The sequence below is a fragment of the Pandoraea morbifera genome, from assembly GCF_902459575.1.
GTDB classification, from domain to species: Bacteria; Pseudomonadota; Gammaproteobacteria; order Burkholderiales; family Burkholderiaceae; genus Pandoraea; species Pandoraea morbifera.
On sequence record NZ_CABPSD010000019.1, the window covers coordinates 1 to 57671 of the forward strand.

Consider the following 57671-nt stretch of genomic DNA (forward strand, 5'->3'; position numbering starts at 1 on the left):
CGCGCAGTTCCGCCGCGCCGGCCGACGGCGCACCGATGTCGCCCGCCCGTGCGGCGCTTGCCGCCCTCAATGCGGGACGCAAGGGCGGGGCCGGACGCACCAGCAATGGTGGCGCCGCCGCGGGTGCCAACCGTGGCAATCCGTCGCGCGCCTCGGAAGATGCCCCGGCCGGCGCCGATCCCGAGCCCGAGCCTGCCCCGCCGGCGCCTGCACCGGCCGCTGCGCCGCGCGCCTGCGTCTATCGCGAAGCCGACGGCGTGGCGCCCGTGTTCACGGGCGATTGGCCGGCGCTGGCGGTCGACTTGCCGGCGCGGGGGCTCGCACAGCAACTGGCATTCCAGAGCGAACTGACGGAAGTCGCCGGGCGCGCGCTGCATTTGCGCGTGCCGCTGCGTCAGTTGGCCGACGCCGCCACGACCGACAAGCTGCGCCAGGTGCTCAACGAGCATTTCGGCATGGAAGTGCAGTTGCACGTGGCGCTGGGACCGGTTGGGACGACGGCGGCTTCGCTGGCCGCCGAAGCGGCCGCGGCACGGCAGCGCGCTGCCGAGCAGGCCATTGCCGAGGATCCGCTCGTGCGCGAATTGATCGAGGATTTCGGTGCACAGATCCTGCCGGGCAGCATTCGCCCGGTACAATAATCGGGTTCGTTTTCGAGAACCGGGTCGCCGCTTTCCGAGCGTTTCGGAGGGCGTCACCCAAACGCGCGTTACAGGGCGCGGCGCGACGATGCGGCACGCCGCTGTACGCCGTGGGACAGGGTGGTCGTCCTGACGTCAACGCTGCAAAACGGCAACGCGCGCCAAGCCCCTCATACGATTTACTCAGGAGTCGACATGCTGAAAGGAAACATCGCGGGTCTGATGAAACAGGCCCAGCAAATGCAGGAAAACATGAAGAAGGCGCAGGAGCAGCTCGCGCAGATCGAAGTCGAGGGGCAGTCGGGGGCCGGCCTGGTGAAGGTGGTGATGACGTGCAAGAACGATGTGCGTCGCGTGACCATCGATCCGAGCCTCCTGGCCGACGACAAGGACATGCTCGAGGATCTCGTGGCCGCGGCGTTCAACGATGCCGTGCGCAAGGCCGAGGCGACCGCCGCGGAAAAGATGGGTGGCCTGACCGCCGGTCTGCCGCTGCCGCCGGGCTTCAAAATGCCGTTCTGAGCCGCGCCGGCCCGTCACAAGTATCGAAAGACGACGCATGCCTCAGCTCTCGAGCCTGCAAGAACTCGTCGACGCCCTGCGCGCGCTGCCGGGTGTCGGTCCGAAGTCCGCGCAACGCATCGCTTATCACCTGCTGCAACGCGACCGCAAAGGGGCGGTGCGGCTGGGTGAGGCGCTGGTGCATGCGTCCGAGCAGATTCGCCATTGCGCGCGCTGCAATACATTCTCCGAAGTCGAGATCTGCGAGACGTGCCTCGATACCGAGCGCGACACGAGCCTGCTTTGCGTGGTGGAAACGCCCGCCGACCAGAACATGCTCGAGCAGACCATGACCTTCAAGGGGCTTTATTTCGTGCTGATGGGGCACCTGTCGCCGCTCGATGGCGTGGGTCCGGGCGAGATCCATTTCGAGCAGTTGATTCGCCGCGCCACCGATGGCGTGGTCAAGGAAGTGGTGCTCGCAACCAACTTCACCAACGAAGGCGAAGCCACCGCGCATTACATTGGTCAGACGCTCAAGGCACGCGGCCTGCGCGTGAGTCGGCTCGCACGAGGCGTGCCTGTCGGGGGCGAACTGGAGTACGTCGATGCCGGCACCATCGCCCGCGCCGTGCTCGATCGGCATACGCTCTGAGCATGACGCTCGCGTGATACCACGCGCCCTTGCGCGTAGGTACTCGTACTCTCATCCAATCGGATTAGTTGTTATTCGGTATTCCTGCGCCTATTCCGGTCTTCTAGACTGAATCTGCCGACTTGGGGACCCAAACAACACGGGGAACACCATAACTCCCGAGCGGCGTGGGGCCGTATACCTGTCGTGCCAACCGGTCTGAAACCCAATAATGGCGCGCGGGCACTGCTTAGGCAGGGAGTTAAGGTATGGCTAACGATACCGGGCGCACCCTGATTTACGCCTCCCGAAAGCACAACGACGGGTTGCTGTCGTTTCTGGGAGAGCAAGGCTGGCAAGTCATGCCGGCCAAGAGCGCCAGCGACGTCGGTCGCATTCTGAATCCGGGGGTCACCAGCGCAGCACTCATTGACCTGGCGAGCGGTTACAGCGACCGCGAGATGGGGGCATTCGAGTCTTGCATGCAGCCGGCCACGGTCGGCTGGGTTGCCGCAACGCACCCCGAGCAACTGGCGACGACCTCGATTCGTCGTTTGATTCGGGACTACTGCTTCGATTACGTCAACGTGCCCTGCACGAACGATCAGCTTGCGCATTCGATCGGTCACGCGTGGGGCATGGCGTCGCTCTCGGAAGTGCCGATCATCACACCGCAGGTCGGTGGTGACCAGGAAATGGTCGGCACGTGCGAGGCGATGCAGTTGCTCTTCCGAACGATCCGCAAGGTAGCCAATACCGACGCGCCCGTGTTCATCTCCGGTGAATCGGGCACGGGCAAGGAACTGAGCGCGGTGGCGATTCACGAGCGCTCGCTGCGCGCCAAGGGGCCGTTCGTGGCGATCAACTGCGGCGCCATCCCGCCACACTTGATGCAGTCCGAACTGTTCGGCTACGAGCGCGGCGCCTTCACCGGGGCGAACGCGCGCAAGGTCGGGCGCGTCGAATCGGCCAATGGCGGTACCTTGTTCCTCGACGAAATCGGCGATCTGCCCATCGAGAGCCAGGCCAGCCTGTTGCGCTTCCTGCAGCAAGGCGCGATCGAACGTCTGGGGGGGCATGAAGTCATTCCCGTGAACGTGCGCATCATTTCCGCGACCCACGTGGATCTCGAGACCGCGGTCAAGGAAGGGCGCTTCCGCATGGACCTGTTCCACCGTCTGTGCGTGTTGCGCGTGGACGAGCCGCCGCTGCGCGCTCGCGGACAGGATATCGAGATCCTGGCGCACCACGTGCTGCAACGCTTCAAGGGCGATAACCATCGCAAGATCCGCGGCTTTACGCAGTGCGCGGTGCAGGCGATGTATGAATACCACTGGCCGGGCAATGTGCGTGAGCTGATCAACCGCGTGCGCCGCGCCATCGTGATGGCCGACAGTCGCATGATCTCGGCCAAGGATCTCGACCTTCTGCCGTGGGTGCCGACGCAGGTGCGCACGCTGGAGGAAATCCGCGCCGAGGCCGAACGAACGGCCATCGAGCAAGCATTGCTGCGCCATTGTCATCGGCTGACCGATGTGGCCGCGGAGTTGGGCATTTCACGCATCACCCTCTATCGGCTCATGTGCCGCTACGGATTGCGTGGTGACGAATCGGGCGTGCCGGCCTGATATCTTCTGGCGAAGAGAGGGCGACCGTCCTGCGATGAGCGGGGCGGTCGTTTCTTTTTGGGGTCCTGAAGATGTGGCCGCCACACCCCCGAAGTCCCGCTGCGACAGGCGCTCTCACTGCCGCGTCTTCGCATTCCGCGACTCCTGCCATCGCCAATAACGACGGGACAATCGCGTCATTTCCCTTGCCTTCGCCGGTCGCGCTCTCCGTACGCAATGCGTTCTCTCCCGCGTCGAAGGACCGCGTGCCGCGACGCTACGCGTGCCTGAACGCGATGCCATGCAACGTGCGTTTGAAGCGCGTCACCAAGGCGATCGATGCGCACGCCGCTTGCGAAAGCACACATCAAAGTTGAAACATCCTTGGCGCCGCATCCACCACGGCGTCGCGCGCACCTGTGTGACAGCGCCGGGTCGTTTTGCGCCGGCGCGGCAAATTTGCCATCGATCCGTCACGGGGGCGCCTTGTCGTTCGGGCCTTCGCGGCATGCGTCGCTGCTCGCGCGGATATCGTTCGCAGTTCGGAATGTTTGCGAGCGGCATCGATGAAATGCCTCGCGCGCCGGATAGCGGCTCACGTATCAATGCTGAAACGTTTTCGGACACATGGCCAGGCATGCCGGAACGTCAAAAAATATAAAGCCAATGTTTTCAGGCACTTAAGGTGGGTGGCACGGAAGTCGCTTTATTGGTCCGGGCAAGGAGGGCAAAGCGATGCGAATTCTCACCACCGAAATGCAGTTGCGCGTACGGCAAAGTGCAGGCGCCCTGGGCGCCGCGGTTGCCGTGGCACTCGGTCTGTGTGCCGCGCAGGCTCAGGCGCAGGAAGTGTCGCGCTCGCCGTTCATGCAGGTTGCGATGCTCACGGGCGCGATGGTACCGACGACGTTCACGACCACTGCACTGCCGCAGGCGTCGATTTACGATGCCGACGTCGCGATCCCGGCGCCGCTCGCCGCGCAGTTGCCGCAAGGCGATGCGCAGGCCATCGCCGCGAGCCACGACGCCGCGGCCGAGGCCGCCGGCAATGCCCCCGTCACGGGCATGCCGCTCGCGGCCGCCCGCGTCGACGACGAACAACTTGGGAACCAGCGGGGCCGCAACATGGGCGGCACGATGGTCAAGTCACCTGGCATGGCGCTCGCCAATGGCGTGACGTTGTGGGACGAACTGCCCGGCGCCGTCACGCCGATGCCACGTCCGCAGCAACTGTCCAACGGCGTGAACAACGTTCAGGTGACGCGTGTGACTTACACCACGCGGTGAACGACATGACCCAAACCCATCTTCTGCCTGTCGCGCACGCCGCACGAGCGCTAGCCACGATGGTCGTGGCGCTCACGCCGGTGCTGCTCGCGGGCCAGGCCAGCGCGGAACCGGCGACCCCGGGCGATATCGTGGTCGAGCGCAACATCGGTCCGCAAGTCGCCTATCGCGGCCTGCCGCGCGTCGAGAATCCGATCGGCATCGCCGTCCCGGCATTCCCGACGGGGCCGTTCAATACTGCCATGGGCGCTGTCAAGCAGGTCACGGACAGCGACCTGATGGGCCGCGGCAACGCCGGACTCGTCACGGGCGCCGTGCAGTCCGGCATCAACCCGGTGATGGGGGTGCTGGTGGGCAACGCGCCTGGCGGCAACAGCCTCAACACGTCCAACGGTGTCGGCGGCGGATTCGCGGGCGCCTCGGGCGGCGTCGGCGGTATCGGCAGCATCGGCACGCTTGTGCCGTCGGTGATCAGCTCGGCGCTCTCGCCGCTGACCAGTCTCGGTGCGGCAGGAGCAGCGAAATGAGCGGACTGCGTGGGTCGCGTGGCGGGCGGCGCGCCGTCCATCTGGCGGTCGCCGCAATGTTGGCGGCGCTTGCCGGCGCAGCGGCCGCCGAAGACGTGTGGGTCGTGAACGGCGAACTCGCCGGCACGCACGCCACCGTCGAGAACGGTACGGCCGTTGGCGTGACCGGTGCGCTGGGCGTGAATCAGGCGGCAGGCGTGAACAACGCCCAGGCCAACAGCGCCGTGATTGCCAATGGCGGCAGTGTGACGGCCGGAGCGTCGAGCACGAATCAGCAGGCGCTCGTCACGACCACGACCGGCGCGGCCAGCGCAGCAATTCAAGGCAACGCATTTTCAGGCACCTCGGGGCTGACGCAAGTCAACCAGGCGAGCGGTGCCGGCAATCTTCAACGCAACGCGACCGTCATTGTGACTGGCGATGCGTCTGGAGTGGCGAGCGTATCGGATACGGCACTATCCGCTGCGATCTCCAAGGGTGGCCCGGCTGGGCGCGACAACCTCAACGATCAGTTCCGCACGGCGTCGATTTCCGGTGACGCGTTTCGGGGCGCGAGCGGTGTGGTGCAAGTGAACCAGTCGGCTGGGATAGGCAATGTAACCGCAAATGTTTTTGTGCTCCGTCCCCCGGCGGGCACATCTTTTTAACTGGGTAATTCTCTCGTCAAGGAGATGGTCATGAAAACGAAAGCAATTGCAGCGGCTGCACTGCTGGTAGCAACGGGTTCCGCCATGGCGTCCCCAAATCACCAGCAATACAGCTTCTCGTTCATCGGCAACGAGACCAACGTACTGAACCTGGTCGGCATCTTCGGTCTGGTCGGCATTCGCGGTTGCGTGACGGTGGACAACACCGGCAACGCTGTCGTGCAGAGCAATCAGCGCGTCGACGTACACCACGTGAACCTGAAGGGACCGTTGCTCGGTTCCTATGTGACGGGACATGTGACGTACGGCGTCGATTCGAAGACCAAGACGGTGACGGATCAGGGTAGCGCGTACATGATCGCGGGCAGGACCACCACGCACTACGACAACTCCACGTCGTGGGTGAACGCTTCGGCCAACGGCCATCTGAACACGAGCCAGTCCTTCCAGGCGGGCGCGGGTTATGTGGCAGGGCAGTCGAGCTCCGGTTCGGGTGGCTTCATCGCGGGCGGCGGGTATCAGTACTCGAACATCGCCGGCGGCGGAGGCATTATCGGCGGCGGCGTGATTCCGCTGCCGGGTGGCTTCGCACTGTATGGCGGCTACCTCGTGGGCAACTTCGGCGCGGGGCAGGGTTCGGCTTGGGGCGGCTACGCCTACGAGCATCAGTCGCAGCAGGCCGCAGGGTTCCTCGCGGCAGGCTTCCTGAACACGCAGAAGAGCTTCGACGCGGCGTTCCATGCCACGCTGAACCACGGCAACTACTCCGTCGAGAGCGATTCGATGGCCGCCGGTGCGCTGTGGGGCTTCTCGAACACCTACATGTCGTCGACCGCATGGACGAAGGGCGCGCTCACGTACCACTTCAACACGGCGCAATACCAGACGATGGGCGCAACGCTGGGCACCAACGCACTGGCTAACGCCAACGGCAACGTCGGTGTGAACGTGGCGGCGGGTGCCGACAACGCCCAGGCCAACAACGTGGCGATCGCGTCGCTCAACGCTCAGCCGGTGTATGCCTCGGCCCAGGTGTTTGCGAACCAGTCGTCCAAGGGTTCGGCCAGCATCTCGCAGTTCATGGTCAACGCCAGCGTGGGTGACGGTGCGCTTGCCGGCGCCACCGGCAATGTCGGTGTGAACGTGGCTTCGGGCGTGGGCAACGTGCAGGGCAACAGTCTGGCCGCGGCCGTCTCGCAAGGCGGGAACGGCTGGTTCAAGGGCGGTGCGGCCAATTCGACGGCGCAAACCGACCAGGTCGCAGGCATGAAGGCCTCGGGTGACTTCGTCGCCAACGCATCGCTGGGCAACGGCGCTCTGCAGTGGGCCAGCGGCAACGTGGGCGTGAACGTCGCAGCCGGTATCGGCAACGTTCAGGCCAACAGCCTTGCCATCTCGGCAATCAAGTAATGCAGGTCACCGGTCCGGGGTTCCCCGGACCGGTTTTTTCCTGAGGTGTGTCATGAATGATGTGCGTCGTGCCGCAGTGAGGATCGCTACTGTTTGCGCTCTGGCGTGCGCAAGCGTGGCCGGGCACGCGCAGTATGCATCGGTGAGCCTGGAGTCTTCGATCGGTGTACCGGCGGTCAAGAAGATGCGCTCGTTCAAGTCGATGCACTACGTGAATCTGGTCCAGCAGGAATACGACTTCAGCTGTGGGTCCGCAGCCCTGGCAACGTTGCTGCGATACGGCTACGGGATCGATATCCCCGAGGCCGAAATGATTCAGAAGATGATGGTCTTCTCCAATCCGCAGACCGTCATCAAGAATGGTTTCTCGATGCTCGACATGAAGAAGTTCGTCGAAACGCTCGGGCTCGAGGGCCGCGGTTTCAAGGTGGACGTGAATGCGCTGTACGACCTGAAGATCCCGGTCATCGCGCTCATCGACGTCAACGGTTATCAGCACTTTGTGGTCATCAAGGCGGCGAAGGACGGACGCGTGTTCGTGTCGGATCCGGCGCTGGGCAACCGCATCATCGAGCAGGCCGATTTTGCCAAGCAGTGGAATGGCTTGGTGTTGGCGGTCATCGGCAAGCCGTTTCTGGAGGACTCACCGCTGCTCAAAGGCAACGAATCCCTGGCAGTCAAGCTACGCGACAGCGCCTTGGCGACCGGGACGTCACCGACCCCGATGGTGGACTTCGGCATCATCCGGGCGGATCTGTTTTGAGACCAGACCATCATGAATCGATATGTCCCGATGCTGGCCATCCCGCTGTTCGCGAGCGCCGTGCCGGCATTTGCGTCGAGCGTGGTGCCCGAGAGCTGGACGCCCGTGAGCGATGAGGTGCTCTCGCACGCGACCGGCAAATACGCTCAGCAGAACATGATCACGGGCTTTCAGCTCGTCATGCAGTCGCAATGGCAGATGCCGACCGGTGCGAGCCTGATGGCCACCGGCGTGCTTGGCGTGAATCAGGGCGCCGGCGGCTACCAGGTTCAAACCGGTGCCGCGACCGGCATCCTGCCTGGCGTGGCGAACGCAACGACGCCCGTCACGCAGGTTGTCTCCGGCGGTGCGAGCGTGCTCATCAACGGCGTCGCCCAGATTACGCAGGTGGCCGGCGACGCGAACAACGCATTGAACAAAGCCATTATCCAGTACGCCCCGGGCGTGTCGATTGCCTCGCTCATACCGGTGAGCGGGCAGGGCGCCAACCATTCGCAGACCACGGTGGGTAACCTGAATGCGAGCGTCGCCATTACGTCGGCGGGCATGCAGATCACGCTCAATACGCCGAACGGTAATCTCGGGCAGAGCATCGGCGGCGGTGCCGGTGCGGCCATGAACCAGATCATGCAGGTCGTGCAGGTGGCCGGCAACGCACAGCAGGTCATGAATACGTTGCAGCTGAACCTCCAGTCGAGTCCGATCACATCGGGTGGGCTGCGTCAGGCGGGCGTGCAGAGCGCCCTGGCTAACATGGCGGCCATTCGCCGGTGAGGCGATGGGTGAGATGACCGATGCGGCGTGCCGTGTCGATGCGCTTCGCGCAGGCGCCGAAGCCGGTGCCGGTGCAGGCAGCGTGCAGGTGTCGTAACGGCGTCGCGAGGTGGTGCATGCACCACGCGACGCCGGCAGCAGTGTCCGGTGCGTTCGTCGAACGCAGCGAAGCGACAGGGCGGCGCCGGACGCGATGACAACAAGAAGTGGGGCGTCGCCGCGGCACGGTCGCGGCGTAACAAAAAGGTGATGTCGGCAGAGCCCGGGCAGTGCGCCCAGCAGGTGTCGCGGCGGGCTTCGCACGCATCACCCCGCAGTCGAGCAGCTAGGACAACCGTTTCTCGTCATTACGTGTTGGTTGGATTGCGCGCGGACGCCCGTCCGCTTTTTCACCCGGGGGGGACCATGAACACTCACCGCTTTTTTCCCGTTGCCGCTATTCCGTTGGGGGTACTGCTTTTCACGCTATCGGCCCAGGCTCAGGAGCATACGAACCCATCGCCGGATGACCGTCTCCAGATGTTGATCGACATGGTCGACCGGCAGCAGCGGGAAATTTCTTCTCTGAAACAGCGCCTCACCGACATCGAGATGGCGCAACGCGGACGCGGTCTGACCGCGTGGGATACCGCGCAGATCGCGCAGGTTTCGCCCGGCGACGGTTCCGCCGCCGGATCCGCGGGTACGCCGGGAGGAGGCGCGGCCGGGGCGGCGGGCCCCTCGACGGCTACGCCGATCGGCGAGACGCAGCAGATGCAGAAGAGCGAGACCGACTCGCAGCGCACGCCGGCCGAAGAGGCCGTGGTGCAGGCGCAGCATGCGCCGCTGTTCGATCGAAAGCTCACCATCGACGCCGGGATCAGCTACAGCTACTACGATCGGCGTCAGCTCGTGCTGAGCGGCTTCCTGGCACTCGATGCGATCTTCCTCGGCCAGCTCAATCTCGGCGAGACGAAGGCGAACGTGTGGACCTTCGACGTCAACACGCGCTACGGCATTACCGACCGCATGAGCGTGGCGTTCGACGTGCCTTACCTGTACCGCAACTCGGACTTCATCTCGGGTGGGGTGGGCGGCGCGGCGTCGTCGGTGAGCGACATCAGCAAGAACTCGGCGAACATCGGCGACGTGAACGCGTCGCTTTACTATCAACTGGTCAAGGAAAATGCGAACTGGCCGGATATCGTGGCGTCGTTGCGCGTGACGGCGCCGACCGGTACCTCGCCGTTCGGTATCAAGCTCGGCACGCCCGATCCGTCCAACAACAACCTGACCACGCCGTCGCGCCTGCCGACGGGGAACGGGATCTGGGCGTTCACGGCCGGATTGTCGTTCCTGCGGACCTATGATCCGATCGTACTGTTCGCCAACGTGGCGTACACGTACAACGTGGCGCGCTCGTTCGACGACATCTCGACGATCGAAGGTACGGTGCAGCCCGCGAAGGTCAAGCTCGGCGACATCATTCAGCTCGGCGCCGGCATGGCGCTCGCGCTCAACGACAAGACGGCGCTGTCGATCTCGTACTCGACGGCGATCTCGCGCGCGACGAAGACCGCCACGCCGGGCGGTCCGTGGACGACGGTGGCCGGCAGTTCGACCAACGCCGCGTCGCTCAACTTCGGCATCAACTACGCCATCAACAAGCACTGGACGGTGAACGGTTACGTGAACGCCGGCATGTCGCCGGACGCGCCGAATTACGTGATCGGATTGCGATTCCCCTACACGTTCTGATGGCGTGACGCGAGCTCATGGCAAGTGGCGCGCTGCGCATCCGTCCGAAGGGGGCAGCGCGTCAGGGAAACTCGGAGTGCCCGCGGCGCGGCGAGCGCGCGAAGCGAACGCGAGGCCGCCGCGAAGGAAGTGCGAACCTGATGCGAACGACGAACGCGTTGGGAAGGAAGTGCGAAGGAAGTGCGAAGGAAGTGCGAGTGCAGTGCTACGTACGGAAGTGCCACGGGCGGATGCTCGAAGGAAGTTCGAAGTAAGTTCGAAGTAAGTTCGAAGGAAGCGTGAATCAACCGCGACAGCGGTGCACGAGGTCTAAAAGGTTGAACGGCGCTGCGGCGCCAGGCAAGTGCGGACTTGGGGGCGGGGCCAGGCGCCGGCGATCATCGCCCCACGCGAACCGTGCTTGCGTCGACCTTGAAGCTCGTCGCCTGCATGCCGGGCGCGAACTGACGCGTAGGGGGTTGGGCGATGGCAACCGTCGTGCGTAGTTGTCCCTGCGGTGCGTTCGATGCCTGTGTCGGCTTCGGCGACGGCGCAGGCGGGACGACTTCATCCCAGAGCCGCACGTTGTTGGCAGTGGTGAGTGTCGAGTTGACCGGCGCGAGCGCGGTCGGCTTGGCGCCGGAGAGATGGGCGACGACACTTTGTTGCAGGTTCGCGGCGCGGGTGGTGGCGAGCAATGCGTCGCTCACGGCAATGTTCGGGATGCCTGCGCCGGTGACGTCGGCCTGGGCACTGCTGGCAATGCACGCGCAAGCCAAGCAAAACATGGCACTGCGCGTCGAGACGACGGTAATTTTGAACATGGCGTGCCCCCCGGCTTCCGCTGACTGTCCTGTCAGGCTTTTTGTATTCTATTGCGCTATTGCAGAAAGGGAAGGGAAAAAAGTAATGGCGGAGTCTCGGCGAAATGAGTAAATAGGTTACGCATATTGCGGATTGTCGCGCAGAGGCAACAACGGCCGGGATCCCGCGAGGGCAGACTCGCCGCCACGCGGACTTCACGCATAAACTGCTCGAAAAGCGAAGTGACGCCTAAGGGACAGATCACGACGAACGCTGGAGGATTCCTTCGGTTTTCGTGCCGGCCACGACAAGCGCGGAACGCGCGGACGCCGGACATACGTGGCGAGCAGACAAAACGGCGCAGCGCCGCGATTCAGCGCGGGCGAGCGGGCGGGTGTCACCAGAATCGGGGCGGCGGCCTGGGGTGCCGACCGGAAACACAGGGGAAACCATGCGTGTGCTGGTCATGGGTGAGGCCGCCAGGTGGCTGAGCGGCCTGCAAGTCGCGTTGCAAACCGAAGCTAACGCGACACCGCCGGTCTTGCGGCACGTCCATGACGTGGCGACGCAGGACTGGATCTGGCTGCGCGAACTGCCTTCGCGTCGCGCGCTCGTCCTCGACGAATCGATCGCGCGCACCCCGCTTCTCGAAGCTTTGTGCTCGATGGCCGGCGAGTGCGCGCCGCCCGTGCCGGTCATCGTGATCGGCGATACGGGTTTTCCCGATGAAATCATTCACTGGCTGCAGAACGGCGTTGCCGCATTTCTGCCCTGGCCGAGTGCCGTCGCGCGCGTGCGCTCGGTGTTCGACCTGGCGTTCTGCGGCGGGCGCTATGTGCCGGAAGATGCGCTCTCGGCGCTGCTCGTGCTCTGGCGGCAGGAAGCCATGGGCGAGGCGCTGCCCTTGTCGCGCCTGCCCGTGTTTCCCCTCGGCGGGGACAAGGCGACACAACTGGCCGAGTCAGCGCTGCTCGGCATCTCGCAACGACAGTATGAAATTCTGGCCCTGCTGTCGCGCGGTTTGTCCATCAAAACCATTTGCCAGCAACTGGTGATCTCGGAGGGCACTGCCAAGACCCATGTGTCCGCGCTCTATCGGCGCCTTGGCGCGCGCAATCGGGGCGAAGCGATTTATATTGCGGCGCAGCGAGGCGCGCGGCATCTGTTCGAGACATGATCGCTTCGGCCGGTGAGGGCCTCGCTTAGGACTTCGCGACGATTCGGATCGGAACTGTCCGGTATCGGGTTCTCCGATATTGGCCGATGGCCGACTGTCGAATTACTATACGGACTTCATTTGACACCCATGATGACCGGCGCCGCCCGCCGGGAGCGTCTCGAAGTCGACGGCAACGGCTGTCGACGGGTACAGGAGTCCACGCGTTGTCCAAGTCGTCCAAGTCGTCCACGCCGTTCACGCCGTCTGAACCCTCGCGTATTCCCGATTCGGTGGCCACGTCTGGTGCGCCCGGTTCGTCGGGTACATCCGGTACATCCGGTACATCCGGTTCGCCCGGGGCCGCGTCGCCGCATGATTCCGCCTCGCCCGCCGGCCTGCCCGCGCGTGGTGCGCTTGCCGGGGTCAAGGTCCTGGAACTCGGCACGCTCATCGCGGGGCCGTTCGCCGCACGAATGCTCGGCGAATTCGGCGCCGAAGTCATCAAGATCGAAGATCCGCAGCATGGCGATCCACTGCGCAAGTGGCGCAAGCTGCACCCCGATGCCGGCGGCACCTCCTTATGGTGGGCCGTGCAGGCACGCAACAAGAAGTCGGTGACGATCAACCTCAAATCGCCGGAAGGCCAGGAGATCGTGCGCAAGCTGGCGGCACAAGCGGACATCGTGGTGGAGAATTTCCGGCCCGGCCTGCTCGAGCGCTTCGGTCTCGGATATGAACAACTGTCCGCGCTCAACCCCGGGCTCGTGATGGTGCGCCTGTCGGGCTACGGACAGACCGGGCCGTATCGCGACCGCCCGGGTTTTGGCGCCATTGCCGAATCGATGGGGGGATTGCGACACATCACCGGCTACCCGGATCTGCCGCCGCCGCGTATCGGCATTTCCATTGGCGATTCGATCGCGGCGCTGCACGGCGTGATCGGCGCGATGATGGCGCTGCACCATCGCAATGCGAACGGCGGGCGAGGGCAGGTTGTGGACGTGGCACTTTACGAGGCCGTCTTCAACCTCATGGAGAGCGTGGTGCCCGAGTACAGCGTGGCGGGCATGGTGCGCGAGCGAACCGGTGCGTCGCTGCCCGGCATCGTGCCCTCGAATACCTATCCCTGCGCTGACGGCATGATCGTCGTCGGCGGCAACAGCGACCCGATCTTCAAGCGGCTGATGCACGCCATCGGTCGCGCCGATCTGGCGGAAGATCCCGGCCTGGCGCATAACGACGGACGCGTGCCGCGCACGCAGGAAATCGACGACGCCATTGGCAACTGGACGCGCGAGCGACCGATCGACGAGGCGCTTGCCGTGCTGCAGGGCGCCGATGTGCCCGCGAGCCGGATCTACACCGTGGCCGACATGTTCAAGGACCCGCAATTCATCGCGCGCCAGATGATCCAGCGTCACACCTTCCCCGACGGCACGCCGATCGATCTGCCCAACGTCACCCCCAAGCTCTCGGAGACGCCCGGCCAGACGCAGTGGCTAGGCCCCGAACTGGGCGCACACACCGACGAGGTGCTCGGACGCCTGGGTTATGATGCCGGGCAAATCAAGGCGTTTCGCGAGAACGGGGTCATCTGAGTCCAATCGCCCGGCTGGGCGCGCGACATGCGGCATCGTCTGCACTTCGCCGCCCGGCGCGTCGCGCCTGTAGCACGTTAGACCCATAGCACGTCACACCAAGAAAGATCGCTGCAACCAAGGAGACAAACAACCATGCAACGACGTCAATTCGTTACGGCACTGGCCGCGACCGGTCTGATCGGAGCCGGCATTCGCCCGGGCTTCGCGCAAGCCAAGCTGGAAAAGACCAAGGTGGCCATCGCGGTCGGCGGGAAGAACCTCTTCTACTATCTCCCGCTCACGATTGCCGAGCGACTGAACTATTTCAAGGACGAGGGGCTGGACGTCGAAATCTCGGACTTCGCCGGTGGTTCGAAGGCGTTGCAGGCGCTGGTCGGGGGCAGCGCCGACGTGGTGTCGGGTGCGTACGAGCATACGATCCTGTTGCAGGCGAAGCACCAGTACATCCGAGCGTTCGTGTTGCAGGGCCGTGCACCGCAGATCGTTTTCGGCGTGTCTAACAAGACGCTGCCGAACTACAAGTCGATCGCCGATCTGCGCGGCAAGAAGATCGGTGTGACGGCGCCCGGATCGTCGACGAACATCATGGCGAACTTCGTGCTCGCCAAGGGCGGCGTGAAGCCCAATGAGGTGGCCTTCGTGGGAGTCGGGGCTTCGTCGGGGGCGCTGGCCGCGATCCGCTCGGGCAATATCGATGCGATCGTGAACCTCGATCCGGTCATCACGATGCTCGAGCGCGACAAGGAAATCCGCGTGATCTCCGACACGCGCACGCTCAAGGAAACGGTGTCGTTGTTCGGCGGCAATATGCCGGCCGGGTGTCTTTACACGAACGAAACGTTCATCCAGAAGAATCCGAACACGACGCAGGCGCTGACCAATGCCATGGTGCGCGCGTTGCGCTGGCTGCAGACGGCGGGTCCGTCGGACATCATCAAGACGGTCCCGGACGCTTACCTGCTGGGCGATCGTGCGCTTTACCTCGATGCCTGGGCGCGGGTGAAGGAAGCGATTTCGCCCGACGGGATAATTCCCGCCGACGGTCCGGCAACGGCGCTGCGCACGCTCCAGGCTTTCGACGAAACCGTCAAGGGCAAGTCGATCGATCTGTCGAAGACGTTCACGAACGAGTTCACCAAGAAGGCCGACGCCAAGTACAAATGATGACTGCGCCGGCTCTGAGTTTCGACAGCATTACGTGCACCTTCGTCGCGCGCGACGATCGCGCCAAGCGCTACACGGCAGTGGCGGACACCTCGCTCGACATCGCGCCGGGCGAGTTCGTCTCCGTCGTGGGGCCGACCGGCTGCGGCAAATCGACCTTGCTCAACGTCGCGGCCGGGTTGCTCATGCCGTCGTCGGGCGCCGTGAAGGTGTTCGGCGAACCGCTGCGGGGCATCAATTCGCGCGCCGGTTACATGTTTCAGGCCGAAGCGTTGATGCCCTGGCGCAACGCGATCGACAACGTGACCGCCGGCCTCGAGTTTCGCGGCATGGCGGCCGATGAGGCGAAGGCGCGCGGCCATGAATGGCTCAAGCGGGTGGGGCTGGGCGGATTCGGCGACCGATATCCGCACCAGCTCTCGGGCGGCATGCGCAAGCGGGTTGCCATGGCGCAGACGCTGATCCTCGATCCCGACATCATTTTGATGGACGAGCCGTTCTCGGCGCTCGATATCCAGACGCGACAGCTGATGGAAAACGAGTTGCTCGAGCTGTGGGCGGCCAAACGTCGCGCGGTGCTCTTCATCACGCACGATCTGGACGAGGCGATCGCGTTGTCCGACCGCGTCGTGGTGCTCGCCGCCGGGCCTGGTACACATCCGATCGGGGAGTTCCGGATCGATCTGCCGCGTCCGCGCGACGTGGCGGAAATCCGGAACCATCCGCGCTTCACCGAGCTTCACGCCCAGATATGGGACGTGCTGCGCGAGGAAGTGCTCAAGGGCTATGCCCAACAGTTGAAGGCGGTCTGAATCGTCATGTGCCAAATCGCGGGTTTTCTGATGAGCACATGCGGCTGGGCGCGCTGGTTCGATTGGCTGGACTGGTTCGACCTGCCGGATGGCTTCGGCCTGTTCGATTGGCTTGTCTGACGGCTCGTTTGCGTGCCCGTCTGAATTTCCCGGAATCCGTTCGTCATGCGTAATCGTTCGATCATGCGGCATTTGCGTTTGTGGCAATGGCTGCTGCTGGTAGTGGCATTTCTTGTCTGGTACGTGCTCACCAGCCCGACACTGTTGCCCGCGTTCTACTTTGACAGCCCCGACAAGGCAGCTTTCTTCTTCGGCGAGCCGCAGAAAGTGCTCCTCCAGATATGGCAATGGTTCGCCAGCGGGGAGATCTACCTGCATCTGGGCGTGACGCTGCTCGAAACGGTGCTGGCTTTCATCATCGGCACCGTGTCCGGCCTGGCGGTCGGGCTCTGGCTGGCGCTCTCGCCCAGCGCCGGCGCCTTGCTCGATCCGTACATCAAGGCGGCCAATTCGATGCCGCGCGTCATTCTCGCCCCGATTTTCGGGGTGTGGTTCGGGCTGGGTATCTGGTCGAAGGTCGCACTCGGCGTCACGCTGGTGTTTTTCATCGTGTTCTTCAACGTCTACCAGGGCGTGAAGGAAGTGAGCCCGGTCGTGCTGGCCAACGCCCGCATGCTGGGCGCCAACCAGCGCCAATTGCTACGCCGTGTCTACCTGCCGAGCGCCACGAGCTGGGTGTTCTCCAGTCTTCACAACTCGGTGGGGCTGGCGTTCGTCGGCGCGGTGGTCGGTGAATACCTCGGCTCCGCGCGCGGGGTGGGGTACCTCATCCTCCAGGCCGAGGGCACGTTCGACATCAATGCCGTGATCGCCGGGGTGTTGATCCTCACCGCATTCGCCCTGGTGCTCGACGGACTGGTCGGGGTGGCCGAGCGGCGCTTGCTCGTGTGGCAACCGCAAGCCGGCGAGACCGAGAAGATGTAGCGTGCCGGTGTCGCTGGCGCGCCGAGGGGGCGGCGCTCGTGGCCGTGGCATGGCTGACTGGACGGCAGGCGGCGATTTTGCCGTTGCCGCCCACCCCGGATCGTGGCCAAGCGTGGATCGATGCCGCGAAGGCGTCATATCCGGGCACCTTTCCTCGGTTACAATTGCCGCATGCGAATCCTGCTCAGCAACGACGATGGGTATCAGGCGCCAGGCCTGGCCGCGCTTTACGAAGCGCTGGCACCGCTTGGCGACATTACCGTGGTGGCGCCCGAACAGAACTGTAGCGGTGCGTCCAATTCCCTGACCCTGCAACGGCCGCTTTCCGTCTTCAAGGCGGCCAACGATTTCACGTTCATCAACGGGACACCGACCGATTGCGTACACGTGGCGCTGACGGGGCTGCTCAACGAGCGCCCCGATATCGTCGTCTCGGGTATCAACAACGGCCAGAACATGGGCGAGGACACGTTGTACTCCGGTACCGTGGCCGCCGCGACCGAAGGTTTCCTGTTCGGTATTCCCTCGTTCGCGTTTTCCCAGGTCAACAAGGGCTGGGATCATCTCGACAGCGCCGCACGCGTGGCGCGCGAGATCGTCGAGCGCTACATGGAGCGCCCGCTGGGCGCGCCGTTCCTGTTGAACGTCAATATTCCCAATTTGCCGTACGATCGGCTCAAAGGCGCGCTCGCCACGCGTCTTGGGAAGCGACACCAATCGCAGCCGGTGATCCGTCAGGAGAATCCGCGCGGCGAGACCATTTATTGGATCGGTCCGGCCGGCGACGCGCGCGACAGCAGCGAAGGCACCGATTTTCACGCCGTGGCGCACGATTACGTCTCGGTCACCCCCTTGCAACTGGATCTCACGCATAACGCACGGCTAGGTGTCGTGCACGACTGGCTGGCCAGCGCAGGGGTGGCCCAACGATGACGACACCGCCGAAGCGTTTTCCCCTCCCCCTGGCCGAAGTGATGACGCGTCGGCAACGCAAGGCGCCGACGCTCGACAAGGCGTCGCGAGCGAGCCCCGCAGGGGCGCCGCCCGCGGCAATGGCGCGCAATGCGGCCCCCGTGAACCCGGGGAATGGGAAAACGCCGTCGGCAGGCGGTGCGGCTTCGACACATCCCAATACACGTCCCGGTCCACGCGCCGCGTCGACGCCGATGGCGGGAGCGTCTGCGCGACCGGGCGGTGCTCAGGCGCCGCACCCCGTCGTGCCCAAGGGGTTGGCACGCCCGGCAGCGGCACCACACGCCCAGCCCGCCCCGCACGCCGCGAAGACGGTGCCGCGTCAGGCGGCAAAGACCGTCGCGGGCGGTTTGCACAAGTCTGCCGTCGCCGGCGCCGCGAGTGCCGCGGGAGCGCAGCGTGGCGGTGCGTCGGCGAAGGTTTCGTCTGCCGGTGTCGGACGCACCAGCCTGTCGGCGACCAACGGCGTGCCAGACGGCATGGGACTCACATCCGATCGGGTGCGGGCGCGAATGGCTGAACGCGTCGCCGCATCCGGCGTCAAACACGCGGGCGTGCTGGCGGCGCTTGCCACGGTCCCGCGCCATGGGTTCGTGGACGCCGCGCTCGCCAATCAGGCGTACGAGGACGCCGCGCTGCCCATCGGACACGGGCAGACGATTTCGAAGCCTTCGGTCGTCGGTCGCATGATCGAGTTGCTGCTCGCGGGCGGGCGTCCGCTCGAGAAGGTGCTCGAGATCGGCACCGGCTGCGGCTATCAGGCGGCCGTGTTGTCGTGCGTCGCGCGCGACGTGTATTCCATTGAGCGGGTTCGACCGTTACATGAGCGGGCCAAAGCCAATCTTCGACCGTTGCGCGTGCCGAACATCCGGCTGCATTACGGCGACGGGCGCCTGGGATTGCCCACGGTTGCCCCGTTCGACGGCATTGTGATCGCGGCTGCGGGGCTGGAGATTCCGGATGCCCTGATCGACCAGCTCGCCGTCGGTGCGCGTCTCGTCGCACCGGTTGGCGGCGAGCAACAGATTTTGACCCTGATCGAGCGCGTCGGTGCGCGCCAATGGCGCGAGACGCAGCTTGATAGGGTGTTATTCGTCCCCTTAAAATCGGGCATCATTTAAGCCCGACGGGCCTATTCTGCGGAGGATTTGAGTGAATTTGCGAGCGGGTTTCCAACAACGCGTCGCCAGTGTCCTGTTGCTGAGCATGCTGGCAGCGTGCGCATCGCGACAAGTCGGGGCGCCGGTCGTCGACCGTACCGTAGGCGGCGCGACGACCGACAGCAACGTGCCGGGTGCTGCGCCCGTTATCGACAACACGCCGGTGCCGGCGGGCTATTACCGGGTCAAGCCCGGTGATCGCCTCTATCGCATCGCGCTGGAGAACGGTCAGAACTATCGCGACATCGCGCGCTGGAACAACATCCAGAACCCGGACCAGATCGAGGTCGGTCAGGTGCTGCGCGTGAAGCCGCCGGCAGGCGATACCGGCACGCCGCTGCCGCCGCCGATGGCCAGCACGCCGTCGACCACCGGCAGCACGGCCGCGACCGTGCCGCCGGCCGTCGTGCCGCCGCCGGCGACGACGTCGGCGCCGACCGCGGTCTCGAGCGGCGAGTTGCAACTCTCGTGGCCGGCAAAGGGCATGGTCGTCGGGCGTTTCGACGATTCGAAGAACAAGGGGCTGAACATTGCTGCCGACGCGGGCGCACCTGTTTACGCCGCCGGGGCGGGCAAGGTCGTGTATTCCGGTGCGGGGCTGCGCGGTTATGGCAACCTTGTCATCATCAAACACGACGCCACCTTCTTGACGGCGTATGCGCACAACCGCAAACTGTTGGTCAAGGAAGGCGACTCCGTTACGCGGGGTCAGCAAATTGCCGAAATGGGCAGTTCGGATGCAGACCGTGTGATGCTGCATTTCGAGGTGCGCAAGGATGGCAAGCCTGTGGATCCGATGAAGTATTTGCCGCCTCAATAATCTAGGCAGGGTCGAATGCTCAAGAGAAAGCGTCGTACTTCGCAAGAGGAAGACCTCGCTGCCCCGGAGCCCGATCAGGAAATCGACGATCGGCAATCCCGGCAGGACGAGGACGTGGACGACGCTTTCGACGAGCGCGAGGCGGAGGACGATGACGCCTCGTCGTCCGATGCTGCCGAAGACGGCGGCGGCGCGCGCAAGCGCAAGTCCGCCGACGCCGACGACTTCGGCACCGTGCTGCAGGCCGAACTCACGGCCGACACCGTGCAGCACTATCTCAACCGCATCAGTGTCAAGCCGCTGCTCACGCCCGCGGAGGAACTCGATTATTCCACGCGCGCGCAGGCGGGCGAGTTCGGCGCGCGCCAGGTCATGATCGAGCGCAATCTGCGCCTGGTCGTGAGCATCGCCAAGGGTTATCTCAATCGCGGGGTGCCGCTGCTCGATCTGATCGAGGAAGGCAATCTCGGCCTGATGCACGCCATCGAGAAATTCGATCCGGGTCGCGGATTCCGCTTCTCCACATACGCCACATGGTGGATTCGCCAGAGCATCGAGCGGGCCATCATGAATCAGGCGCGCACCGTGCGCCTGCCGGTGCACGTCATTCGCGAGCTCAATCAGGTGCTGCGCGCCAAGCGTCATCTCGAGAAGAGCGCGGCGTATGTCGACGCTGGCGAACAACGCGAGGCCAGTATCGAGGACATTGCCGACCTGACCGGCAAGACGCCCGAGGAAATTACCGACATCCTCGCGCTCAACGAACACGTGGCGTCGCTCGACGCACCGCTGGACATCGACCCGGGCAGCAGTCTGCTCGATTTGCTGTCCGACGATCACAGCGAGGCTCCCGAGCAAGAGGTGCAACACCGAGAGCTGGAGGACCTGATGCGTCTGTGGCTGTCCCGACTGTCGACCAAGCATCGTTACGTGATCGAGCGTCGTTTCGGACTCAATCGCGTCGAGCCCGCGACGCTCGAAGAGCTGGCCGACGAAATGGGGCTGACGCGCGAGCGCGTACGTCAGATCCAGCAGGAAGCACTCGTCAAGCTCAAGCGCTACTTCGCGTCGAACGGCGTGCGCAAGGACGCGGTGCTCTGAGCAACGCAGGTTCAGTCGCTTACGGCACGCTGCCATCTCGCTGACGCGCGCCGGTCGGCATCACGGGTTGCCGCGAATCGCCAACGTTGCCGGCGGGGCATGCCTCACGTCGATGCCGCATTGCGACGCTCACTTTTTTTCTCTTTCGATTGTCACCATGCCATCTCCCGTACTCGTCTTCGATATTGAAACGATTCCCGATGTCGAGGGCCTGCGCAAGCTCGAACCGGCCTACGCCGGTCTGTCCGACGATGCCGTTGCCGAAGCCGCGTTCGCCGCGCGCCGCGAAAAGGTGGGGCATGATTTTTTGCCGCTGCATCTGCAACGCGTCGCTGCCATTTCCTGCGTGTTTCGCGATCGCGACGGTTTCCGGGTGAAGTCGCTGGGCACGCTCGAAGACGGTGAGGGCGCGCTGGTGTCGGGGTTTTATCGCACCATCGAAAAGTACGCGCCGCAACTCGTGTCGTGGAACGGGGGCGGATTCGATCTGCCTGTGTTGCACTACCGCGCGATGATTCACGGCATTGCCGCGCCGCGCTACTGGGACATGGGCGAAGATGATCGCGAGTTCAAATGGAACAACTACATCAGCCGCTATCACCAGCGTCACCTCGACCTGATGGATCTGCTGGCGATGTATCAGGCTCGGGCAAACGCACCGCTCGACGATCTGGCCAAACTGTGTGGCTTCCCGGGCAAGCTTGGCATGGACGGCAGCAAGGTGTGGGAAGCATACCGCCAAGGCAAGCTCGAGGAAATTCGCAACTACTGCGAAACGGATGTGGTGAACACCTACCTCGTCTATTGCCGCTATCAGTTGATGCGCGGCGGGCTGCGTCAGGCCGAGTACGAGCAGGAAATCGAGTTCGTCAAAAATTCGCTTGCGCAGGAGGCCGCTGCCCACTGGAAGGAATATCTCGACGCATGGCGCTGAGCACGTGGCGCGGCGGCGAGGGACGCAGGCCGTTTGGGGGCGCGGGGTGCGATGCGACGCGGCCTGCACGCGTCAGGGGCGGACGAATCGATTAAAATGCCGGGTTTGCTGTCGCCCATGAGAACAAAGACGTGACCCGTTCCTCCCGAAACGCCTCGCGCGGCCGGCCTGCTGCCGAGCCCGGCATCATCGAAATCGAATCGCTCGACATGGAAGCGCGCGGCGTTGGCCGCACCGCGCCCGAGGGCGAACCGGGTACGCCCGACTACAAGCCCGGCAAGGTCATCTTCGTCGAAGGCGCATTGCCCGGCGAGCGGGTCACCTACCTGAGCTATCGCCGCAAGCCCAAGTTCGAGCAGGCCGAGGCGGTCAGCGTGCTGCGCGCTAGCTCGATGCGCGCGAAGCCGCAATGTCCCCACTTCGGCAAGTGCGGCGGCTGCTCGATGCAGCACCTCGAGCCACGGGCGCAGATCGCCATCAAGCAGCGCGTGCTCGAGGACAATCTCGCCCGGTTGGGGAAAGTGAAAGCCGAAGCCATGCTTCGCCCGATTCAGGGCCCGGATTGGGGGTACCGTTTTCGGGCGCGCCTGACGGTGCGCTACGTGCCGAAGAAGGGCGGGGTCCTTATCGGCTTTCACGAACGCAAGAGCAGCTACGTGGCCGACATGGACTCGTGCGAAGTGCTGCCGCGCCATGTTTCCGACATGCTCGTGCCCTTGCGGCGCCTGGTCGAGTCGCTCTCGATTCGCGAGCGTCTGCCCCAGATCGAACTGGCTATCGGCGCGGACGTGACAGCCCTCGTGTTGCGTATTCTCGAGCCGCTTACGCCAGAAGACGAAACCATTCTGCGGGCGTTTGCCGACGCCCATCGTGTGCAGTTCTGGGTCCAGCCGAAGGGGCCGGATACTGCGGTGCCGTTCTATCCGCTCGAGCCGGAGCTTCATTACACGCTGCCGGAATATCAGATCCGCATGCCGTTCAAGCCGACGGACTTCACGCAGGTCAATCACCAGATCAATCGCGTACTGGTCCATCGTGCACTGCGGCTGCTGGCTCCCGAGTCGCATGAGCGCGTGCTCGACCTGTTCTGCGGACTGGGTAACTTCACGCTGCCGCTGGCGCGTCGCGCCGGCACCGTGATGGGAATCGAGGGCAGCACGGCGCTTACCGAGCGGGCCCTGGCCAACGCCCAGCGCAATGGCGTTGCGGATCGTACGGAATTCGCGTGCCGCAATCTGTTCGACATCACGCCGGACGACATTCGGGCGCTGGGCGCGTTCGATCGCTACCTGATCGATCCGCCGCGCGAAGGGGCATTGGCCGTGTCGAAGGCGCTTGCCGAGTTGGCGCAGCAGGGTTACGAGGGGCTGCCCAGGCGAATCGTTTACGTGTCGTGCAGTCCTGCAACGCTTGCGCGAGATGCCGGCCTGCTCGTGCACGAGGCGGGTTATCGTCTGACGCTGGCGGGGGTGGTGAACATGTTCCCGCATACATCGCACGTCGAATCGATGGCGGTGTTCGAACACGAGAGTATCGGTCGGCCGTGGGTGCCGCGCGTGCGCGTGTCGGAGACGCAGGACGAGGCGACTCCCCCCGACGAGGGCGTCGAGGCAATCGCCGGCGCCATCGGCGGTGACGGTGTAATCCACGAAAGCGAGTGATTCCCGTCGGGAGGGACGACAATCCTGCGTCTCCCCTCCGGCGAAGGACGATGCGCGGCGCGATTCGCCGCGCCGGAAAGAAAAAGCCAGTCCCTCAGGACTGGCTTTTTTGTCGGATCGCGACGGATCAGTTGCGGTTGCCGCCCAGCACGCCCAGCAAGGCGAGCAGGTTGGTGAAGATGTTGTAAAGGTCGAGGTAGATCGCCAGCGTTGCCGTCACGTAGTTCGTTTCGCCGCCGTTCACCACGCGCTGCACGTCGAACAGAATATAGGCTGAGAAGATCGCGATGGCGAGCACCGACACCGTCAGCATCAGCGCCGGCAGTTGCAGGAAGATGTTGGCGACCGAGGCCAGCAGGATCACGAGCACGCCCATGAACAGCCACTTGCCCAGTCCGCTGAAGTCACGCTTGCTGACCGTGGCGATCGACGCCATGACGCCGAAGATCACCGCCGTGCCGCCGAACGCCAGCATGGTGAGCGATGCGCCATTCGAGAAGCCCAGCACGAAGCTCAGCAGGCGCGTGAGCATCAGGCCCATGAAGAACGTAAAGCCCAGCAGCAGGGCAACCCCCACGCCGCTGTTCTTGAAGCGCTCGATCGCGAACATGAAGCCGAAAGCGATCGCCAGGAAGGCGATCATGCTGACCATCGGGCTGCCGGCGAACAAGGCGAAACCGTAGTTCACGCCCAGCCAGGCGCCCGCAATCGTCGGCAGCATCGACAGGGCGAGCAGCCAATACGTATTGCGCAGCACCTTGTTGCGCACTTGTACGGTGGTGGCGCCGGCGGTCCCGCCGTAGCCGAAACGTTGGAAGTCCTGGTTCATATATTGTGTTCTCCGTGGTCATTGTGCCCGCCGGCGGGGCCGGCAAGCGCCGCTTGACGCTTACGATGCCGGCGTTTCTCCGGCAAATCCCCCGCAGCCGCTGCGACTGGCTCGTCGTCGAAGTCCAGAGGATACCGAAAGATACTCGGCAGCGGACTCGGAAGACGCTCGAAATTTGCGGGCGAATCCCCGAATTTCAATTCACCGTTCCGACATCCAGCCTTCCAATAATAGGAAGGTTGCCGATTCATACCCTTGCGTGGACTTCACGAAAAGCCGGATCGTCCCGGCCGTCTTGCGTTTGAGCGGTACGCGCACTGTAGGTTCCATCCCCATCATAACAGCCTTCGTGCTACAATTATGGGTTCATGTTGGTTATATAACTGCTTAATTTTTTGGAGTTTTTCATGGCAGTCGAACGCACTTTGTCGATTATCAAGCCCGATGCCGTTGCCAAGAACGTGATCGGCCAGATTTACAGCCGCTTCGAAGGCGCAGGCCTGAAGATCGCCGCTGCCAAGCTCGTGCACCTGTCGCGCGCCGAAGCCGAGCAGTTCTACGCCGTGCACAAGGAGCGTCCGTTCTTCAAGGATCTGGTCGACTTCATGGTCTCGGGTCCGGTGATGATCCAGGTGCTCGAGGGTGAGAACGCCATCGCGAAGAACCGCGAACTGATGGGCGCCACCGATCCGAAGAAGGCGGAAAAGGGCACGATCCGCGCCGACTTCGCCGATAGCATCGACGCCAACGCCGTGCACGGCTCGGACGCCGCTGAAACGGCCGCCGTGGAAGTGGCATTCTTCTTCCCGGGCATGAACGTCTACGCGCGCTAAGCCGCGCGTTCAGTCGCTCGATTGCAGGAAGTTACCGAAGGGATGTTAGACGGACTACGGCCATGACCCACCTTACGAATCTGCTTGATTACGATCCGGACGGTCTGGCCGCCTATTGCGGCACGCTCGGCGAAAAGCCGTTCCGTGCCCGCCAGCTCCAGCGTTGGATCCACCAGATGGGCGCCGCCGATTTCGACGGCATGACCGATCTTGCCAAGTCGCTGCGCGAGAAGTTGAAGACGCGCGCGACCATCGCCGCGCCTGCCGCCATCACCGACCACCTGTCGGCGGACGGCACGCGCAAGTGGTTGCTGGATGTGGGCAACGGCAATGCCGTCGAGACCGTCTACATTCCCGAGGAAACGCGTGGCACGCTTTGCGTCTCGTCGCAGGCGGGCTGCGCGGTCAATTGCCGGTTCTGTTCCACCGGCAAGCAGGGTTTCTCGCGCAACCTGACGCTCGGCGAGATCATCGGCCAGTTGTGGATGGCCGAATTCGCGCTGCGTCGTGATCTCGGGCGCGAGGGCAAGAACGAGCGTGTCATCACCAACGTGGTGATGATGGGCATGGGCGAGCCGCTGCTCAATTTCGACAACGTGGTGGGCGCCATGCGCCTGATGCTCGACGACAATGCCTACGGGCTGTCGCGTCGGCGCGTTACGTTGTCGACGTCCGGTGTGGTCCCGATGATGGATCGCCTGGGCCAGGAGTTGCCCGTGGCGCTGGCCGTGTCGCTGCATGCACCGAACGACGCGCTGCGAGACGTGCTCGTGCCGCTCAACAAGAAATATCCGTTACGCGAGCTGATGGCCGCGTGTGAGCGTTACCTGGAAGTGGCGCCGCGCGATTTCATCACGTTCGAGTACTGCATGCTCGACGGTGTCAACGACACCGAAGCGCATGCGCGCGAGCTGGTCGCCCTCACGCGCGACGTGCCGTGCAAATTCAATCTGATTCCGTTCAATCCGTTTCCCGAATCGGGTCTGCTGCGTTCGAAGGATCCGCAGATCAAGCGATTTGCTCAAATTCTGCTCGACGCGGGCCTGGTCACCACCGTGCGCAAGACGCGTGGCGACGACATTGACGCGGCGTGCGGTCAACTCGCCGGTGAAGTGCAGGACCGCACAAGGCTTGCGCAACGCGGCAAATTCGGGAAAATCGCGGTCGAGGTGCGTACCGTATGAGGTTGCGCACGGGCGGGCGCGGACCGTGGCGAGGGCCGTCGGCCCCGCACGCGCCGTGCCGCCCGTCGGATCAGTCTCGCAGGACAGCATTCCTTGCGCGGGGCGCGTTTCGTGCGCTGCGCGATTCCGTCAGTTCCATGCCGAATCCATCGATGCGCCGAGCAGATCTTCACGCCGTGCGCACGTCGGATGACGTAGTGGGGCTGTCGTCAGCATATCCTCAGCCGCTGCGGGCGGCTGCTTACGAACGGGGGCGTATCGATGGATAACCAGAATCAGGCGGATGCAGGCGGGCAAGCCGAGGCTCAGGCCCAGGGGCTGCCGCAGGGGTCGTCGTCCGCCGGATTGGCTGAGCTGGGCGCGCAGGTGGGTGCGCAACTGGCCGCATTGCGTGAACAGCGCGGCATGTCGATCGAAGACGTGTCGGCGCGTCTGAAAGTGTCGGTGCAAAAGCTCAGGCGCCTCGAAGCCGGCGAGTGGGATGCCTTGCCGGAAATGCCGTTCCTCCAGGGCGTCGTGCGCAGCTATGCGCGCATGCTCGGCGCGGATCCGGAGCCGATGATCGAACCGCTGCGCCGCTTCGGCCGCGCGGCGCCCATCGATATTCCGCAGCCGCCCACGGGGCAGCCGAGCATTCCGAAGAGCCCGGTACGCTTTCGCTCGCCGGTGGCCGCATCGCAGGCCAAATGGCCATGGGCGCTCGCCGCGCTCGTTGTGATCGCCGGCGCCGCCTGGTACTTCGGCAACGGCCACAAGGCCGGACGCGGTTCGGTCGAGCCGGCCGAACTCGCCAGCGGTGCGTCGGCGCAAGGTGCGACCGACGCCGCCGAACCGGCCAGCCAGCCGGTGGTTACCGATGCCAACGGCACGCCGCCGGGCGCGGACGGAGCCAACAACGGCAACACGGAGAATACGGTCAACAGTGCGACGGCCAGTGCCGCCGTTGCCGGTCCCGGCCTGATCGCGGCCGTCGACCCCACGCACGTGGTGGCCGGTATCGCGAGTGCGGCAGCCGCGGCGCAGGTGGCTTCGGCCCCCGAGGCGCCGTCGGACGCCAAGGCGTCGAGCGCCGGTGCACCGGGTAATGGCAAGATTGCGTTGCGCCTGAAGGCGGATAGCTGGGTCGAAGTGCGTTCGAAGGACGGCAAGGTGCTGTTCTCCCAGTTGCTGCGCGCGGGAGCGCAACAGGAAATTACGGGCGATGCGCCGCTCAAGATCGTGGTGGGTAACGTCGCGGGCGTCGAGTCGCTGGAGTTCAACGGTCAACCGGTCGAGATCAAGTCCCGCAATGCGGGCAACGTGGCGCGTCTGACGCTCCAGTAAGAGACCGAAAGAGGGTAATCATGGCTTCTGTAGAATGCATGCCGATCATCGGCGGTCCGGCGCCGCGCCGTCAGTCGCGCAAGGTCGCGATTCGCTGGGGCGGCCAGCTCGTGACGGTCGGTGGCGACTCGCCGATTCGCGTGCAATCGATGACCAACACCGATACGGCGGATGCGATCGGCACGGCCATCCAGGTCAAGGAACTCGCGCAGGCGGGCTCCGAACTGGTGCGTATCACCGTGAATACGCCGGAAGCCGCCGCGGCGGTGCCCGCGATTCGTGACCAGCTCGATCGCATGGGCGTGACGGTGCCGCTCGTGGGTGACTTCCATTACAACGGTCACAAGCTGCTCGCCGACTACCCGGAGTGCGCGCAGGCGCTGTCGAAGTATCGTATCAACCCGGGCAACGTCGGGCAGGGCGCCAAGCGCGATACGCAGTTCGCGCAGATGATCGAGATGGCGATCAAGCACGACAAGCCGGTGCGCATCGGCGTGAACTGGGGCAGTCTGGACCAGTCGCTGCTCGCGCGCATCATGGACGAAAACGCGGCACGCGCCACGCCTTGGGACGCGCAAAGCGTGATGTACGAAGCGCTTATCACGTCCGCGCTCGAATCGGCGGAACTCGCGCAGCGCGTGGGGCTGTCGGCCGACAAGATCCTGCTCTCGTGCAAGGTGAGCGCCGTGCAGGACCTGATCGCGGTGTATCGCGAACTGGCCAGGCGCTGCGACTATGCGCTGCATTTGGGGTTGACCGAGGCCGGCATGGGGTCGAAGGGCATCGTGGCGTCGACGGCCGCGCTGGCGGTGCTGCTGCAGGAAGGGATCGGCGACACGATCCGCATTTCGCTCACCCCGGAGCCGGGTGGCGCGCGCACGGGCGAAGTCGTGGTGGCGCAGGAGATCCTCCAGACGATGGGTCTGCGGGCGTTCGCACCGATGGTCATTGCCTGTCCGGGGTGCGGCCGCACGACAAGTACGGTTTTCCAGGAGCTGGCGTCGAGCATTCAGACGTATCTGCGTGAACAAATGCCGGTTTGGAAGGCTCAATATCCGGGCGTGGAGAACATGCACGTGGCCGTGATGGGCTGTATCGTGAACGGCCCGGGCGAATCGAAGCACGCGAACATCGGCATCAGCCTGCCGGGGTCGGGCGAATCGCCGGCCGCGCCGGTGTTTGTCGACGGCGAAAAGGTGCGCACGCTGCGCGGCGATCATATTGCCGAGGAATTCCAGCAGATCGTGGACGAGTACGTGAAGACCCGTTACGGTCAGGCCGAGGGAGTGGTCGCTGCCTGACCCCGTGCCGACGGTTGGGTAGCGAAGCCGTTGCAGGCAGGTGCAAGCAGGCAGGACACAAGAGAATATGACTGACGCAAAGAAGAAGCGCCCCGCCAAGTTGGCAGGGGTCAAGGGCATGAACGACATCCTCCCGCAGGACGAAGCCCTGTGGGAGTTTTTCGAGGAATCGGTGCGCGCCATGCTGCGCGCGTATGGCTATCAGCAGATCCGTACGCCGATTCTCGAGCATACGCAGTTGTTCACGCGCGGTATCGGCGAAGTGACCGATATCGTTGAGAAGGAGATGTACAGCTTCACCGATTCGCTCAACGGCGAGCAACTGACGATGCGCCCCGAGGGCACGGCCGCCGCCGTACGTGCGACGCTGGAGCACAATCTGCTCTACGGCGGTCCGAAGCGCCTGTGGTATTTCGGTCCGATGTTCCGTCATGAGAAGCCGCAGCGCGGGCGCTATCGCCAGTTCCATCAGGTGGGCGTGGAAGCGCTCGGCCTGGCCGGTCCCGATGCGGACGTCGAAATCATTCTGATGTGCCAGCGTCTGTGGGACGATCTCGGTCTGACCGGGATTCATCTGCAACTGAACTCGCTGGGGCAGGGCGAGGAGCGTGCGCGTCACCGTGCCGACCTGATCGCGTATCTGGAAAAGCATGTCGACCTGCTCGACGAGGACGGCAAGCGTCGTTTGTACACGAACCCGCTGCGCGTGCTCGACACGAAGAACCCCGCGATGCAGGCGATGGTCGAAGGTGCGCCGAAGCTCATCGATTACCTCGGCGAGGCGTCGATCAAGCACTTCGAGGGCGTGCAGTCGTTGCTCAAGGCGAACAACATTCCGTTCACGATCAATCCGCGCCTCGTGCGTGGGCTGGACTACTACAACCTGACCGTGTTCGAGTGGGTGACCGACAAGCTCGGCGCGCAAGGCACGGTGGCCGGCGGCGGACGCTACGACCCGCTCATCGAGCAGTTGGGCGGCGATGCCACGCCGGCATGCGGTTGGGCAATGGGCGTGGAGCGCATTCTCGAGCTGTTGCGTGAAGACGATCTCGTGCCGCAGGCCGAAGGCGCCGATGTCTACGTCGTGCATCAGGGAGAGTCGGCGGTGGCGCCGGCGCTGATCGCGGCTGAGCGCATGCGCGATGCCGGGCTGAACGTGGTGTTCCATTGCAGCCCGGACGGCAAGGGCAGCAGCTTCAAGTCGCAGATGAAGCGCGCCGACGCGAGCGGGGCTAATTTCGCCGTGATCGTGGGCGAGAACGAAGTTGCCTCGGGCACCGCGGTGGTCAAGCACCTGCGCTCGGCCGACCAGGCCAACAACCAGACGAGCGTGGCGTTCGACGCCCTCGCCGAGCACCTGATCGACGCGATCGTCGCCAGTGCCGACGAAAGCGTGAACGAAAGCCTGACCGGCAACGGTGCGGGCAACGAAACGCTTCACTAATCCAAGACGCCAGACACGGAGAACCCCGGCGAATGAGCAGCTATCACGAGGAACAGGAACAGATCGAGAACGTAAAGGCCTGGTGGAAGCAGTACGGCAATTACGTTATCTGGACGCTGGTCGTCATCATGCTGGCCTATGGTGGCTGGAACCTGTGGCGCTACTACGAGCGCAAGCAAACGGTCGAAGCGGGCGTGCTGTACGGCGAACTGGAAAGCGCCATCGATGCGAAGGACAAGGCCAAGGTCGCGCGCATTGCCTCCGACATGGAGAGCAAGTTCAGCGGTACGCCGTACGCGCAGATGACCGCGCTGCTGGCGGCGAAATCGCTCTCGGACGCGGGAGATGCAGCCGGCGCCAAAGCCCAACTGCAGTGGGCCGTGTCGAATGCGAAGGACGACGAGTACAAGCAACTGGCCAAGCTGCGTCTGGCCGGCGTGTTGCTCGACGAGAAGGCCTACGACGAGGCACTCAAGCTGCTCGAGAATCCGCCTGAGGCGTATGCCGGCCTGTTTGCCGACCGTCGCGGCGATGTGCTCGTCGCGCAAAGCAAGGTGGCCGACGCGCGCACCGCTTACAAGCTCGCGCTCGACAAGCTCGACAAGCAGGACTCGGGCATGCGGCAATTCGTGCAATTCAAGCTCGACGCGCTGGGGGCCTGACGCGCGTCGGCATTCCGTTGGCAAGTATTACCCTCCCATAACGCATAACCGGGTACATGATGATCCTTAACGACTTCCGTCGATCGATGCCGCAAACGATGGCCATGTCACAGTCCGTGCCGTCGCGCCGTGGCATTTTCAAGCGCGTGGGCAGCGCGGCACTGACGCTGGCGGTGCTGGGCACGCTGGGTGGTTGCGGTCTGTTCGGCAGCAAGCCGGCGCATGAGCCGACGCCGCTCACGGAGATCAAGCAGGCATTGACCGTCAAGCAAATCTGGACGGCGAGCGTCGGCAAGGCGGGCGCTTACAGCTTTGCTCCGGTCGCGGTGGGCAATGCCGTGTTTGCGGCCGGCGCCAATGGGGGTGTTGTGCGCGTGGATGCGGATACCGGGGCATCGACCTGGTCGGCCAAGGCCGACACGAACATCACCGCCGGCCCGGGTAGCGACGGCGAGACGACGGTTGTCGCCACCCACAAGGGTGACGTGATCGCTTTCGACCATGACGGCAAGCCGTCGTGGAAGGCCAACGCCGGCAGCGAGGTGCTGACCGCGCCGCTCGTCGGTCGTGGTCTGGTGGTGGTGCGCGCGATCAATAACCGCGTGACGGCGTTCGACGCGGGCACCGGTAGCGTGCGTTGGTCGTATTCGCAGCCGACCTCCACGCTCACGCTGCGCACCGGTACCGGCATGACATTCGTGGGCGACCGTGCGATCGTGACGGGCTTCCCCGGCGGCAAACTGGTGGCACTCGACGCCAACACGGGCAATCCGCTGTGGATTACGCCGCTGTCGTACCCGAAGGGCGTGACGGAGGTCGAGCGCGTGAATGACGTCACGGGCTCGCCGGTCGTGTTCGGCCGTCAGGTTTGTGGTGCGTCGTTCCAGGGCCGTGTGGGCTGCGTGGACGTGCAGACCGGCAATGGCCTTTGGGCGCGGGATTTCTCGTCGCCGAACGGCGTGTCGCAGGATGAACGCGTGGTGGCGGCGGTCAATACCGACGGCGCCGTGTACGCGTTCAATGCGGCCGATGGCAGTACACTGTGGCAGAACGACAAGCTCAAGTACCGCGACCTGTCGGCGCCCCTGGCGCTCGGCCGCGTGGTGGTCGTGGGCGACAAGCAGGGCTATCTGCATTTCCTGTCGCGCGAGAACGGTGACATTCTCGCCCGCGTCAAGTTGAGCGGCGCGATCAGCGCGCAGCCGGTGCTGGCCGGCCAGACGCTGGTGGTTCAGACGCGCGACGGCAACATCTATGGCTTCCGTCCGGAATAACCGGTAACCGGCAGCACCCGGGCATTTTCCGGGAACGGCCGGCAGCGCGCCGGCCGTCTTCGTTTTTAGGGCTTATTCATGAAACCCGTGATCGCGCTCGTAGGGCGCCCCAACGTCGGTAAATCGACGCTATTCAACCGTTTGACCCGCTCGCGCGACGCGCTCGTCGCCGACATGCCCGGGCTCACGCGCGACCGTCATTACGGCGAGGGGCGCGTGGGCGAGCACCCGTATCTCGTGATCGACACCGGCGGCTTCGAACCCGTGGCCAAGGACGGCATCTTCCACGAAATGGCCAAGCAGACGCGCCAGGCCGTGGTCGAGGCCGACGTGGTGATCTACATCGTGGACGGGCGTCAGGGCCTCACGCCGCAGGACCAGATCATCGCCGAGTACCTGCGCAAGACGGGACGCAAGATCATGCTCGTGGTCAACAAGGCCGAGGGCATGAAGTACACCACCGTGGCGAACGACTTCTACGAACTCGGTCTGGGCGATCCGCTGGCGATTTCCGCCGCGCACGGGGACGGCGTGAAGGAGGTGATCGACGAGGCGATCGCACCGTTCTATGCCAATCAGGATGAAGAGGAAGACGATGCGAAGCATGACGGCCGTGTGCGCATCGCCATCGTCGGGCGCCCCAACGTCGGCAAGTCGACGCTGGTCAACACGCTGCTCGGCGAAGAGCGCGTGATCGCCTTCGACATGCCGGGTACCACGCGCGACTCGATTCACATCGACTTCGAACGTCAGGGCAAGCAGTACACGCTGATCGATACGGCGGGTCTGCGCCGTCGCGGCAAGGTGTTCGAGGCGGTCGAGAAGTTCTCGGTTGTGAAAACGCTCCAATCGATCGCGGACGCCAATGTCGTGATTCTCATGCTCGACGCGCGTCAGGACATCTCGGATCAGGACGCGCACATCGCCGGCTTCATTCTCGAGTCGGGGCGCGCGCTGGTCGTCGGTGTGAACAAGTGGGACGGCCTGGACGAGTACACCCGGGATCAGGCGAAGCAGGAGTTGGAGCGCAAACTCAAATTCCTGAGTTTTGCGAACTTCCACTTCATTTCGGCCGCGAAGGCAACCGGTATCGGCCCGCTGATGCGCTCGGTGGACGAGGCTTATTCCGCGGCCATGAGCAAACTGCCCACGCCGAAGCTCACGAAAGCCCTCATCGAGGCGGTGGAGCACCAGCAGCCGCGTCGCTCGGGGTTCTCGCGCCCGAAGCTGCGCTACGCGCACCAAGGCGGGTCGAATCCGCCGATCATCGTCATCCACGGGAACAATCTGGATGGCGTGACCGACACGTATCGCCGGTACCTGGAGAACCGCTTCCGCGAAACTTTTAAGTTGAAGGGCACTCCATTACGCATAGAGTTCCGCAACAGCGCGAACCCTTACGCCAAGGGCGAGTGAAAGCCAGTCCCGGGCGGGGTTTTGCTGGCGACGCTAGCAAAATCGGCTATAGTGTGGAGGTCAGGGTGGGAAGCGCGCACACGCCCTGGCTTACGGTCATTTGCTAAAAATACAATGGAGTAACTTATGAGCAACAAAGGGCAACTTCTACAAGACCCGTTTCTGAACGCCTTGCGTAAGGAGCATGTTCCCGTCTCGATCTATCTGGTCAACGGTATCAAGCTGCAGGGAAACATCGAGTCGTTCGACCAGTATGTCGTCCTGCTGCGCAACACGGTCACCCAAATGGTGTACAAGCACGCCATTTCGACGGTCGTCCCTGCGCGTCCGGTGAATTTCCATCCGGAAGCCGAGCAGTCCTGATTCAGGCTCGCCCGACCGGGAGTCTCTCCGGCCGGGCGAATTTCTCTTCCCCATCGCCCGCTCTTGTCCAACAGTCCCAACACCCAGTCTCAGCGTAGCTTGACCACCAACGCCGCGCTCGTCGGCATCGACTTCGGCAAACTCGATTTCGAAGCCAGTCTCCAGGAACTCGACCTTCTGACGCAATCCGCAGGCGCCACGCCTGTCGTGACCATTACCGGTCGCCGTCACAGCCCCGATGCGAAGCTGTTCATCGGCAGCGGCAAGGCGGAAGAATTGCGCGCCGCGATCGCGGAATACGACGTCGACCTGGTGATCTTCAATCACGCGCTGACCCCCGGTCAGCAGCGAAACCTCGAACACCTGCTGCAACGTCGCGTGGTGGACCGTACCAGCCTGATTCTCGACATCTTCGCCCAGCGTGCGAAGAGTCACGAGGGCAAGCTACAGGTCGAACTGGCGCAGTTGCAGTACCTGTCCACGCGCCTCGTTCGCGCCTGGACTCACCTGGAACGTCAGAAGGGCGGTATCGGCCTGCGGGGGCCGGGTGAGACGCAGCTCGAAACGGACCGCCGTCTGCTCGGCGAGCGCGTGAAGTCGCTCACGGCGCGGCTGGAGCGGCTCAAGCGCCAGCACGACACGCAACGCCGGGCGCGCCAGCGCAGCGGCACCATGTCGATCTCGCTCGTCGGCTACACCAACGCCGGAAAATCCACGCTGTTCAACGCGATGACGAAGGCCAACGCCTACGCCGCGGATCAGTTGTTCGCCACGCTCGATACGACCTCGCGTCGTGTTTATCTTGGCGAAGTGGGGAACATCGTGCTCTCCGACACTGTCGGATTCATCCGCGAGTTGCCGCACCAGTTGGTGGCGGCATTCCGGGCGACCCTGGAAGAGACGGTGCACGCCGACATGCTGTTGCATGTGGTGGACGCCTCGAGTCAGGTGCGCCAGGAGCAGATGGCCGAGGTCAATGCCGTTTTGGCGGAGATCGACGCGGCGAACATCCCGCAGATTCTCGTCTGGAACAAGATCGACGCGGTGCCGGAACTGGCCGCGCAAGGGCCGAGAATCGAGCGGGATGAGGCGGGGCGCATCACGCGCGTCTTCCTGAGCGCACGTACCGGCCAAGGCCTCGATCTGCTGCGCGAGGCCATCAGCGAAGCGGTTGTGGCCGGCACTGGTGGGTTACAATCGCAACACGAAGCGCCCGATGTCCGGCTCATCGACCGTTGGGAAGATGCGCCGCGCGCAGAAGACAGATAACACGAGACGTCGCTCCGTGAAGGGCGGGTTGCCACGGGGAACACCGGCAGCACGACCCGAGACGGGTGACGAACTGGCAAGAGACTAGACGGAGGCCGGGCAAGGCCGCCGATCGGCAAACCAGATTCGGGAACCACGCGCGAACCGGCAGCATGCGCGCTCCGAAGCGCGGGCGCCGGTCGCAACGCCAAGACCGCTTCAGTCACCACGCTTCTACCTATGCTTCCAAGAGCTTTGATGCGACGAGTTGGCTTGATTTTCTCCCTGAACGACCCGCGCTGGGGGCGGGACGGCGGCGGCGATATGCCGTCCGGCAATCAGGAGCCGAACCGCCCTGATCGTGCGAATACACCGAATTCGCAGGATCCGAAGGAGCCGCAACGCGGACCGCAAGGCCCGCAGCAGGACGGCCCGCCCGATCTCGACGAATTGTGGCGCGATTTCAACCGGCGTCTTAACCGCATCTTTGGCCGCAAGGGCGGCGGAAGCGGCAATGGCGGCTCGGGCAACATCTCCGGCGGGTCGCGTGGGTCGGGCATCGGCGTGGGCGTCGTTGTCGCGCTGGCGTTCCTCATCTGGCTGGCTACCGGCGTGTTCATTGTGCAGGAAGGCCAGGTCGGCGTTGTCACGCAATTCGGCAAGTACAAATACACGACGACTTCCGGGATTCAATGGCGCCTGCCTTATCCCTTCCAGTCGGTCGAGATCGTCAACATGTCGCAAATCCGATCGGTCGAGATCGGCCGCTCGAACACGATCCGCGACACCGATCTGAAGGATTCGTCCATGCTCACGGGCGATGAGAACATCATCGACGTGCGCTTTGCCGTGCAGTACCGCATCAAGGACGCGACCGAATTCCTGTTCAATAACGTGGACGCCGAATCGTCGGTGAATCTGGCGGCCCAAACGGCGGTTCGCGAAATCGTCGGCAAGAGCAAGATGGATTTTGTGCTCTATGCGGGGCGCGAGGAAATCGCCAACGAGCTCGTCACGTCGATTCAGCGCATTCTCGATAGCTACAAGACCGGTATTCTCGTCACGAGCGTGACGATGCAGAGCGTGCAGCCGCCGGAACAGGTGCAGGCCGCATTCGACGACGCCGTGAAGGCCGGCCAGGATCTGGAGCGTGCGAAGAACGAGGCGCAAGCCTATGCCAACGATGTGATTCCGCGCGCGAAGGGTACGGCCTCGCGCCTGACCGAGGAAGCCGCCGCGTACAAGGCGCGGGTGGTATCGCAGGCCCAGGGTGACGCCGATCGCTTCAAGTCGGTGCAGGAAGCCTATGCCAAGGCGCCTGGCGTGATTCGCGAGCGGATGTATCTCGACACGATGCAGCAGATCTACTCGCGTACCACGAAAATCATGGTGGACTCGAAGAACAACAGTCTGTTGTACCTGCCGTTGGACAAGATCATGGAGCGTTCGCGCGGCGATGCGTCGACCCCCGCGCCGGCCTCCGGCGCCGGCACGGGTTCGGCGGCGGGTGCGCCGGCCCCTGATGACAACAACGATGTCGACCATGATCGATCGCGCGCGGCACTGCGCAACCGCGACCGCGATTCACGCTAAGGGGATAAGCGCATGAACCGTATTGGAACCGTTATTGTCGCGCTGATCGTTCTGCTGATCGTGCTCGCCTCGACCATGTTCGTGGTGGATCAGCGTCGTTATGCCGTGGTGTTCTCGCTCGGCGAGATCAAGGACGTCTATGGCCAGCCCGGCTTGAAATTCAAGTTGCCGCCGCCGCTCCAGACCGTGCTGTATCTGGACAAGCGCATCATGACCATCGATAACCCGGAGCCGGAGCGCTTCATCACGGCCGAGAAGAAGAACCTGATCGTCGACTCGTACGTGAAATGGCGCATCGTTGACCCGCGAAAGTTCTACGTGAGCTTCAAGGGCGACAATCGCCTGGCCCAGGATCGCCTGACGCAGCAGATTCGCTCGGCCCTCCAGGAGGCCTTCACCAAGCGCACTGTGACCGAAGTCGTGTCGACGCAGCGCGAGCAGGTGATGCAATGGGTCAAGCAGAAGGTGGGCGAGGACGCCGCGCAGGTGGGCATCCAGATCGTCGACGTGCGCATGCGCCGCGTGGATCTGGCCGCGGGCATCAGCGATTCGGTCTACAGCCGGATGGCGGCCGAGCGTAAGCGTGTGGCCAACGAGCTGCGTTCGACGGGGGCCGCCGAGGCCGAACAGATACGTGCCGATGCGGACCGTCAGCGCGACGTCGTGGTCGCTGAAGCCTACGCCAAGGCTCAGCAGGTCAAGGGTGAGGGCGATGCCGCCGCGGCTGGCATCTATGCCCAGGCCTTTGGGCGCGACCCGCAGTTCGCGCAGTTCTACCAGAGCCTGGAGGCCTACAAGGCCACCTTCCGCGACAAGAAGGACGTGATCATCGCCGACCCGAACAGCGATTTCTTCCGATTCATGCGCAGTTCCGGTGGTGCTGGCGCGTCGGCCGGAAAAGCGGGAAAATAGCGGTCTTGACATCCGAGTAGCTGCCACCGCCCGCGTCAATCGCGGGCGGTGGCGTTTTTGGCCGAGCCTCCCTGTGACCAGCAGCACGATAATTCTCGCTTTTGCCCTCATGCTGATCGTCGAGGGAATGTTTCCGTTTGTCGCCCCGGACCGGTGGCGACAAAGTTTTCGTAAAATAACGGAAATGCCGTCCGGCCAGATTCGCTTCTTCGGCCTGGCCGCCGTCTCGCTGGGGCTGATTCTTATGCTGCTGGCCGACTACTAAATGGCGCCGTTGCGCGCCGTCTGAATACCGAACTACCCATGCCGAATTGGCTACTTCCCGAAAATATCGCCGACGTGCTGCCGTCCGAGGCGCGCAAGATCGAGGATCTGCGCCGTCTCATGCTCGATCGATTCCGTACCTACGGCTACGAACTCGTGATGCCGCCGATGCTCGAATATGTCGAGTCGTTGCTCACGGGGACCGGGCATGACCTCGATCTGCGCACGTTCAAGCTCGTCGACCAGCTTTCGGGACGCACGATGGGCCTGCGCGCGGATATCACGCCGCAGATTGCCCGTATCGATGCGCATTTGCTCAATCGGAAGGGTGTGACCCGCCTGTGCTACGCAGGCAGTGTGCTCTTCACCCGCCCGCGCAATCTGCTGGCGACCCGCGAGCCGTTCCAGATCGGTGCCGAGATCTTCGGTCATAGCGGCCTGGAAGCCGATCTCGAGATTCAGGAACTGCTGCTCTACTGCCTGCAACTGGCCGGTCTGAAGCAGATTCGTATCGATTTGTGTCACGCGGGCGTGCTCGAGGCGCTGATCGAAGGCGTTCCGGCGGCGGAGGCCATCGAAAGCCAGTTGTTCGGTGCTCTCGCAACCAAGGACGTGCCCCGGTTGCAGGAATTGACCCGGGATCTGCCCGGGCACCGGCGCGATGCGCTCCTCGCCCTGACCACGTTGTATGGTGAGCCGGCGGAGACGCTTGCCCGCGCGCGCAACGCGCTGCCGGACTTGCCCGGTGTGAAGGCCGCACTCGACGATCTGGCCTATCTGGCGGCCTCGCAAGGCAAGGACGGGCCTGCCGTTCTGTCGATCGATCTGGCCGATCTGCGGGGCTATCAGTATCACAGCGGCGTGATGTTTGCCGCCTATGTGGACGGCATCCCGAATGCCATCGCACGAGGTGGCCGTTACGACAAGGTCGGACAGGCCTTCGGACGGGATCGTCCTGCCACCGGTTTTTCGCTCGATTTGCGCGAATTGGCGGCTATTTCGCCGGTGGAAGCGCGCAGTAACGCGATTTTGGCTCCGGCCGACGATGTGCCGGGTTTGCGCGCGAAGATCGATAGCCTGCGCGACGCGGGCGAGGTGGTCATCCGCATGCTGCCGGGCCACGATCAGGATTTCGAGGAGTTCACGGGAGACCGTGTACTCGTCGAGAAAGATGGGCAATGGGTGGTGACACCCCGGTGAACTCCGCTGAAAAAAGCGGCACTAGCGTCCGTCAACACGGGTAGAATACGTTTTTAACCAAACCAACTATTGTTATGTCCGGCAATGCTTTGAATCAGGGACGCAACGTCGTCGTTATCGGAACCCAATGGGGCGACGAAGGCAAGGGTAAGGTCGTCGATTGGCTGACCGATCACGCGCAAGGCGTAGTGCGTTTCCAGGGTGGCCACAATGCCGGACATACGCTCATCATCGGTGGCAAGAAGACCATTCTGCGCCTGATCCCGTCGGGGATCATGCACAAGGACGTCACTTGCTACATCGGCAACGGCGTCGTGCTCTCGCCCGAAGCGCTGTTCAAGGAAATCGAGGAGCTCGAAAGCGCTGGCCTGAATGTCTGCGGCCGCCTTCGCATTTCCGAAGCCTGCACGCTGATTCTTCCGTACCACGTCGCCATCGATCAGGCGCGTGAGGCGCGTCGCGGCGCCGGCAAGATTGGCACGACCGGTCGCGGCATTGGCCCGGCCTACGAAGACAAGGTCGGCCGTCGCGCCCTGCGCGTCCAGGATCTGTTCGATCCGAAGACGTTCGCTGATCGTCTGCGCGAAAACCTCGATTATCACAACTTCGTGCTGACCCAATATCTGGGCGCCAAGGCCGTTGACTTCCAGGAAACGCTGGACACGATGCTGAGCTACGCGCCGCGTCTGCAGCCGATGATTGCCGACGTGTCGCAGATGCTCTATGCGGCCAACCGTGAAGGCCAGAAGCTGTTGTTCGAAGGTGCCCAAGGTACGCTGCTCGACATCGATCACGGCACGTATCCGTTCGTGACCAGCAGCAACTGCGTGGCGGGCGCTGCCTCGGCCGGTGCCGGCGTTGGTCCGCAGCAACTGCACTATGTTCTGGGCATCACCAAGGCGTACTGCACGCGTGTGGGTGCCGGTCCGTTCCCGAGCGAACTGTACGATGCGGACAATCCCGCCCGTCAGGAACCGATCGGACTGCAATTGGCCACGGTCGGCAAGGAGTTCGGCTCGGTCACGGGACGTCCGCGTCGCACGGGCTGGATGGATGCCGCGGCGCTCAAGCGTTCGATCCAGATCAACGGCGTGACCGGCCTGTGCATGACGAAGCTCGACGTGCTCGACGGCCTCGACACCGTGCGCCTGTGCGTGGGTTACAAGATCGATGGCAAGACGGTGGATATCCTGCCGCGCGGCGCGGTCGATGTGGCGCGTTGCGAGCCCGTTTACGAGGATTTCCCGGGCTGGTCGCAAAGCACGGTCGGCGTGACGTCGTGGGATCAATTGCCGGTTCAGGCGCAGAATTATCTGAAGCGCATCGAAGAGGTGAGCGGTATTCCGATCGATATGGTGTCGACCGGCCCGGATCGCGACGAAACCATCCTGTTGCGTCACCCCTTCAAGAACTGAAATACCGTAGGACTGGCAAGGCACACCATGAATCTGCCCCAAAACGACGATAAGAACCTCTGGGTCTCGTGGGAAGAGTACCACCGGCTGATCGAGCGTCTGGCGCTCAAGGTCCATGAGTCCAACTGGAAGTTCGACAAGATCCTGTGTCTGGCCCGCGGTGGCTTGCGCGTGGGCGATCAGCTCGCGCGCATCTACGACGTACCGCTCGCGATTTTGGCGACCAGTTCGTATCGTGAAGCCGAGGGCACGGTGCGCGGTGACCTCGATATCGCTCAGTACATCACGATCACGCGTGGCGAGCTGGAAGGCCGCGTGCTGCTGGTCGACGATCTGGTCGATTCAGGCGTGACGCTCGAGCGCGTGGGCCAGCACCTCAAGCAGCGATTCCCTGCCGTGACCGACGTGCGCTCGGCCGTACTCTGGCACAAGGCCTGCTCGAAGGTGGCGCCCGACTACGCGGTGGAATTCCTGCCGACGAACCCGTGGATTCACCAGCCGTTCGAGGAGTACGACACGCTGCGCCCGCACAATCTGGCAGCCTGGATCAAACGCGGCACCTGAGCGAAATCTGCGGAACTGGACGCGCCTTGACAGGGGCGTCCAACTGCCAAACTTCTGCCGGAAGGCGGTGATATCGAAAGATGCACCGCCTTTTCTTTTGCGAAGGTGCTTTATCGGCTTTTCAGCGACTTTGCATGGCGAAGGCGTTTGAGTCGCGGCTATCCGACGACTCGGCGCGGCGTCACCGTTTCGACGTACGCTTCGGCCCGCGACGTGCTACCGCGCTGCATCGCTCTTGCTATCGAGTATCGAGACTTCCCGGGAAGTGGAGCGACACGCAGATGGCTGAGTCGACCTGACACGGCGGCTGCTACACCGATGAGTCCCCATGGCGCATGGCCATTACGCTGGACGGGCCATAATGCCCCTGAAAATCCCCCTTTGTTTCGCGCTTCGTCGGACGGTGTCATGTGGTTTGATGGCGACATCGGTCCACGCCTTCGTTGCTCCCGCGCCAGCGGTTACGCCCTGATGAATGGAAGTCGTTATATTTCCGTGATGCTTGCGATGTGGCTGTCCAGCCTGTTGGGCTTGGCCAGTCCGTCGGGCCTCGCGGCGTCTGCCGTGGCTGGGGTGCGCGGGCCCGGCGGGTTTCGACTCGTGTACGTGACGAATCAGACATCCATGGCCAAGGCCAAAGTTGCGGCCTTGAGCCGGTGCCGGACCCAGTTCTCGGCGGGGAGCCGGGGAGGGCGATGCGAAGTTCTGATGGCCGGAAACGGCCCCGCCTACTGGGCGGTGGTACGGGCGACCAATGGCGAGGTCGGTGTGGCGCTCGGCGACACGCAGCAGGCGGCAATCGAGGATGCTTTCGTGGTGTGTCAGCGCGCGGGGCAATGCACGCTGGAGAACCCGCAAGTGTGGGCGGACAACGGTCAACGACCGGGCCGCAGACTGCCACCGCCGCCGGCGGCACAGGCTTCTCCCGCACAGTGCCGGATCCCGACAGGTCAGGTGATCCGAATGCAGACCCGATGCGATGCGGGCGGCTGCACGCGAACCTACGACAACGGCTGTACGGTTCGCTTTCAGGCTACCCGTTGTTTTGACAAGGAGACGAACCGCTACGTCTGGCAGCCGGACGCCTGTGACGACGCTGGGTGACGCCGGTTGTCGGGACGTTGGACGGCGGGTGCCTTGCGAAAGGTCGACGAAACAAAAACGGGCGCTCGAAAGCGCCCGTCTTCCTTACCGCGGCGTCTACCTCCGCACGCCCGGAGCAAGTCCGTCAGTTTGCCGACATCCCGCTGTGGCGCAGCAGCGCGTCCACCTGCGGGGCTCGGCCACGGAATGCGATGAACGATTCCATCGCTTCGCGGCTGCCGCCCACGGCAAGAATTTCATCGCGGTACCGTGCACCCGTGGTCGTATCGAGAACGGTGCCACTCACTTTGGCGGCTTCCTCGAACGCGGCATACACGTCCGCCGACAGCACCTCGGCCCACTTGTAGCTGTAGTACCCCGCGGCATATCCGCCGGCGAAGATGTGGCTGAACGTGTTCGGCCAGCGCGAGAACTCCGCTTGCGGTGTGACGTGCAGTCGATCGTTGATGCGTTTGGACAGCGCCAGCACCGACTCGTTGCCATGCGGATCGAAGTCGTAATGCAGATGCATGTCGAAGTCGGAGAAAACCAACTGACGCAACATCATCAGGCCGCTCTGGAAGTTGCGGGCGGCGACCATCTTGTCGAACAGGGCGCGCGGCAGTGGGGCGCCGGTGTCCACGTGGGCCGTCATGTGCTCCAGCACATCCCATTCCCAGCAGAAATTCTCCATGAACTGCGACGGCAGCTCGACGGCATCCCATTCCACGCCGTTGATACCCGCGACGCCGGCGTCTTCCACCTGCGTGAGCATATGGTGCAGCCCGTGCCCGAACTCGTGGAACAGTGTGATCACGTCGTCATGCGGCAGCAGGGCGGGCTTCTCGCCAACCGGCGCCGGGAAGTTGCAAACCAGGTACGCGACCGGGGTTTGAAGCGCACCGTCGTGCAGGCGCTTACGCGTGCGCGCGCTGTCCATCCAGGCGCCGCCGCGCTTGCCTTCGCGTGCGAACAGATCCATGTAGAACTGGGCCACCAGTTCTCCGTCGCGCTCGATGCGGAAAAAGCGCACGTCCGGATGCCACGTCTCGGCATCCTGCGGGCGGATTGTCACGCCGAACAGCGTTCCGGCCACGCGGAAAAGGCCGTCGAGCACCTTGGGCAAGGGGAAATACTGGCGAACTTCGGTTTCCGAAAATGCGTAACGCTGTTGGCGCAACTTCTCCGACGCGTAAGCCGTGTCCCAGGGTTCAAGTTTGTCGATGCCGAGCGACGTTGCCGCAAATGCCTGGAGCTCCGCCCAATCCTGTTCGGCGTAGGGGCGGGCCCGACGGGCGAGGTCTTCGAGGAACTCGAGCACTTGCGCCGGCGATTCCGCCATCTTGGGTTCGAGCGACACTTCCGCATAGTTCTTGAAGCCAAGCATATGGGCTTCTTCGCGACGCAATGCCAGCTGTTCGACGACGATTTCCGTATTGTCCCAGTCGGCTTCGCCATCGCCGAACTTCGGTCCCAGTTCCGAGGCGCGCGTAACGTTTGCGCGATACAGCTTCTCGCGCAATGCGCGATTATCGGCGTACTGCAGCACCGGGAAATAAGAAGGAAAGTGCAGCGTGAATTTCCATCCCTGCGCGCCATCGCGTTCCGCGGCGGCACGTGCGGCGGCCTTGTCGTCATCAGGCAGGCCGGCGATTTCCTGCTCGTCGGTGACGACCAGCGAGAACTTGTTCGTGGCGTCGAGCACGTGATCGGAGAAGGTCTTGGCCAGTCGTGCCTGCGCTTCCTGGATCTCGGCGAACCGAGGCTTCTGGTCTTCGGGCAGTTCGGCGCCGCCAAGGCGGAAGCCACGCATTTCGTTTTCGAGGATCTTCTTGCGGGCGGCCGACAGGCCTTCGAATTCCGGGCCGGCGGCGATCGCCTTGTACTTTTCGAACAGCGCCAGATTCTGGCCCACGCTGGCCGAGAATTCGGTAACGCGCGGCAAGTTTTCACTGTAGGCGGCGCGCAGCTCCGGCGTATCCGCGACGGCGTTCAGGTGCCCGATGATCTCCCAGGCACGGCCAAGGCCTTCAGTGCCGTCTTCCACGGCATCGAGAATGTCGGCCCAGGTCGCCGGCGTTGCCGGGTCCGCTGCACGCTCGACCGCCGCGCGTGCCTGCTCCAGCAGCACGTCGACGGCCGGCGTCACGTGCTCAGGGCGAATTTCGGCAAAACGGGGCAGGCCTTCGATGTCGAGCAGGGGATTGGTTTGCGGCGTATTCATGCGTTCATAGTCCACTGGAAAGGGCTTACGAAGAGTGTGGGGGCATCCCGTCGAATTTTCCAGTCGTTTTTTTCAACCGCGCCGATTGGGTCGGTGCGGTTCCGAATGGACGTCGGGTGGTGAGCGTCCAGAAGCAACAAGGGTGCAGGCGGTTGTCCGCATGCACCCTTGCGAGGGGAGAGCCGTGGCCGCGGAGCGATCAGGCGCCCAGTGCGCGCTCGGCGGCCTCGATCGTGTTGACGAGCAGCATGGTGATCGTCATGGGGCCAACGCCGCCCGGCACCGGCGTGATGTAGCCCGCTACGTCCTTGACGCCGTTGAAATCGACGTCGCCGCACAGTTTGCCTTCGTCGTCACGGTTCATGCCGACGTCGATGACCGCGGCACCCGGCTTGACCATGTCTGCCGTCACGATATTGCGCTTGCCCACGGCGGCGACAATCACATCGGCGTTGCGGGTGTGCGCAGCCAGGTCACGGGTCTTGCTGTTGCAGATGGTGACGGTTGCGCCCGCTTGCAGCAGCATCATGGCCATCGGCTTGCCGACAATATTCGACGCGCCGATCACGACCGCTACCGCGCCGCGCAGCGGGAACTCGACGGACTCGAGCATTTTCATGCAGCCGTAGGGTGTGCATGGGCGGAACAGCGGCGCGCCGGTCATGAGTGCGCCGGCGTTGGACACATGGAAACCGTCGACGTCTTTCTCCGGTGCAATGGCTTCCAGCACCTTGTGGCTGTCGATGTGCTTCGGCAGTGGCAGTTGCACGAGAATGCCATTGATCTTCGGATCGCGATTGAGCTCATCGATTCGGGCGAGCAGGGCGGTTTCCGTCAGATCCGCCGGATAGCGGTCGAGCGACGAATACAGGCCATTGTCCTCGCAAGCCTTGACCTTGTTGCGCACGTAGACCTGGCTGGCGGGGTCGTCGCCGACGAGTACCACGGCCAGGCCGGGCTGGTGGCCGCGGGCGGTGAGGGCGGCGGCGCGTGTTGCGACTTCGGCGCGAATGCGTTTGGCGAGGGCGTTGCCGTCGATGAGGGTGGCGGTCATGATGCGTGGGTATTCAATGAAGGAAGGGGGCTGGCCCAAGGGGCCGGATACGGCAGCGCGTGTCAGGCGGATGACGAGCGCAAAGACGTATTATACCGACGCGCCCGAACGGGCGGGAGAGGGTGCTCTGGCGTGCGGGCGCCTGCGCGTTGGCGCCTCGTCAAAGGGAGGACGAGGCGCCCTTCACACGGCTCGCGGCGGTTCGCTCAGGGGCGAGGTGCGCTGCTGGAGCGCTTCGAGAGCGCGAGGCGAAGCAGGTCGGCAACGGTGTTGACGTTGAGCTTCTCCATGATGTTCGCGCGATGCGCTTCGACCGTTTTGATGCTGATGCCCAGGTCGTCGGCAATCTGCTTGTTGAGGCGTCCGGCGATGATGCGCTCGAGCACCTGGTGCTCGCGACTGGTGAGCTTGGAGAGCAACTCTTCCGCTGCCTGTTGCTCTCGCTGGCTGCTCGCTTCGGCGCGCGCTTTCGACAGCATCTTTTCGACTTGTGCCCGGAGCTCCGCTTCGTCGAACGGCTTTTCGATGAAATCCATCGCGCCTTTCTTCATCGTCTCGACGGCCATCGGCACGTCGCCATGCCCGGTCACGAAAGTGATTGGAATATTGACCTTCTTGCCGAGCAGTTGGTCCTGAAGTTCGGGGCCGGTCATGCCTGGCATGCGGACATCCAGGATCAGGCAGCCGATCTGGTGTTCGTTGTAGTGCAAAAGGAAATCTTCGGCGTTCGAAAAGGTACGCACGTGATAGCCATTGGCTTCGAGAAGCCAGCGAAGCGAGTCGCGGACAGCTTCGTCGTCATCGACAACGAAGACAGTTTCTTGATCGATATTGATGTTGGGTGTCGTCATAGTCCTCCCCCGGATCCGGATGTCGTATCGCCTTCTAACGGTAACAGAATACAAAAAGTACAACCATTCCGCACGCCGTCGATATCATTGTTTTCGACCCACAGACGGCCGTGATGCGATTCGATGATGGAGCGGCAAATATTCAGGCCCATGCCCATGCCGTCCGATTTGGTGCTAAAGAACGGTTCAAACAGTCGTTCGATGGTCGCCTCGTCGACGCCAGGGCCATGGTCGGACACCTGGAATTCGACCGATTTGTCGCGCCGTTCCACATGTAGACGTACCGTCGGATCGCGTCGCTGACCCGGCGGCGGCGTGTAGCCGTGCATGGCTTCTGCGGCGTTCTTGAGCAGGTTCACCAACACCTGCTCGATGAGCACCGGATCGACGTAGATCTGCGGCAGTCCCGCGGGCAGCTCGGTCACGATGCGAATGCGCCGTTTGCGCGCTTCGATCTCCGCGAGGCCCACGGCATCCGCCACGATCTCATAAATCGATGACGGTTGACGCTTCGGTTCACTACGTTTCACAAACGCGCGAATCCGTTTGATGATCATGCCCGCGCGAACGGCCTGCTGGGACGTCTTTTCCAGCGCGGGCAGCAAGGTCTCGGGGGACGTACGCCCGGCGCGAACCAGTGCGGCCGTGCCCATGCAGTAGTTGTTGATGGCCGCCAGCGGCTGATTCAGTTCGTGGGCCAGCGACGACGCCATTTCCCCCATGGTCGTCAGACGCCCGGTGAATTGCAAGCGTTCTTCTTCCTGACGGGCCAGTTCTTCCGCGTGCCGACGCGCCGTAATGTCGGTCGCCACCTGCAATTGCGCGAGATGACCGTCCACCCACTGAATGTACTGACGTCGGACTTCGAACCATTTCTGGTGCGTTGGCAGGTAGATTTCCTGCGTTTCTGCGGCCGTGTCGGTAAGCGATGCTGCCGGCAGCCCCGCAAACGCATCGACCATGTCGATGTGATCGAGCGATGTCGGAGACAGCTCTCCGCCGCCCGATAGCTCGAGGTGACCTTCGGGGCGCGTACCGAACAGCTGCCGGTAATAACGATTCGCGAACAGTAACTCGGCCTTGTCGACGGCCAGTACCGACACCGACGCGTCGAGGCTTTCGAGCACGGTCGTGAAGCGCTCATGCGCCGCCGCCAGTTCTTCGCGCGCGCGCTTGGGCTCGCTGATGTCGGTCAGCGACGACATCCAGCCGGTCTGGCGGCCGTGGGCATCCACGAGCGGCGAGACAAACATGCGCGCGTAGAAGATCGTGCCGTCCTTGCGCTGCACACGAATCTCGAATCCGTGCGATGGGGCCTTGCCGCGCAGCGTCATGTCGATGCGACGCTGCATTTCGTGAATATCGTCCTTCGGCCAATAGGGGTAGGGCGGGGCGCGATTCATCAGGTCAGGCTCGTCCCAGCCGGTCATGCGGCAGAACGCGGGGTTCACGTAGGTAATATGACCCTGCAGGTCCAGCACGCGCATGCCGATGACGATCGAGTTCTCCATGGCGCGCCGGAACGACGTTTCGTTGAACAGCGCCTGCTGGGCCTCGAAGCGTTGCCGCGTGTGGCGCCACAGGCTCCACAAGCTCCACAGGACGAAGCACGACAGCCCGGCAATCAGCCAGACGAGGGTGTTGTTGACGAAATTCCCGACGGCCGGGTACGAGTAGATACGCACTGCCAGACTGTGTCCCGGCGGATCGAGTAGCAACTCGTACGAGACGTCGCGCGGCAAAGGCGGACGCGTGGACGTCGTGGCCAACTCGTTGTTGTGCGTATCGATGAAAGACACCTTGAACTTGTCGCCGAGCTCCTGCGGCAGCTCATGGATGAGCAGCCCCTCGACGGAATACACTGCGCTGATCGTGCCGAGAAACTCGCGCTCGCGCAGCACCGGCACCTGCACGACGATGTAGCTCGCGCCGGACGCGTCATAGATCAGTGTGGAGTACGCCGATCGCCGCGAATCCCGGGCGGCGCGAAACGCCACCAGCAGTTCGTCTTCCATCGGATGCTGCGCCGAGCCTTGCAGACGCGAGGCAAACGGCGAATCGGCGGGGACCGCCCACCTCGGACGTTGGGACGCGTCGAGCCAGTTCATGAAGACGATGTCCGCATGATTCTGCATCAGCTCGCTCGCGGTGTTCTGGAAGTGTGTGATGTCCTGGGGCTTGGCGGCCGTATCGCGCGCCAGGGAACTGATCTGGTCCTGGATGGCCAGCATGTTCAGACGAATCTGCTGCTGCGCCCATGCCACGTTGCGGTAAAGCGTGTCCTGCTGCTGCTCGGTCTCCCTGCGGTTCAGGCTCCACAGGATCAAGCTCATCACCACGAGGAAGATCACAATGGAGACGAGCGGGACGAGCAAGTAGTAATGCGACTCCGCGAACCCCTGCAACCATCGGTTGGAGCGGGCGGGCGTAGCGGCGGACCGGGACGGCGGGGCGGAGTTGGCAAGGCGTGGCGAAAGCATGGCGAGATTGTAGCGCAGGCGCGCCCGTTTCCCGCTGCCGCAACGCGTGGGGGCTTGCTTTTCGGATCCGTCCGATCTTTTTGGTAAGACGGCACCGCAAAGTGCTGTTGAGACCGAGCGGTACGCGCTCGATTCGTGGTGTGATGTCGTCAGCAACCCTTTGATTTTATGTGCACTGCAACAGAATTCCGCATTATGAAATTTGCTATCGTAATCTGAAATTTCGCTTGCGAAGGCGGGAATATCCTTCGTACAATGCCCCGGTAAAAATGCCGGTGGGCCCGTCCATGAAGCGGGTATCGACCATTACGCCAACCCGCTAACGACAGACAAGGAGACACCATGTCCGCCGTACCTGAAGAAGCCCTGAAGATCGTATCCCCTGCGGACGCCGATCCCCAAGAAACGCAAGAATGGCTGGCATCGCTCGAAGGCGTGCTGGCGGCCGAAGGACCTGAGCGCGCCCACTACCTGCTCGAGAAACTGATCGAATTCGCCCGAATCAACGGCGAGCATCACCCGTTCTCGGCCAACACCCCCTACATCAATACCATCCCCGTCGACCAGCAAGCCCGCATTCCGGGCGATCAGGACGTCGAGCACAAGATCCGCTCGTACACCCGCTGGAATGCGATCGCGATGGTGCTGCGCGCCGGCAAGGACACGAACGTGGGCGGCCACATCGCGTCGTTCGCCTCGGCTGCCACGCTGTACGACGTCGGTTTCAACCACTTCTGGCATGCACCGTCCGAGAAGCATGGCGGTGATCTGGTTTTCGTGCAGGGCCACTCGTCGCCGGGCGTGTACAGCCGCGCCTTCCTGCTGGGCCGACTCGACATGCCGCAGCTCGACAATTTCCGTCAGGAAGTCGATGGCGGCGGTCTGTCGTCGTATCCGCACCCCTGGCTGATGCCGGATTTCTGGCAGTTCCCGACCGTGTCGATGGGCCTGGGCCCGATCATGGCGATCTACCAGGCGCGCTTCATGAAGTACCTCGAGTCGCGCAATATCGTGAAGACCGACGGCCGTAAGGTCTGGGCCTTCCTCGGCGACGGCGAGACGGACGAGCCGGAGTCGCTGGGTGCCATCGGCATGGCCGGCCGCGAGCAGCTCGACAACCTCGTTTTCGTAATCAACTGCAACCTGCAGCGCCTGGACGGTCCGGTGCGCGGCAACGGCAAGATCATCCAGGAACTCGAGTCGGAGTTCCGGGGCGCGGGCTGGAACGTCATCAAGGTGATCTGGGGTAGCCGCTGGGATCCGCTGCTGGCCCGCGACAAGAACGGTCTGCTGATGAAGCGCATGATGGAGTGCGTGGACGGCGAATATCAGACCTACAAGTCGAAGGATGGCGCCTACGTGCGCGAACATTTCTTCAACACGCCGGAACTCAAGGCGATGGTCGCCGATTATTCCGACGAAGACATCTGGGCGCTCAATCGCGGCGGTCACGATCCGCACAAGATCTACGCGGCGTACCAGGCCGCCACGCAGCACAAGGGGCAACCGACCGTCATCCTGGCCAAGACGATCAAGGGCTATGGCATGGGCGAGGCCGGTCAGGCCATGAACATCACCCACCAGCAGAAGAAGATGCCGGTGGAGTCGCTCAAGAAGTTCCGCGACCAGTTCAAGCTGCCGATTCCGGACGACCAGATCGCCGACGTGCCGTACCTGAAGTTCGAGGAAGGCTCGAAGGAACTCGAATACATGCGCGCGCGCCGCATGGAGCTGGGCGGCTACCTGCCGCAGCGCCGTACCAAGGCGGCTTCGCTGCCGGTGCCCGCGCTGGCCGCGTTCGACGCGCTCCTCAAGGCGACGGCAGAGGGCCGTGAGATTTCGACGACGATGGCGTTCGTGCGTATTCTCAACGTGCTGCTCAAGGACAAGGCGCTTGGCCAGCGTATCGTACCGATCGTGCCGGACGAGTCGCGCACTTTCGGGATGGAAGGCCTGTTCCGCCAGATCGGCATCTGGAGCCAGGCCGGTCAGCGCTACATTCCGCAGGATCACGACCAGCTGATGTTCTACAAGGAATCGGAAAGCGGTCAGATTCTTCAGGAGGGCATCAACGAAGCGGGCGGCATGTGCGACTGGATCGCCGCCGCGACGTCGTACTCGACGCATGGCGAGACGATGATCCCCTTCTATATCTTCTACTCGATGTTCGGCTTCCAGCGCATTGGCGATCTGGCCTGGGCAGCGGGCGACATGCGTGCACGCGGCTTCCTCGTTGGCGGCACGGCCGGTCGCACGACACTCAACGGCGAAGGGCTTCAGCACGAGGACGGTCACTCGCTGCTTTGGGCGTCGTCGATTCCGAACTGCCTGCCGTACGATCCGACGTTCGCCTACGAACTCGCCGTGATCGTTCAGGATGGTCTGCGTCGCATGGTGCAGGATCAGGAGGACGTGTATTACTACCTGACGGTGATGAACGAGAATTACCCGCATCCGGCCATGCCGGAAGGCGTGGAGCAGGACATCCTCAAGGGTATGTACGCGTTCCGCCGTGGCGCGGACAACAGCAAGGCACCGCGCGTGCAACTGCTGGGGTCGGGCACGATCTTCAACGAAGTCATCGCCGCTGCGGAGATGCTTCGGAACGACTGGGGCGTCGAATCAGATCTGTGGAGCTGCCCGAGCTTCACCGAACTTGCCCGCGAAGGCAACGACGTGGCGCGTTACAACCTCCTGCACCCGACCGAGACGGCGCGTCTGTCGCATGTCGAGAAGTGCCTGAATGACACGCGTGGCCCGGTGATCGCATCGACGGACTATATCCGTACGTACGCCGATCAGATCCGCCCGTTCGTGCGCGGACGTTATGTGGTGCTCGGTACCGACGGCTACGGCCGCTCGGACACGCGCGAGAAGCTGCGTCACTTCTTCGAGGTGGATCGTAACTGGGTCACGGTCGCCGCCCTCAAGGCGCTGGCCGACGAAGGCACGCTGCCGGCGAGCAAGGTCGCCGAAGCGATTGCCAAGTACAACCTGGATCCGAACAAACCCAACCCGATGACCGTCTAAAGGCCGCTTCGCGCGGAGCGCTTGCGCCCGGGCCGCCCCCCAGCGGCCGGCGCCTGCGCGCTGCGTGTCAGGCGCAGCCTCGAGGAGACTGTGGAAAATGAGTCAAGTGATCGAAGTGAAAGTCCCGGATATCGGTGACTTCAAGGACTTGCCCGTCATCGACGTGCTGGTCAAGGCAGGCGACAAGATCGACGCCGAGCAGGCCCTGATCACCCTGGAATCGGACAAGGCCACGATGGATGTGCCGAGTCCGGCCGCCGGTGTCATCAAGGCGATGAGCCTGAAAGTCGGCGATGAAGTATCCGAGGGTTCCCTCATTCTGACGCTCGAGACCGCAAACGGCTCGGGTGCGCAGGCCAATGGCGCCGCTGCGCCCGCACCGGCCGCGGCGCCCCAGGCGGCTGCGCCTGCGGCGACGTCCGCCACGCCGTCTGCGCCCGCCGCTGCCGCCGCGGCACCGGCCGCCGGTGGCACGAGCACGATCGACGTGAAGGTGCCGGATATCGGCGGTTACGACGACGTGCCCGTGATCGAGTTGCTCGTCAAGGTGGGTGACACCGTGACGGCCGAGCAATCGCTGATCACGCTGGAGTCGGACAAGGCGTCGATGGACGTACCGAGCCCGGCGGCCGGCGTTGTCAAGGAAGTGAAGGTCAAGGTCGGCGACAAAGTCTCGGAAGGTACGTCGATCGTAGTGCTCGAAGGCGCTGCTGCGCCGGCCAAGGCCGCGGCACCCGCGCCGGCTCCGGCTGCTCCGGCTCCGGCTCCGGCTCCGGCAGCACAGGCAGCCGCGCCGGCGCCCCAGCAGGCCCCCGCTGCCGCCGCACCTGTTGTTGCGCCCGCGGTGGCCCAGGGCGGTCAGCCGATCAGCCATGCCAGCCCGTCGGTGCGCAAATTCGCCCGCGAACTGGGTGTGGATGTTACGCAAGTGAAGGGCACCGGTCCGAAGGGGCGTATCGTCATCGACGACGTTCGCAACTTCGTGAAGGCAGCGCTTGCCGGCAATCGCCCGGCAGCGGCGGTCGGGGCCCCGGCTGGGGGGGGCGAACTGAATCTGCTGCCGTGGCCGAAGGTCGACTTCTCGAAGTTCGGCCCGATCGAGCCCAAGGCGCTCTCCCGCATCAAGAAGATTTCCGGCGCCAATCTGCATCGCAACTGGGTCATGATTCCGCACGTCACGAACAACGACGAAGCGGATATCGGCGAGCTCGAGGCATTCCGTGTGCAGTTGAACAAGGAAAACGAAAAGGCCGGCATCAAGGTGACGATGCTTGCGTTCGTGATCAAGGCCTGCGTGCTGGCCCTGAAGAAGTTCCCGACGTTCAACGCCAGCCTCGACGGCGACAACCTCGTCTTCAAGCAGTATTTCCACATCGGCTTCGCCGCCGACACCCCGAACGGTCTCGTGGTGCCGGTGGTGCGCGACGCCGACAAGAAGGGGGTGTTCGAGATCGCTCGCGAAACGTCGGAACTGGCCAAGCTCGCCCGCGAAGGCAAGCTCAAGCCGGATCAGATGCAGGGGGGGTGCTTCTCGATTTCGTCGCTCGGCGGTATCGGTGGAACGACCTTCACGCCGATCATCAACGCGCCGGAAGTGGCCATTCTCGGCCTGTCCCGCTCCTATCAGAAGCCAGTGTGGGACGAAGGCAAGCAGCAGTTCGTGCCGCAACTGACGCTGCCGCTGTCGCTGTCCTACGATCACCGCGTGATCGACGGCGCCGAGGCGGCACGCTTCAATGCTTACCTGGGTCAACTGTTGGCGGACTTCCGCCGCGCAATGCTGTAATGGCAATCGCCGCCGGCCATGTGCGAGCGCACGGCCGGCGGCGGGGCGCGGACAAGTTTCAGGATCTGGACGGGGGAGGGGCAGCATGACCACCGTGGTAGTCGTCAGGAAGGCTGGCGAGATCGCCATTGCCGCCGATTCGCTCGTCACGTTCGGCGATACGCGGCTGTCGCAAACGTACGAGGAGAACCGCAAGGTGTTTCTCGTCGGCGATTCGTATATCGGACTGGCCGGCACGACCGCGCACTTTCCGGTCATGCGTGCCATTCTCTCCGGCATGGCGGATGAATGCCGTCTGCACTCGCGTGACGAAGTGTTTCGCACGTTCTGTCGCGTCCACCAGAAGCTCAAGGAAGAGTATTTCCTCAACACCAAGGAAGAGGAAGACGATCCGTACGAGTCGTCGCAAATCACCTGTGTGGTTGCGAATCCGACGGGTATCTACGGGATCTATTCCTACCGGGAAGTGTTTGTTTTCGATCGGTTCTGGGGGATCGGCTCGGGGCGCAACTTTGCGCTCGGTGCCATGTACGCCCTCTACGACCAGGATCTGAGCGCTAGCGCCATCGCCGAAGCGGGCGTGAAAGCGGGGGCCGAGTTCGACAAGAGCTCCGCCGGGCCGTTTCAGGTGCATGCGTTTCCGATCGATACCACCATCAAGTCATAAATGCGACAGGGAGACCCCGCATGAGTCTCATTGAAGTCAAGGTGCCGGATATCGGCGCAGAGGGCGTGGATGTCATCGAAGTGATGATCAAGCCCGGCGACAAGATCGCCAAGGAGGCGTCGCTCATCACGCTGGAATCCGACAAGGCTTCCATGGAAGTGCCGTCCGAAGTGGCGGGCACCGTCAAGGAAGTGAAGATCAAGGTCGGCGACAAGGCCAGCCAGGGTACGCTGATCGCGCTCATCGAAGCCGACGACGCAGGTGCGGCCACGGCCGCCGCACCCGCTGCCACCGCGCCCGCTCCGCAAACGGCCCAGGCAGCACCGGCAGCTCAGGCAGCATCCAGCGCGCCGGCACCGGCCGCAGCCACGCATGCCGGCGGCGCCGACACCGAGTGCGACGTGGTCGTGCTCGGCGCAGGGCCGGGCGGATACTCTGCCGCATTCCGCAGCGCCGATCTGGGGCGCAAGACGGTGCTGATCGAGCGCTACGCGACGCTCGGCGGCGTGTGTCTGAACGTGGGATGCATTCCGTCGAAGGCGCTGCTTCATACGGCTGCCGTGCTCGAGGAAGCGCAATCGCTCGAGCATCATGGCATCTCGTTCGCGAAGCCCGAGATCGACCTCGACAAGCTGCGCAGCTACAAGGAAAGCGTGGTCGGCAAGCTCACCGGCGGACTGGCGGGCATGGCCAAGATGCGCAAGGTCGAAGTCGTGCGCGGCGTGGGCACCTTCCTTGACCCGAATCACATCGAAGTCGTGGACGGCGAGGGCAACAAGCGCGTGGTGAAGTTCGCGCAGGCGATCATTGCGGCCGGCTCACAAGCCGTCAAGCTGCCGTTCCTGCCGGAAGACCCGCGCATCGTCGATTCGACCGGTGCGCTGGAGTTGCGCCAGATGCCGAAGAAGATGCTGGTAATCGGCGGGGGCATTATCGGGCTCGAGATGGCGACGGTGTATAGCGCGCTGGGTGCCGAAATCGACGTCGTCGAAATGCTCGATGGCCTGATGCAGGGCGCGGACCGCGATCTCGTCAAGGTCTGGGAAAAGATGAACGCGAAGCGCTTCGGTCGCGTCATGCTCAAGACCAAGACCGTGGGCGCCGAAGCCAAGCCGGACGGCATCTATGTGAAGTTCGAAGGCGAATCCGCGCCGGCCGAACCGCAACGCTACGACCTCGTGCTCGTCGCAGTGGGCCGCAGCCCGAATGGCAAGAAGATCGGTGCGGAGAAGGCGGGCGTGGCCGTGGGCGATCGCGGGTTCATTTCCGTCGACAAGCAAATGCGCACCAACGTGCCGAACATTTTCGCCATCGGCGACATCGTCGGCCAGCCGATGCTCGCGCACAAGGCGGTGCATGAGGCGCACGTGGCCGCCGAGGCGGCAGCGGGTGAGAAGGCCTACTTCGATGCCATCCAGATTCCCTCGGTCGCATACACCGATCCGGAGGTGGCCTGGGCCGGCAAGACCGAAGATCAGTTGAAGGCCGAAGGGGTGAAGTATGGCAAGGCAGTGTTCCCGTGGGCGGCGTCGGGCCGTGCGATCGCGAACGGCCGCGACGAGGGCTTCACCAAAGTGTTGTTCGACGAAGCAACCCATCGCATCGTCGGCGGCGCAATCGTCGGCACCCATGCGGGAGATCTGATCGGCGAACTCTGTCTTGCGGTCGAGATGGGCGCCGATGCGGTCGATATCGGCAAGACGATCCATCCGCATCCGACGCTGGCCGAATCGGTCGGCATGGCTGCGGAGATCTATGAAGGCGTGTGCACCGATGTGCCGCCACCTCGCAAGAAGTGACGCAACACTGATCGCGTTTGCTACGTTTGCTGCGACGTCGCGATAGTGGGCGCCAGGGTGCGGCAAGCTGCACCTCGACGCATCGAGCGCCAAAGTAAAAAACCGCCGTTCGGATTCCGAATGGCGGTTTTTTTTGCGCAGCGTTGGCACCCCGCCGTGGCGCAGAATGCGCACCGCACAAAAAGAAAACCCGGCGAGTGCCGGGTTCGAAAGGTACCTTTGGTACCGAGGAGACAACTGGTGTCACCGCATCAGTTTGGGGTGCGGCGACGAATCTTCAAGCGCCCCTCGTCAAGCCATGCAAATGACGCGCTGCGATTACTTCTTGGCGCTGGCCGCACGCGAAGCCTGAGCCGCGGCCTTCGAGGCAACGTTGGTCGCAGCGGCGAAGTTCGTTTCGGCGATTTCCACGGCTTGCTTGGTGGCCTTCTGGACGCTGTCGAACGCGCTGTTCGCTGCGGACAGGGCCGACTTGGCCAGTGCAACCGCCGATTCCGAACCGGCCGGGGCGTTCTTGGCCAGGTTGTCGAACAGCGCTTGCATGTTATGCGAGCCTTCAGCCAGTTGAGCTTCGGCCACCTTGGTCACTTCGGCTTGCGTCGACGAAGCGATTTCATACAGGTGACGGCCGTACGCGATCGCCTTTTCGGCAGCCGGCTGGACGAGATTGGCTTGCAGCGCGAGCAATTCCTGGGCGTCCTTGACGGCAAAAGCCTTCTGCGCGGTCGAGGCGGATTCGGCCAGCGACGCCTTGACGGCTTGCAGGTTCAGCTCGACTAGCTTCTCAACGCCTTCAAAGGCTTTGTTGGTCAGGCCAAACAGGGTTTCGAGGTTGGCTTTGTGCGCGGCAGCGAATTGTTCGGGGGTCAGAAACGACATGGCGTTCTCCTAGGGTGTCATACACAACGTATCGACCCACTCCGTGTTCGCTGGATGGTTCTCACCTTATCTCGGTGAAAACACGGTTGGGGCCTTCTCAAAAATGGGTGCGATCTCTTTTTGTGCATCGCACAACTGCAAGTTTAGAGATATTCCTGTCGCTGTCAAGTCTTTTTTGTGCGGCGCACAAATTCAACAAAAACTTACAAAATCAGCGACTTGGGATCCCGTGTCGTGCGTGTCACACCGCGTTGCGGCGAAGATGTAACGACGTCTCGCACACGTTGACTGGTGCGGCTTTGCACCGTTTTGGC

General features: G+C 63.4%; 50 protein-coding genes. 43 read left to right on the plus strand and 7 right to left on the minus strand.

Annotation, left to right across the window (positions count from 1 at the left end):
- The 11 genes from PMO31116_RS21485 to PMO31116_RS21535 all read left to right on the plus strand — a co-directional run.
- A partial coding sequence (locus PMO31116_RS21485; protein WP_281350166.1) for a DNA polymerase III subunit gamma/tau C-terminal domain-containing protein occupies nt 1-641 on the plus strand: 641 nt, incomplete at its 5' end.
- A gap of 195 nt (nt 642-836) precedes the next feature.
- Nucleotides 837-1163, plus strand: a complete 327-nt coding sequence (locus tag PMO31116_RS21490) for a YbaB/EbfC family nucleoid-associated protein (protein WP_023596551.1) — start codon at nt 837-839, stop codon at nt 1161-1163.
- A 37-nt stretch (nt 1164-1200) separates the two neighbouring features.
- A complete protein-coding gene (gene recR, locus PMO31116_RS21495) occupies nt 1201-1797 on the plus strand; it encodes a recombination mediator RecR (protein ID WP_150568481.1) in 597 nt (198 codons plus the stop codon).
- A 248-nt stretch (nt 1798-2045) separates the two neighbouring features.
- A complete protein-coding gene (locus PMO31116_RS21500) occupies nt 2046-3404 on the plus strand; it encodes a sigma-54 dependent transcriptional regulator (protein ID WP_150568482.1) in 1359 nt (452 codons plus the stop codon).
- 714 nt (nt 3405-4118) lie between these two features.
- A complete protein-coding gene (locus PMO31116_RS21505; protein WP_150568483.1) occupies nt 4119-4670 on the plus strand; it encodes a hypothetical protein in 552 nt (183 codons plus the stop codon).
- A gap of 5 nt (nt 4671-4675) precedes the next feature.
- On the plus strand, nt 4676-5197 hold the full coding sequence (locus tag PMO31116_RS21510; RefSeq protein ID WP_150568484.1) for a hypothetical protein: 522 nt from the start codon (nt 4676-4678) through the stop codon (nt 5195-5197).
- Nucleotides 5194-5844: a hypothetical protein gene (locus PMO31116_RS21515; RefSeq protein ID WP_150568485.1), complete on the plus strand. Its 651-nt coding sequence runs from the start codon at nt 5194-5196 to the stop codon at nt 5842-5844. Before PMO31116_RS21510 ends, PMO31116_RS21515 begins: the two co-directional genes overlap by 4 nt.
- Before the next feature lie 30 nt (nt 5845-5874).
- Entirely contained in the window at nt 5875-7254 is a 1380-nt protein-coding gene (locus PMO31116_RS21520) for a cell wall anchor protein (RefSeq protein ID WP_150568486.1), read from the plus strand.
- Nucleotides 7255-7306: 52 nt separating this feature from the next.
- Nucleotides 7307-8017, plus strand: a complete 711-nt coding sequence (locus tag PMO31116_RS21525) for a C39 family peptidase (protein ID WP_425494818.1) — start codon at nt 7307-7309, stop codon at nt 8015-8017.
- A gap of 12 nt (nt 8018-8029) precedes the next feature.
- Entirely contained in the window at nt 8030-8791 is a 762-nt protein-coding gene (locus PMO31116_RS21530; protein ID WP_150568487.1) for a hypothetical protein, read from the plus strand.
- A 405-nt stretch (nt 8792-9196) separates the two neighbouring features.
- Nucleotides 9197-10528, plus strand: coding sequence for a hypothetical protein (locus tag PMO31116_RS21535; RefSeq protein WP_150568488.1), 1332 nt, complete (start codon nt 9197-9199; stop codon nt 10526-10528).
- A gap of 377 nt (nt 10529-10905) precedes the next feature.
- Here the strand turns inward: PMO31116_RS21535 and PMO31116_RS21540 are convergent, their stop codons facing one another.
- On the minus strand, nt 10906-11331 hold the full coding sequence (locus PMO31116_RS21540; protein WP_150568489.1) for a hypothetical protein: 426 nt from the start codon (nt 11329-11331) through the stop codon (nt 10906-10908).
- A gap of 431 nt (nt 11332-11762) precedes the next feature.
- On the opposite strand from PMO31116_RS21540, the gene PMO31116_RS21545 reads away from it, so the two are divergent.
- The 11 genes from PMO31116_RS21545 (at nt 11763) to rlmD (ending at nt 23679) form a co-directional block, all read left to right on the plus strand.
- Nucleotides 11763-12488, plus strand: a complete 726-nt coding sequence (locus tag PMO31116_RS21545; protein ID WP_246185423.1) for a helix-turn-helix transcriptional regulator — start codon at nt 11763-11765, stop codon at nt 12486-12488.
- A 377-nt stretch (nt 12489-12865) separates the two neighbouring features.
- Complete coding sequence (locus tag PMO31116_RS21550; RefSeq protein ID WP_150568526.1) at nt 12866-14068, plus strand: CaiB/BaiF CoA transferase family protein; 1203 nt, start codon at nt 12866-12868, stop codon at nt 14066-14068.
- A 135-nt stretch (nt 14069-14203) separates the two neighbouring features.
- The gene (locus tag PMO31116_RS21555) at nt 14204-15235 is read left to right on the plus strand and encodes an ABC transporter substrate-binding protein (protein ID WP_150568490.1); all 1032 of its coding nucleotides are present in this window, start codon (nt 14204-14206) and stop codon (nt 15233-15235) included.
- Entirely contained in the window at nt 15235-16047 is an 813-nt protein-coding gene (locus PMO31116_RS21560) for an ABC transporter ATP-binding protein (RefSeq protein WP_150568527.1), read from the plus strand. Before PMO31116_RS21555 ends, PMO31116_RS21560 begins: the two co-directional genes overlap by 1 nt.
- Before the next feature lie 165 nt (nt 16048-16212).
- The gene (locus PMO31116_RS21565; RefSeq protein WP_150568491.1) at nt 16213-17031 is read left to right on the plus strand and encodes an ABC transporter permease; all 819 of its coding nucleotides are present in this window, start codon (nt 16213-16215) and stop codon (nt 17029-17031) included.
- A 171-nt stretch (nt 17032-17202) separates the two neighbouring features.
- Nucleotides 17203-17964: a 5'/3'-nucleotidase SurE gene (surE, locus tag PMO31116_RS21570; protein WP_150568492.1), complete on the plus strand. Its 762-nt coding sequence runs from the start codon at nt 17203-17205 to the stop codon at nt 17962-17964.
- A gap of 119 nt (nt 17965-18083) precedes the next feature.
- Nucleotides 18084-19124, plus strand: a complete 1041-nt coding sequence (locus tag PMO31116_RS21575; protein ID WP_425494820.1) for a protein-L-isoaspartate(D-aspartate) O-methyltransferase — start codon at nt 18084-18086, stop codon at nt 19122-19124.
- A gap of 85 nt (nt 19125-19209) precedes the next feature.
- On the plus strand, nt 19210-19983 hold the full coding sequence (locus PMO31116_RS21580; RefSeq protein WP_150568528.1) for a peptidoglycan DD-metalloendopeptidase family protein: 774 nt from the start codon (nt 19210-19212) through the stop codon (nt 19981-19983).
- A gap of 15 nt (nt 19984-19998) precedes the next feature.
- Nucleotides 19999-21084, plus strand: coding sequence for an RNA polymerase sigma factor RpoS (gene rpoS / locus PMO31116_RS21585; RefSeq protein ID WP_145863475.1), 1086 nt, complete (start codon nt 19999-20001; stop codon nt 21082-21084).
- Between the two features lie 157 nt (nt 21085-21241).
- Complete coding sequence (locus PMO31116_RS21590) at nt 21242-22018, plus strand: 3'-5' exonuclease (RefSeq protein WP_150568494.1); 777 nt, start codon at nt 21242-21244, stop codon at nt 22016-22018.
- Nucleotides 22019-22149: 131 nt separating this feature from the next.
- A complete protein-coding gene (rlmD, locus tag PMO31116_RS21595) occupies nt 22150-23679 on the plus strand; it encodes a 23S rRNA (uracil(1939)-C(5))-methyltransferase RlmD (RefSeq protein WP_425494819.1) in 1530 nt (509 codons plus the stop codon).
- Between the two features lie 127 nt (nt 23680-23806).
- On the opposite strand, the gene PMO31116_RS21600 is transcribed toward rlmD, so the two are convergent.
- Complete coding sequence (locus tag PMO31116_RS21600; protein ID WP_150568495.1) at nt 23807-24508, minus strand: Bax inhibitor-1/YccA family protein; 702 nt, start codon at nt 24506-24508, stop codon at nt 23807-23809.
- Nucleotides 24509-24915: 407 nt separating this feature from the next.
- On the opposite strand from PMO31116_RS21600, the gene ndk reads away from it, so the two are divergent.
- The 17 genes from ndk (at nt 24916) to PMO31116_RS21685 (ending at nt 42608) form a co-directional block, all read left to right on the plus strand.
- Nucleotides 24916-25341: a nucleoside-diphosphate kinase gene (gene ndk / locus PMO31116_RS21605; protein WP_023596525.1), complete on the plus strand. Its 426-nt coding sequence runs from the start codon at nt 24916-24918 to the stop codon at nt 25339-25341.
- A gap of 62 nt (nt 25342-25403) precedes the next feature.
- A complete protein-coding gene (gene rlmN, locus PMO31116_RS21610) occupies nt 25404-26525 on the plus strand; it encodes a dual-specificity RNA methyltransferase RlmN (protein WP_023596524.1) in 1122 nt (373 codons plus the stop codon).
- Between the two features lie 261 nt (nt 26526-26786).
- Nucleotides 26787-27848, plus strand: coding sequence for a RodZ domain-containing protein (locus tag PMO31116_RS21615; RefSeq protein ID WP_150568496.1), 1062 nt, complete (start codon nt 26787-26789; stop codon nt 27846-27848).
- A gap of 20 nt (nt 27849-27868) precedes the next feature.
- Entirely contained in the window at nt 27869-29149 is a 1281-nt protein-coding gene (ispG, locus tag PMO31116_RS21620) for a flavodoxin-dependent (E)-4-hydroxy-3-methylbut-2-enyl-diphosphate synthase (RefSeq protein WP_150568497.1), read from the plus strand.
- Between the two features lie 67 nt (nt 29150-29216).
- On the plus strand, nt 29217-30593 hold the full coding sequence (gene hisS / locus PMO31116_RS21625; protein ID WP_150568498.1) for a histidine--tRNA ligase: 1377 nt from the start codon (nt 29217-29219) through the stop codon (nt 30591-30593).
- Between the two features lie 32 nt (nt 30594-30625).
- A complete protein-coding gene (locus PMO31116_RS21630; protein WP_150568499.1) occupies nt 30626-31255 on the plus strand; it encodes a YfgM family protein in 630 nt (209 codons plus the stop codon).
- Nucleotides 31256-31359: 104 nt separating this feature from the next.
- Complete coding sequence (gene bamB, locus PMO31116_RS21635; RefSeq protein WP_246185424.1) at nt 31360-32529, plus strand: outer membrane protein assembly factor BamB; 1170 nt, start codon at nt 31360-31362, stop codon at nt 32527-32529.
- Nucleotides 32530-32607: 78 nt separating this feature from the next.
- Nucleotides 32608-33945, plus strand: coding sequence for a ribosome biogenesis GTPase Der (gene der / locus PMO31116_RS21640; protein WP_150568501.1), 1338 nt, complete (start codon nt 32608-32610; stop codon nt 33943-33945).
- A gap of 126 nt (nt 33946-34071) precedes the next feature.
- On the plus strand, nt 34072-34308 hold the full coding sequence (gene hfq, locus PMO31116_RS21645; protein ID WP_010807283.1) for an RNA chaperone Hfq: 237 nt from the start codon (nt 34072-34074) through the stop codon (nt 34306-34308).
- A gap of 99 nt (nt 34309-34407) precedes the next feature.
- A complete protein-coding gene (gene hflX, locus PMO31116_RS21650; protein WP_150568502.1) occupies nt 34408-35577 on the plus strand; it encodes a GTPase HflX in 1170 nt (389 codons plus the stop codon).
- Nucleotides 35578-35796: 219 nt separating this feature from the next.
- A complete protein-coding gene (gene hflK / locus PMO31116_RS21655) occupies nt 35797-37149 on the plus strand; it encodes an FtsH protease activity modulator HflK (RefSeq protein ID WP_150568503.1) in 1353 nt (450 codons plus the stop codon).
- 12 nt (nt 37150-37161) lie between these two features.
- Nucleotides 37162-38061 carry a protease modulator HflC gene (gene hflC / locus PMO31116_RS21660; protein WP_150568504.1) on the plus strand — a complete coding sequence of 300 codons (900 nt, stop codon included), beginning with the start codon at nt 37162-37164 and terminating at the stop codon, nt 38059-38061.
- A gap of 73 nt (nt 38062-38134) precedes the next feature.
- Nucleotides 38135-38326 carry a DUF2065 domain-containing protein gene (locus PMO31116_RS21665; protein WP_023596514.1) on the plus strand — a complete coding sequence of 64 codons (192 nt, stop codon included), beginning with the start codon at nt 38135-38137 and terminating at the stop codon, nt 38324-38326.
- Nucleotides 38327-38364: 38 nt separating this feature from the next.
- A complete protein-coding gene (locus PMO31116_RS21670; RefSeq protein ID WP_150568505.1) occupies nt 38365-39525 on the plus strand; it encodes an ATP phosphoribosyltransferase regulatory subunit in 1161 nt (386 codons plus the stop codon).
- Nucleotides 39526-39599: 74 nt separating this feature from the next.
- Nucleotides 39600-40940 carry an adenylosuccinate synthase gene (locus PMO31116_RS21675; protein ID WP_150568506.1) on the plus strand — a complete coding sequence of 447 codons (1341 nt, stop codon included), beginning with the start codon at nt 39600-39602 and terminating at the stop codon, nt 40938-40940.
- A 27-nt stretch (nt 40941-40967) separates the two neighbouring features.
- The gene (locus PMO31116_RS21680) at nt 40968-41504 is read left to right on the plus strand and encodes a phosphoribosyltransferase (RefSeq protein WP_023596511.1); all 537 of its coding nucleotides are present in this window, start codon (nt 40968-40970) and stop codon (nt 41502-41504) included.
- A 408-nt stretch (nt 41505-41912) separates the two neighbouring features.
- Nucleotides 41913-42608 (plus strand): DUF4189 domain-containing protein, encoded by a 696-nt coding sequence (locus tag PMO31116_RS21685; protein WP_174971679.1) that lies wholly within the window; start codon nt 41913-41915, stop codon nt 42606-42608.
- A gap of 124 nt (nt 42609-42732) precedes the next feature.
- Here the strand turns inward: PMO31116_RS21685 and PMO31116_RS21690 are convergent, their stop codons facing one another.
- The 4 genes from PMO31116_RS21690 to PMO31116_RS21705 form a co-directional block, all read right to left on the minus strand.
- A complete protein-coding gene (locus tag PMO31116_RS21690; RefSeq protein ID WP_150568508.1) occupies nt 42733-44811 on the minus strand; it encodes a M3 family metallopeptidase in 2079 nt (692 codons plus the stop codon).
- 199 nt (nt 44812-45010) lie between these two features.
- Nucleotides 45011-45865: a bifunctional methylenetetrahydrofolate dehydrogenase/methenyltetrahydrofolate cyclohydrolase FolD gene (folD, locus tag PMO31116_RS21695; protein WP_023596508.1), complete on the minus strand. Its 855-nt coding sequence runs from the start codon at nt 45863-45865 to the stop codon at nt 45011-45013.
- A gap of 206 nt (nt 45866-46071) precedes the next feature.
- Complete coding sequence (locus tag PMO31116_RS21700; RefSeq protein WP_150568509.1) at nt 46072-46716, minus strand: response regulator transcription factor; 645 nt, start codon at nt 46714-46716, stop codon at nt 46072-46074.
- Nucleotides 46713-49196, minus strand: coding sequence for a PAS domain-containing sensor histidine kinase (locus PMO31116_RS21705; RefSeq protein ID WP_246185425.1), 2484 nt, complete (start codon nt 49194-49196; stop codon nt 46713-46715). The genes PMO31116_RS21700 and PMO31116_RS21705 overlap by 4 nt, the downstream gene beginning before the upstream one ends.
- Nucleotides 49197-49538: 342 nt before the next feature.
- Between PMO31116_RS21705 and aceE the strand changes: the two genes are divergently transcribed.
- The 4 genes from aceE (at nt 49539) to lpdA (ending at nt 56478) form a co-directional block, all read left to right on the plus strand.
- Nucleotides 49539-52226 (plus strand): pyruvate dehydrogenase (acetyl-transferring), homodimeric type, encoded by a 2688-nt coding sequence (aceE, locus tag PMO31116_RS21710; RefSeq protein ID WP_150568510.1) that lies wholly within the window; start codon nt 49539-49541, stop codon nt 52224-52226.
- Between the two features lie 97 nt (nt 52227-52323).
- On the plus strand, nt 52324-54012 hold the full coding sequence (aceF, locus tag PMO31116_RS21715) for a dihydrolipoyllysine-residue acetyltransferase (RefSeq protein WP_150568511.1): 1689 nt from the start codon (nt 52324-52326) through the stop codon (nt 54010-54012).
- Nucleotides 54013-54097: 85 nt separating this feature from the next.
- Complete coding sequence (locus tag PMO31116_RS21720) at nt 54098-54679, plus strand: Ntn hydrolase family protein (protein ID WP_150568512.1); 582 nt, start codon at nt 54098-54100, stop codon at nt 54677-54679.
- Between the two features lie 20 nt (nt 54680-54699).
- Nucleotides 54700-56478 (plus strand): dihydrolipoyl dehydrogenase, encoded by a 1779-nt coding sequence (gene lpdA, locus PMO31116_RS21725; RefSeq protein WP_150568513.1) that lies wholly within the window; start codon nt 54700-54702, stop codon nt 56476-56478.
- A gap of 318 nt (nt 56479-56796) precedes the next feature.
- Here the strand turns inward: lpdA and PMO31116_RS21730 are convergent, their stop codons facing one another.
- Nucleotides 56797-57357, minus strand: a complete 561-nt coding sequence (locus PMO31116_RS21730; protein WP_150568514.1) for a phasin family protein — start codon at nt 57355-57357, stop codon at nt 56797-56799.
- Nucleotides 57358-57671 lie beyond the last annotated feature (314 nt).

What these genes read in the sequence shown, in the direction of transcription:
- PMO31116_RS21490 (WP_023596551.1), top strand. Translation starts at nt 837, where the DNA reads ATGCTGAAAGGAAACATCGCGGGTCTGATGAAACAGGCCCAGCAAATG.
- recR (WP_150568481.1), top strand. Translation starts at nt 1,201, where the DNA reads ATGCCTCAGCTCTCGAGCCTGCAAGAACTCGTCGACGCCCTGCGCGCG.
- PMO31116_RS21500 (WP_150568482.1), top strand. Translation starts at nt 2,046, where the DNA reads ATGGCTAACGATACCGGGCGCACCCTGATTTACGCCTCCCGAAAGCAC.
- PMO31116_RS21505 (WP_150568483.1), top strand. Translation starts at nt 4,119, where the DNA reads ATGCGAATTCTCACCACCGAAATGCAGTTGCGCGTACGGCAAAGTGCA.
- PMO31116_RS21510 (WP_150568484.1), top strand. Translation starts at nt 4,676, where the DNA reads ATGACCCAAACCCATCTTCTGCCTGTCGCGCACGCCGCACGAGCGCTA.
- PMO31116_RS21515 (WP_150568485.1), top strand. Translation starts at nt 5,194, where the DNA reads ATGAGCGGACTGCGTGGGTCGCGTGGCGGGCGGCGCGCCGTCCATCTG.
- PMO31116_RS21520 (WP_150568486.1), top strand. Translation starts at nt 5,875, where the DNA reads ATGAAAACGAAAGCAATTGCAGCGGCTGCACTGCTGGTAGCAACGGGT.
- PMO31116_RS21525 (WP_425494818.1), top strand. Translation starts at nt 7,307, where the DNA reads ATGAATGATGTGCGTCGTGCCGCAGTGAGGATCGCTACTGTTTGCGCT.
- PMO31116_RS21530 (WP_150568487.1), top strand. Translation starts at nt 8,030, where the DNA reads ATGAATCGATATGTCCCGATGCTGGCCATCCCGCTGTTCGCGAGCGCC.
- PMO31116_RS21535 (WP_150568488.1), top strand. Translation starts at nt 9,197, where the DNA reads ATGAACACTCACCGCTTTTTTCCCGTTGCCGCTATTCCGTTGGGGGTA.
- PMO31116_RS21540 (WP_150568489.1), bottom strand. Translation starts at nt 11,331, where the DNA reads ATGTTCAAAATTACCGTCGTCTCGACGCGCAGTGCCATGTTTTGCTTG.
- PMO31116_RS21545 (WP_246185423.1), top strand. Translation starts at nt 11,763, where the DNA reads ATGCGTGTGCTGGTCATGGGTGAGGCCGCCAGGTGGCTGAGCGGCCTG.
- PMO31116_RS21555 (WP_150568490.1), top strand. Translation starts at nt 14,204, where the DNA reads ATGCAACGACGTCAATTCGTTACGGCACTGGCCGCGACCGGTCTGATC.
- PMO31116_RS21560 (WP_150568527.1), top strand. Translation starts at nt 15,235, where the DNA reads ATGACTGCGCCGGCTCTGAGTTTCGACAGCATTACGTGCACCTTCGTC.
- PMO31116_RS21565 (WP_150568491.1), top strand. Translation starts at nt 16,213, where the DNA reads ATGCGTAATCGTTCGATCATGCGGCATTTGCGTTTGTGGCAATGGCTG.
- surE (WP_150568492.1), top strand. Translation starts at nt 17,203, where the DNA reads ATGCGAATCCTGCTCAGCAACGACGATGGGTATCAGGCGCCAGGCCTG.
- PMO31116_RS21575 (WP_425494820.1), top strand. Translation starts at nt 18,084, where the DNA reads ATGGCGCGCAATGCGGCCCCCGTGAACCCGGGGAATGGGAAAACGCCG.
- PMO31116_RS21580 (WP_150568528.1), top strand. Translation starts at nt 19,210, where the DNA reads ATGCTGGCAGCGTGCGCATCGCGACAAGTCGGGGCGCCGGTCGTCGAC.
- rpoS (WP_145863475.1), top strand. Translation starts at nt 19,999, where the DNA reads ATGCTCAAGAGAAAGCGTCGTACTTCGCAAGAGGAAGACCTCGCTGCC.
- PMO31116_RS21590 (WP_150568494.1), top strand. Translation starts at nt 21,242, where the DNA reads ATGCCATCTCCCGTACTCGTCTTCGATATTGAAACGATTCCCGATGTC.
- PMO31116_RS21600 (WP_150568495.1), bottom strand. Translation starts at nt 24,508, where the DNA reads ATGAACCAGGACTTCCAACGTTTCGGCTACGGCGGGACCGCCGGCGCC.
- ndk (WP_023596525.1), top strand. Translation starts at nt 24,916, where the DNA reads ATGGCAGTCGAACGCACTTTGTCGATTATCAAGCCCGATGCCGTTGCC.
- rlmN (WP_023596524.1), top strand. Translation starts at nt 25,404, where the DNA reads ATGACCCACCTTACGAATCTGCTTGATTACGATCCGGACGGTCTGGCC.
- PMO31116_RS21615 (WP_150568496.1), top strand. Translation starts at nt 26,787, where the DNA reads ATGGATAACCAGAATCAGGCGGATGCAGGCGGGCAAGCCGAGGCTCAG.
- ispG (WP_150568497.1), top strand. Translation starts at nt 27,869, where the DNA reads ATGGCTTCTGTAGAATGCATGCCGATCATCGGCGGTCCGGCGCCGCGC.
- hisS (WP_150568498.1), top strand. Translation starts at nt 29,217, where the DNA reads ATGACTGACGCAAAGAAGAAGCGCCCCGCCAAGTTGGCAGGGGTCAAG.
- PMO31116_RS21630 (WP_150568499.1), top strand. Translation starts at nt 30,626, where the DNA reads ATGAGCAGCTATCACGAGGAACAGGAACAGATCGAGAACGTAAAGGCC.
- bamB (WP_246185424.1), top strand. Translation starts at nt 31,360, where the DNA reads ATGTCACAGTCCGTGCCGTCGCGCCGTGGCATTTTCAAGCGCGTGGGC.
- der (WP_150568501.1), top strand. Translation starts at nt 32,608, where the DNA reads ATGAAACCCGTGATCGCGCTCGTAGGGCGCCCCAACGTCGGTAAATCG.
- hfq (WP_010807283.1), top strand. Translation starts at nt 34,072, where the DNA reads ATGAGCAACAAAGGGCAACTTCTACAAGACCCGTTTCTGAACGCCTTG.
- hflK (WP_150568503.1), top strand. Translation starts at nt 35,797, where the DNA reads ATGCTTCCAAGAGCTTTGATGCGACGAGTTGGCTTGATTTTCTCCCTG.
- hflC (WP_150568504.1), top strand. Translation starts at nt 37,162, where the DNA reads ATGAACCGTATTGGAACCGTTATTGTCGCGCTGATCGTTCTGCTGATC.
- PMO31116_RS21670 (WP_150568505.1), top strand. Translation starts at nt 38,365, where the DNA reads ATGCCGAATTGGCTACTTCCCGAAAATATCGCCGACGTGCTGCCGTCC.
- PMO31116_RS21675 (WP_150568506.1), top strand. Translation starts at nt 39,600, where the DNA reads ATGTCCGGCAATGCTTTGAATCAGGGACGCAACGTCGTCGTTATCGGA.
- PMO31116_RS21680 (WP_023596511.1), top strand. Translation starts at nt 40,968, where the DNA reads ATGAATCTGCCCCAAAACGACGATAAGAACCTCTGGGTCTCGTGGGAA.
- PMO31116_RS21685 (WP_174971679.1), top strand. Translation starts at nt 41,913, where the DNA reads ATGTGGTTTGATGGCGACATCGGTCCACGCCTTCGTTGCTCCCGCGCC.
- PMO31116_RS21690 (WP_150568508.1), bottom strand. Translation starts at nt 44,811, where the DNA reads ATGAATACGCCGCAAACCAATCCCCTGCTCGACATCGAAGGCCTGCCC.
- folD (WP_023596508.1), bottom strand. Translation starts at nt 45,865, where the DNA reads ATGACCGCCACCCTCATCGACGGCAACGCCCTCGCCAAACGCATTCGC.
- PMO31116_RS21700 (WP_150568509.1), bottom strand. Translation starts at nt 46,716, where the DNA reads ATGACGACACCCAACATCAATATCGATCAAGAAACTGTCTTCGTTGTC.
- PMO31116_RS21705 (WP_246185425.1), bottom strand. Translation starts at nt 49,196, where the DNA reads ATGCTTTCGCCACGCCTTGCCAACTCCGCCCCGCCGTCCCGGTCCGCC.
- aceE (WP_150568510.1), top strand. Translation starts at nt 49,539, where the DNA reads ATGTCCGCCGTACCTGAAGAAGCCCTGAAGATCGTATCCCCTGCGGAC.
- aceF (WP_150568511.1), top strand. Translation starts at nt 52,324, where the DNA reads ATGAGTCAAGTGATCGAAGTGAAAGTCCCGGATATCGGTGACTTCAAG.
- PMO31116_RS21720 (WP_150568512.1), top strand. Translation starts at nt 54,098, where the DNA reads ATGACCACCGTGGTAGTCGTCAGGAAGGCTGGCGAGATCGCCATTGCC.
- lpdA (WP_150568513.1), top strand. Translation starts at nt 54,700, where the DNA reads ATGAGTCTCATTGAAGTCAAGGTGCCGGATATCGGCGCAGAGGGCGTG.
- PMO31116_RS21730 (WP_150568514.1), bottom strand. Translation starts at nt 57,357, where the DNA reads ATGTCGTTTCTGACCCCCGAACAATTCGCTGCCGCGCACAAAGCCAAC.